Raw genomic sequence first — 57,419 nt, 5'->3', positions numbered from 1 at the left:
ATAACTCGCTGCGCAGACTGGATATTCTCCAGGATCTGCTGGACGATACTTCAATCACGGAGATCATGATCAACGGATATCAAAATGTATTTGTTGAGATCGCCGGAAAACTCAGGAGATGTCATAAGAAGTTTTCTTCCGAAGAGAAGCTGTATCAGGTGATCCAACAGATCGTGGCAGGGGCCAATCGTATCGTTAATGAGACGAATCCCATAGTAGATGCCAGGCTACCCGACGGCTCAAGGGTCAATGTAATGCTGCCGCCAGTCTCTTTGAATGGTGCCGCTATGACGATCAGAAAGTTTGCGGGGGAACCTATGACGATGGAATGGATGCGGAAAAAAGGGGCCTTTACACATTTTACGGAGCAGTTTCTTGAGATTCTCGTCAAGGCCAGATATAACATCTTTATTTCAGGAGGCACCGGAAGCGGAAAGACAACATTGCTGAACGGAATGTCAAACTGTATTCCGAAAGATGAACGGATCATCACGATAGAGGACTCGGCGGAACTGAAACTCAATGGCATTGAGAACCTGGTCCGCCTGGAGATGAGAAATGCCAATATTGCCGGGGAGAACCAGATCACGATTGCACAGCTGATCAAGGCAGCGCTCAGGTCAAGGCCTGACCGTATCATCGTGGGGGAAGTGCGCGGAGAGGAAGCTTTGTCGATGCTGAATGCCATGAATACTGGACACGATGGGTCCATTTCCACCGGGCACTCTAACGGACCTGAGGACATGTTGAGACGTCTGGAAACGATGGTTCTAATGGGGGTGGAGATGCCGGTTTCAGCTATACGGGGACAGATCGCATCTGCCATTGATATTATCATTCATCTCGGCAGAGTCAGAGACGGCAGCAGAAAGCTGATGGAGATTGATGAGGTCCTTGGAATCTGCGACGGTCAGGTGAAGCTTGCAAAACTGTTTATTTTTGATCAGAAAAAAGGGCTCTGTTTTGCCGAATCACTTCACAATACGAAAAAACTTAGGGAGTATGGTCAGTATGAAGCTTATAAAGAATTATTATCTCAGCAGAATCAAGGAGGTAAACATCCTTGAAGTGTTTAATATACGAAAGGCTGTGCTGAAAGCGGCGCAGGGAATGATTCTATTTTTTATCATATGCTATCTCTTTTATGACCGGATCTGGCTCGGGATCTTATATGCAGTGTTTTGTTTCCCATATATGCTGTATCAGGCCAGGGAGGAGAGAAAGATGCGGATCAGACAGTCCAGGCTGGAATTTAAAGAGATGCTGCTCTCCGTCTATAACAGTCTGAGCGCGGGATACTCTCTGGAAAACGCTGTGAGGGCCGCTCGGGATGATATGAGAGCAGTCAATGGAGATAAGAAAAGTGTGCTGGAACAGGAACTCTCGCTGGTGTGCGCGGGACTGGAGGTAAATCAGCCCATCGAAGTGCTGATGGATAAGATGGCTTTAAGGCTTGGTGTGGATGAAGCATCGCAGTTTGCACAGGTGCTGTGGATTATCAAGAGAAACGGAGGGAATCTGATCCAGATTATCAAAAAGTCCGTGGAGCATATGAACCAGAAAATACAGGTCAAAGAAGAAATCCTTACGATGGTATCTGCCAAAAGAATGGAACAGAAGATTATGTCCGTGATGCCGTTTTTTATTCTTTTGTATGTGCGTCTTATGAACCCGGGATATTTTCAGGTTTTATACGATTCTCCGGGAGGCGTGATATTGTCGACGGTTTGTCTGATTGTTTTAGTCGCTGCAGGAATGTGGGCAAAAAAAATTGTGGAAATCGAGGTGTAACATTGATAGAAAAGTGGGTCCGTCATCTGCCGGAGACAGCTGTCAGGAACAGGAGGGAGTACATACGCAGCTACTTCTGCGGCAGCAGGGAGGAACAGGAGAAAGAGGTTTGGCGTTCACTTTCCGAACAGTGGAGAAAGGTATTTCTCGCAGCATGTGTATTTCTCGGGGTTATCTTTTTGGCGGCAGGGTCGGAATGGCTGGGAGCAAAAGATATCTCCATTCACAGGGACAGAGACGGAGAAGAATTAAACCGGGAACTGAATATTGATACAGGCAAAGAAAAAGAATCCTATGATCTGATCATTCATCCTAAGGCATACACCGAAAAAGAAGAAAGGAAAGCCTTTGATAAGGCTAAAAGTTACCTGAAAAAACATATGAAAGGTGATAATCCGTCTTTAAATGAAGTGAAAGGCCGGCTTCATTTCCCGGAGCAGATTCCGGGAAATCAGGTCAAAATCAGCTGGGATACAGGGGATCTGAGTCTGATCGATGAGGCAGGCAATGTATTTAACGAAGATTTAAAGGAACCTGTGATCATAAAAGTGAATACCTCTCTCTCATACGGAGAGCACAGAGAAATGATCATGACTCCGGTCCGTCTGGTTCCGGGACAAGCCGATAAAAAGGGGACGAAAATCGACGGAATTAAAAAGAAATTAGAACAGATTGAGAAAGAAAATGCAGGAAAAGATACGTTTCGTATTCCTTCAAGTATAAACGGCAGCGAGATTACAGAGGCGGATAAGGGGAATGGCCGTCTTCCGGCACTGGCCGCGATAGGCATCCTCTGTCTCGTGCTTCTGTGGTACACAGAGGAAGAAAGACAGAAGCAGAAGAAAGCCAAGGCAGTGAAAGAGACGATGGAGGAGTATCCTATAATTATCAGCCGTTTTGTTTTGCTTCTGGGAGCCGGAATGACGATTCAGGGGGCAGTCCATTCTATCGGATCTTCTTTTGACAGAGATCATCCCAAGTTTGTTTACCGGCAGTTTCAGCAGGCAGATAAAAAGATCGCTCTCGGAATGTCTCAGGCGCAGGCTCTCAGAGAACTTGGAAGCAGCATTCAGCTGCCATGCTATAAGAAACTGTCAGTCCTGCTGTCCCAGAGTCTGCTCAGAGGAACAAGGGATCTTTTAAGCAGACTTGAAGAGGAAGAGACAGAGGCATTTTCAGAGCGGAAGGAAACGGCCAGGCGCAAAGGGGAAGAGGCCAGCACTAAGCTGCTGATGCCAATGATCCTTATGCTCATCGTTATTCTTACCCTGCTTATGGTGCCTGCATTTTTATCATTTTCATAGAAAGGAGAATTTATTATGAAGGAGTTTATGAAAGATGAGAGCGGCATGGGTGTGGTAGAAGTGATTTTGATCATTGTCGTCCTTATAGGACTTGTAATTATTTTCCAAACACAGATTAAGAGAGTGGTGCAGAACATTTTTAAGACGATCACATCCAAGACGGGCCAGGTTCAATGAAAACAAATACGAAGGGCAGTGTGACCGTATATGCAAGTCTTATGTTTCTCATAGTCTTGCTGCTGCTGAGCATGTGTCTGGAGGGGGCCTATCTCTATCTGGGCAAAGGGAAGGCCCAGGGAGCTTATACGGCTGCCCTCGCAGGTGCCAAGGGGAATTATCAAAAAGAGCTGGAGCAGCAATATCATCTGTTTGGACTGGATGTGCGGTATGGAAAACAGCTGGACGGGAAACTTGCGGAGACGTTGAAATACAATCTGACAGAGAGCAGAGATCCGTTTTCTTTTTATCCCGGTTCTGTGAAGACTTCTAATAAAGTTTCGCTGGCAGACAAAAGAGGTGAGATCCTGAGAGAACAGATCGGAGAATTCATGAAATATGAACTCGGAAAAGACGGTATCAGGCTGCTGAAAGAAAATGTGTTAAAGATGCCGGGAGAAGAGGACGCTTCCCGGGTAAGGGAGGTCATCAATGAGTCGGACAGAAAAGCCAAAGAGGAGGAAGAAGCGGAGGTGTCAGAAAAAAAGAAAGAAAAGCCAGTGAAAGCAAAAGATCCAAGAAAAGGCCTGGTCAGGATTTTGAGGGAGGGCATCGTGACTGTTGTCTTGGGAAAAGAGGCCGAAGTATCCGAGCAAAATGTACCGATCATCTACGGACACAGGGATACAAAGAAAGAAAAGAATCCTGATTTTTATCAGGCGGAATCCGTAAGTCAGTCTTTAAAAGGCCGGGGGCAGGATGCATCTTCATCTGGCATAAAAGCAGAACTTATGGGAACAGCCTACGGGGTAAAATATTTCAGGAACTATACATCCAAAGAAAAGAAGAAGGGGCTGCAGTACGAGACAGAATACCTGATTTCCGGAAAGGAGTCGGAAAAAGAAAATCTCGGTTCGGTGTTTTCCAAGATTCTCTTAATGAGATTCCTGCCAAATTTGATTTATGTTCAGGGCGATACTGTAAAACAGGGACAGGCAGAGGCGCTTGCGGCCTCAATTCTTGGGATTACGGGAATTGTACCTGCTGTCAAGCTGGCAAAGCATCTGCTGCTTGCAGCGCTGGCCTATGGAGAATCAATTCTTGACCTGAGGAATCTTTCAGAAGGAAAACAGGTGCCTCTGTGGAAATCCAAAGACACATGGCAGATGGAATTCGCGGGTCTTTCCTCACTCACCGGCAGAAGAAAGTCTGTAAAGAAAGGACTGTCTTATAAAGATTATCTTCAGGTATTATTATTCCTTCAGACTGAAAAACAGGAAAAATATCTGCGGATGATGGATGTGATCGAGGACAATATAAAGAGGAAAGTCCCCGGGTTTTCTCTGAAGGATTGTTATGTTTCCTTTGAGGCAGAGACAACCATGAGTCTGCATCCGTTCAGATTCGGGGGAGTCAGACTGCCGGTCACAGGGCGGTATCAATGGTCAATGATAGAAGTATCACAATATTAATGTCGAAACGGGAGGAGGGGAGCAGAGATGTTCTTGGATTGTAAAAGAAAACATTTCTCCAAGCCAACAGCCAACAATATAAAAATATCAACTGAATACAGACGATCCAAAAGGACATCTCTGCTCTCCTCCTCCGGCGGAAGCATGACGCTGGAGGCCAGCCTTCTGATTCCGGTTTTTATATTCTTATTCCTGGCGCTGGCCTCGGTCGGTGAAACCTTATGGATTCACGGACAGGTATATCACGGAATTACAGAGGCTGCAAGGGAGGAAGCGGTATATGAGTATATGCTGGCCAAAAAGAACATCCCTTCTTTGAGAACCGTGCTGCTGAAACAGAAGTTTCTTTCAGCTGTGGACCAAAAGAAGCTGAATCATTCCTCCCTTGCGGGAGGTGTGCAGGGCGTTTTGTTTACAGGGTCACGGTTTCAGGAAAACCTCGAAGCCTATGAGATCAGGGCACGCTATCGGATCGTATACCGTCTTCCGTTTCTTCCGCCGTTTACAGGAAACTACGAGCAGAAGATCAGACAAAAAGCGATGACCGGGTATGCAGAGGGACAGAAAGGAGCTGACGGCGGGGAAGTATATATAACACCCTATGAGAGTGTATACCACAAAGACATAAATTGTACGCATCTTTCTCTGTCCATTGTTTCTGATTCAGATGTGCAGAAATATATAGAAGGAAAAACCAGATACCGGGAATGTGAACGCTGCACAAAATACCATAAAGGGAAGATATCCATCTTATTTATCGCGAAAGAGGGAGATGCATATCACACGGATTTAGGATGCAGCGGTTTAAAGAGAACAGTCAGTAAGAAAAAGATAAGTGAGGCAGAGGGGATGAAGCCATGCGAAAGATGCGGGAGATAGATGGATATATGACATTGGAGGCAAGCCTGATCATACCTGTTCTCTGCTTTTTACTTGTTCTTCTGTTTTCGTTTTTCTTTTATATTATGGATCTGGGTATTGTATCGGGACTTGTAAAAGAGGCAGGGCTGCATACGGAAGATAAGAATCAGGAAACAGATCTGCGGCGGGATTTGGAAAGAAGGATCGTGCTGGGTAAGGTGAGCTCTGTCAGCGTATCTGAGACAAAGGAAAAGAGAAAAATCAAAGTACAGGCTGAAATTGGAGTGCCGGCGGCGGGAAGTGTGGAAATTTTTGGACTGCGGCTGTTTAAGATCACGGAACAGCAGGAATTTATGCTTCCAAAAGAGACAGAAAAGATCAGGAGGTGGAGCTTGATTGAATGAACAGTGGGTCCGGGAAGGATTTGAACATTATTATGTTGTGCCTAAAACAGACGGAGAAGTATATGAAGAACAAGTCCTTCTGTCACATATGATCACAGGGCTCCTTCCCTGTGAACTGCGGAGAACAGAAGATGAAGAGGCCTATTATTTTCATCTTGTTTCGGCTGATTTATATATTGACCAGATTGGAAAATTGGATGCCAGGAATTTTTTCATGGATCTGATCACGGTGATAGAAAAAGCGGAGGAGCACCTGCTGAATCCGGATCATTTTATTTTGACACCGAGGCATGTGTATGTTTTCGACGGAAAGCCGGCTCTCTGTTATGTGCCGGGAAACGGATCAGACATTACAGAGCAGCTCAGAGAGTTTGTACAGTCCTGTATTGACCGGCTGGATTATAGAAACCGGAGCCAGGTCACATTTTTTTATGAACTGCACAACAGGCTGAGAAAATCCCCTGTGTCACTGGACGGGCTGAAACAATTTATAACCCCTGAACCGGTAATGAATGAGATGGAACAGGAGCTTCCGGGGACAAAAGAATTTATGCAGGAAGAATCCTTTAATCGCAAGAGAAAGAAAAACAGCAGGATGCAGGTCTGTTCGGCTATGCTGTATATTCCGCTTCTGTTTTCTGCCGCCTATTTTGCGGCCAGAGCATGGAATGAGGGAATGACCTATCCAAATCTCAGAGGGATTGTGATCGGAGGATTCCTGATTGCGCTAAATACGGGATGTCTGTGGGCGGGAGTAAAAAACAGCAGAAAAACCATAGAGAAACCGGAAAAGGCTGAGGAGCAGCCTGCGGATGAGACTGTACTAATGTGTGATGAAACCGCGCTCTTAGTCCGGGAGAAAGGGCCTGTTTTGAAACTTTTGGGAGCGGAACATACGGAAGTAGAATTAAACAGCGCTGAGTTTACTGCAGGGAGGCAGGAAGAAGGGGTTGATCTCTTCCTGCCCCAGCCCGGGGTGAGCCGGAGGCACTTTCAAATAGTGACAGAGGGCGGGGGATACATACTCAGGGATCTGGGATCGAAAAACGGAACATTTTTAAATGGTGAAAAAGTGTGGAAGGAAACAGAATTAAAGAGCGGAGATATAATAAAAGCAGGTACAGAAGAATTTGAATTTATGGTATAATTCCAATAGAGTTGAAAAGGCTTCTATTGGAGGAAATGTCATGTACCAGAGAATATTAAATTTACTGAATATCAGAGGATACCAAAAAGAAATGACTCCTTTGGGCCCGTGTTATGTAAAAGAAGATTGGGGAAGGAAAAAAGGAGTATTTATTGCCTATGAACACAAACCGGACGGAAGCCTTTATACTACAGAGGAGACCGGATCGCTGAATGAGGAACTGAAGCAGTATATTGGACCGAAGGCATCGGTTCTTGTACTGATTCTTTCAGAACAGGGCAGATCCACATGGACGGATCCTGACAGGGCTTTTGAGGAATTATATGATCCTGTCTGTATGATCCTTTCAGCCTCAGACAGCAAAGACCGGTCATCGGCTCCGCCAGAAGAGTTCCGCTTCAGAAAACTGAAAGATTACCAGGCTACGGCTGTTATACTGACGATCAATATTTTCATGTATCTGTGGTCCGCTGCCAGCACAGAGATCCTTAATTGGGGAGCGCTCACATGGATGCATGCATTCAAACAGGGGGAGCTTTACCGTTTGGTTACGAGCAACTTCCTGCACAATGGATTTGATCATCTGTTTAACAATATGATCGTCTTTGTTTTGATTGGCAGCAGACTGGAACCGATCTTCGGCAGGGCCAGATATGTAGCCTTATATATGGGAGCCGGGCTGTGCGGAAGTATTGTCTCCGCTGTGTACTATATGAATATGGGAGAAATGGTGGCATCTGTCGGTGCATCGGGAGCTATTTTCGGACTTATTGGTGCAATGCTTTGGATCTTGATTAAAAACAGGGGTTATCAAAAAGAATTTTACGGAGGAGGAGTCGCGCTTATGATCGCGGGAAGCCTGTATCATGGCTTTTCTACCATGGGAGTTGACAATGCAGCCCATATTGGGGGCTGCATCGGGGGATTTCTTTTGGCTATCTTGCTGTATCGGCAAGACAGGGGAAAATGAGGGTGAAGGTAGTGCCCTGATTTAAGGCCGAATCCATGTGGATAGAGATGTCCAGTTCCCTGGCAATTCCACTGACTACGGATAGGCCGATACCGTTTCCTTTGGGCACAAAAGAGACACCGCGGTAAAAGGCGCGGGACTGCTGTTCTTTTGTCATGCCGATTCCGGTGTCGGAAAGACTGCAGACAATAAAATCTCCTTCCCGGCTTAAATGGACAGAAATCAGAGGCTCTCTTGAGGCCTCTTTTTTTCTGCAGATTGCGTTGACACCATTGGAAATTAAGTTGTTGAAGATTTGAAGGTATTTAGTCTTGGATCCCTTGACATAATAGGGAGAGGAATCCTCTGTCTGGACAGAAAAGCGGATTTTGCACTCGTTCAGCCTTAAACTCCATGAACATTTGATTTCTTCCAGGAGTGCGTTTAAGTCCACGGGCTCCAGTGTGGCTGAGGCATCGGATACCGGGGAAAGCATTTGGCGGACCATGTCAAAGACAGAGGAGAAATCAGCTTTCATGCCGGACCAGTAAACGTCCTGTGAGAGCTCCGGGTGTGTCTGCTCTATGTACTGAATCTGACTGTAAATTAAAGTCAGAGAGTTTTTTAATTCATGAGAAAATGTTGTCAGTTTATTTTGATTCTTCATATTCACGCTTCTTTCTATGTACAAATTTCATGCAGGGGCAACTATAAGTTTATATGGGAGTTCGTGTAAAAGGCAACGGAAAACAGGGGCAAAAGTTCGACGATTTTTTTCCTTTTCCATTTTCAGAGGTTATGATACAATAAGGAAATGATGCAGGAGGAAAGAATATGTCATATATGGCTTTATACCGAAAGTTCCGGCCGTCGGCCTTTGATGAGGTCAAGGGGCAGGATCATATCGTCACGACGCTGAAGAACCAGCTGGAAGCCGGGCGTATCGGCCATGCCTATCTGTTCTGCGGAACCAGGGGAACCGGAAAGACGTCGGTCGCAAAGCTGCTCGCCAAAGCAGTGAACTGTGAGCACCCGGAGGACGGAAATCCCTGCGGAGTCTGCGAAAGCTGCAGGGAGATCCAGGAAGGCAGTTCTATGAACGTTATGGAGATTGACGCAGCGTCAAACAACGGTGTCGACAATATCCGGGATATCAAAGAACAGGTGCAGTATTCTCCGGCTTCAGGAAAATATAAAGTGTTTATTATCGACGAAGTGCATATGCTTTCCATGGGGGCATTTAATGCCCTGTTAAAGACTTTGGAAGAGCCGCCGGAATATGTGATCTTTATTCTGGCCACCACAGAGGTACACAAGATACCCATAACGATCCTTTCCCGATGCCAGAGATATGATTTTCACCGGATCACAGCAGATGTTATTGCGGACCGGCTCATGGAACTGATGTCGGAGGAACACGTGGAGGCAGAAGAAAAGGCGCTGAGATATGTAGCCAGAATGGCGGACGGTTCCATGCGCGATGCTCTGAGTCTTTTGGATCAATGCATTGCATTTTATCTCGGGAAAAAACTGACCTATGAAAATGTGCTTGAAGTGTTGGGAACCGTAGATATCAGTGTCTATGCAAGGCTTCTGGACAGCATCCTTGCAAATGATGTGACGGAGGTTATCGGGATCGTCGGAAAGGTTGTGGAGCAGGGAAGAGAACTATCCCAGTTCATCACGGATTTCATCTGGTATTTGAGAAATCTTCTGCTGGCAGGCAAGGGTGATGCATCCATGGAAGCTCTGGAAGTTTCTGCGGAGCAGCTCAGTCTGATGCAGGAAAAGGCAGCACAGGTGGAAGAAGAGACTGTGATCCGGTATATCCGCATACTGTCGGATCTGCTGAATCAGATCCGGTTTTCCACATCGAAAAGAGTGCTGGCAGAGGTGGCATTGATCAAGATGTGCCGGCCGCAGATGGAGACGGATCTGTCCAGTGTACTGGAGCGGATGCGTATGCTGGAGGCTTCGCTTGAACAGATAAAAACTCAGGGAATTGCCGCGGTACCCCAGACTGCCGCAGAAGAACCTGTTCAGAAGCAGAAGGAACCGGAAAAGACAACGGAGCAGATACTGGAAGAGAGGCTTCCGAAAGCCAGAGCCCGGGAACTCAAGGAGATCATCAAGCACTGGAAGCAGGTGAAGCTTGCACAGCCGCCGATGATCAAGAATCTCCTTTCGAAGGGAATTCTGACTGCGGATGAATCGACAGAAGTTCTGAGACTTATGTTCAAGCCGGAAGGCAGTATGAACATGGGGAAGGATTACTTTCAGAGGCATCCCGAGAAGATAGAGGCACTGGAAGAGGAACTGGCCGAGAGATCAGGGTTCCAGGTAAAGATAGAGATCGGTGAACTGGAATCTGAGAAAAATGATGACACCATTAATCTGGATTGTATTCACATGGATGTGACAATAGAAGAATAAAAAGAGTTTTATTTCAGGAGGTATTTAAGATGGCAAAAAGAGGCGGATTTCCGGGTATGGGCGGAAATATGAACAACTTGATGAAACAGGCGCAGAAGATGCAGAAGCAGATGGAAGAAACAACAAAACAATTAGAAGAGACTGAATATGAAGCCACAGCCGGAGGCGGAGTTGTAAAGGTTGTTGTTTCAGGCAAAAAAGAAGTGGTATCCGTAAGTCTGGATGAGGAAGTAGTTGATCCGGATGATATTGAGATGCTGGAGGACCTGATCGTTGCAGCCACCAATGAAGCGCTCCGCAAGATGGAAGAAGATTCACAGAGCAAAATGGGGAAAATCACCGGAGGTCTCGGAGGAGGCATGGGAGGCGGATTTCCTTTCTAAGGATGGATAACGGATATGGATTATTACAGCAGTCAGATCACGAAGTTGATTGAAGAATTGGGAAAGCTTCCGGGAATCGGTCCCAAGTCGGCCGGAAGGCTTGCCTTTCACATTATAAATATGCCGCTGGACCAGGTGAAGCATTTATCTGAGAGCATTCTGGATGCAAAGGAAAATGTCCACTACTGTAAAGAGTGCTGTACCCTGACGGATCAGGACATCTGTCCAATTTGTTCCAGCAGCAAGCGTGATCACAGTACCATTATGGTGGTGGAGAGCACCAGGGATCTGATGGCCTATGAGAAAACAGGAAAATACGAGGGCATTTACCATGTTCTGCACGGAGCAATATCTCCGATGCTTGGGATCGGACCTTCTGACATCCGGCTGAAAGAATTGATGGCCAGACTTCAGGGTGATGTGAACGAGCTGATCATTGCTACCAACTCAAGCCTGGAAGGAGAGACCACGGCAATGTATATAAGCAAACTTGTGAAGCCGACAGGCATCAAAGTCAGCAAAATTGCCAGCGGAGTTCCGGTGGGCGGAGATTTGGAATATATTGATGAGGTTACCCTTCTTCGGGCACTGGAAGGAAGAACTGAATTATGAAATGAAAAAGAGCAGCCGGGCAGGCTGCTCTTTTTCTGTAAGTAACTTTAAAACTTTAAAACAATAAGGAGAGGATTTTCATCCTCAAGAGGGGTAGGATTTGAAAGTATTTAAAAATGTTTAACTACTTTACATGTTTTATTGTAACGAATAATTGTGAACAAATCGTGAAGAAACTGTGGATAAATTGAAAAAAGGCGGTTAAATTATCAGAATATTTAGAAATAAATAATAAGAAAACAAAAAACATTGTATACATAATAAAATTGCTTGACAATATAGGGTCTGTTTTTTATAATAATAACATAAAGAGGAACAAGGAAACGGATACCTAGAAAGAATCGATGGGAGGCGATATTGTTTGGATATTATGTCGAAAGACATAGAAGACATTCTATATACAGAGAGTAATAAATTTCATACAGTGAGCCTTCAGAATATAGAATAAATATGTCCGGTATAGATTTTATACACAGGTCGGAGAGACAGGACAGGTAGAACGTCATACGAAGAATCAGATGTATATAGAAGAGAACGGAAGTAAAAGAAATGAAAGATCAAGAAGTTTGATGTTTGAGTCGCAGAGACTCAGAGTTCGGATTGATTGAGAAATTGAAGGGAATACAGAAGTTGTGTATGGCATGTATGAAATAGGGCGGATCGAAGAGAAGCCTCCGATCAATAACAATTAAATAGTCTAAAAGGTGAGTCGCAGAGACTCACCTTTTTTAGTTAAGCGAATATTATAGTAATAATTTCACACTTCATTTTTGGATTCTTGAAAAAGGCCTATAAATAAGATACAATACTTACCAAAGGAGATGAAGATCATGAAAAAACAGGATTGTATATTTTGCAGGATAATCAGCGGAGAGATTCCGTCAACAACCATTTATGAAAATTCAAAATTTAAGGTAATCATGGATATCGCTCCGGCCAACAAGGGGCATGTACTCATATTGCCGAAAGAACACTATGATAATATTTACGATATAGATACGGCCACAGCCGGAGAACTGTTTGAACTTGCAGTTATGACTGCGAGGGCTTTAAAGTCAGTACTTGACTGCGACGGAATGAATATTTTACAGAACAACGGAACAGTAGCTGGTCAGACCGTCTTTCATTTTCATATGCACATCATCCCAAGATACGAGGGCGATACCGTAAATATCGGATGGAAAGAACTGAGCTATGAAGACGGAGAGATGGAACAGCTCAGGGAAGCCATACGGAAGGAAATGTAAGGGCATGTCAAAGATATCCTGGAAACCGGGCAATATGATATATCCCCTGCCGGCGGTGATGGTAAGCTGCGGTGCGGAGGGAGAATCTGACAACATCATTACTGTGGCATGGACGGGTACGATCTGTACAAATCCGCCGATGACCTATATTTCACTGAGACCCCAGAGACATTCCTATCATATAATCGAAAAGAGCGGTGAGTTTGTCATCAACCTGACCACGGCAGAACTTGCCAAAGCGACAGACTTCTGCGGCGTGCGCTCCGGAAGGGACCTGGATAAGTTTAAAGAGACGGGACTCACGGGGGAACACGGTATACTATCCTATGCGCCGTATATCAAGGAGAGTCCTGTGAATATTGAATGCCGGGTAGAAAAGATCACTCCTCTGGGCTCTCATCATATGTTTACGGCCAGAGTTGTAAACATTCTCGCAGATGATACTTATATGGAAGAAAACGGACGGTTTGCCCTCGAAAAGACCAATCCCCTAATCTATTCACACGGAGGATATTTTGAGACGGGCAGACAGATCGGAAGTTTTGGATACTCCGTAAAGAAGAAAAAAAGGAAGAAAAGAAATGACAAGCCAAAAAGGAAATAACTATATTTTAATTGGAATGCCCGGGGCCGGCAAGAGTACCATCGGAGTTCTGCTCGCCAAGGCATTGGGAGCCGAGTTTATTGATACGGATCTGGTGATCCAGCAGAAGACCGGAAAGCTTCTAAGAGATATCATAAGCCAGGAAGGAAACGAAGCATTTAAAAAGATTGAGGAGGAGGTCAACGCATCTGTCGAAGCCGAAAACTCTGTGATCGCACCGGGGGGAAGCGCCATTTACAGCCCGAAAGCGATGGAACATTTTAGAAATATTGGTACAGTCATCTATCTGAAGCTTGATTATGAAACGGTTGCCGAACGCCTTGGCGACCTTGCGGCAAGGGGTGTGGTGCTGGATAACGGGCAGACACTCAGTGACTTATACCGGGAAAGAATACCTCTCTATGAAAAATATGCAGACATCACGGTAGATGCCGATGATTTAAAGATCGGGGAAGCCTTAGAAAAAGTGTTGGAAAACTTAATGTAGTGTGATATACTGATAAATATGCGAGTAAGCGGCATGGAACTTTTGGGCTTATGCAGGCTATGACTGCCTGTCCAGGGGTTGTGTTTAAAAAAAGACACGCTTATTTTTCAGAAGAATGGATAGATTATTGATAGAGAATGAATGATTCGATTGATTGAATAGAGTTTTATATAGAGGTGTATGATGGAACAATATATCATTAAAGGCGGAAACCCACTGGTAGGGGAAGTTGTCATCGGAGGCGCAAAGAATGCTGCACTGCCCATTTTAGCAGCAGCAGTTATGACAGACGGAACGTGTACTATTGAGAATATGCCCGATGTCAGGGATACAAATGTTTTGCTCCAGGCCATGGAAGGCATTGGAGCCACAGTGAATAGATTAGGAAAACATGAAGTAGTTATCAGCGGAAGCGGGATGAATGCGGACTGCGATGTGGATAACGAGTATATCCGGAAGATCAGGGCTTCTTATTATCTGATCGGGGCTCTTCTTGGGAAGTATAAAAGGGCCAGAGTAGCCCTGCCGGGCGGATGTGAGATCGGAAGCCGTCCGATCGACCAGCATATCAAAGGATTTAAGGCGCTGGGAGCCAGGATTGAGATAGAAAACGGCATGATCACAGCGACTGCCGATGAGCTGATCGGCTGCCACATTTATATGGATGTGGTATCTGTGGGTGCGACGATTAACGTCATGATGGCAGCGGCTTTGGCAAAGGGAAATACAACCATTGAAAATGTGGCAAAAGAGCCGCATGTAGTTGACGTAGCCAATTTTCTGAACAGCATGGGAGCCAGCATACGCGGAGCCGGCACTGATGTGATTAAGATCAAAGGCGTAGAAAAGCTTGGAAATTGTGAATACTCCATTATTCCGGACCAGATTGAGGCGGGGACATTCATGACTGCGGCTGTAGCTACGAAAGGTGATATTACGGTTAAAAATGTTATTCCAAAGCATCTGGAAGCCATCAGCGCGAAGCTGGAGGAGATCGGTGCGCAGGTAGACGAGTTTGACGACGCGGTCAGAGTTGTAGCAACAAAAAGGCTCGATTCCACCCAGATCAAAACTCTCCCGTATCCGGGATTTCCGACGGATATGCAGCCTCAGATGGCAGTGTCACTGGCTCTGTCCAACGGAACAAGCATCGTTTCAGAGAGCATTTTTGAAAACCGTTTCCGGTATGTGGATGAACTGACAAAGATGGGTGCCCGTATTCAGGTAGACGGCAGAACAGCCATCATTACCGGAGTCAAATTGTTTACCGGGGCAGATGTCTCAGCACCTGACCTTCGTGCAGGGGCGGCGCTGGTCATTGCAGGCCTTGCGGCCGACGGTTATACTACAGTCAGCGATATCGGATATATCTACCGGGGCTATGAAGGCTTTGAAAAGAAAATTCAGAATCTTGGCGGAGATATTCAGCTGGTGAACAGTGAGAAAGAAATCGCGAGATTTAAGCTGCGTATTGTATAGATATTAAGGGGGAATTGCCGGTGCGACAATACCTGAAGAATGAAGTTTTTAAAATATCCAAGTGGATAGAGTTTTATTTATCTGCGCTGATTGCCATAGCGGTTATCGGCGGCGGGATCTGGATGATCAAAGATCTGATCGCTATTTTATCATCTAATCCGGATTCCGATGCTGTCTATCAGTTTGTACTCAATGCATTTAATCTTGTGATCTGCGTGGAGTTCATTAAGATGCTTTGCAGGCATACTGCGTCGACACTGGTAGAAGTACTGATGTTTGCGATTGCAAGACAGATGATCGCGCAGCATACCAGTCCGGTAGAAAATCTGCTCTGTATTTTTTCAATCGCGGTCCTCTTCATTATAAGAAAGTATTTTCTGGACCGTTTTGAGGACATTGACAAGACAGTATTTCTGCCGAACCAGAAGATTGCCAAAGTAAATGAGCTGGTCCATGTGAACATTCCGGAGGAATACAAAGGAGAGTCCATAGGAGAAGCAGTACTTAAGGGCATTGATTTGGAAAATGAAGAAGTAAAGTGCGGGCATTGTTATTATTTTCCGGGCGGGGCAGTCCGCGTATCTAAGGTTGCCGCAGGGCAGGTGAAGGAAGTGGAAGTCATCCGCAGCAGGAATGTAAATATCATGCCGAATTTATGATTTTAGATTGAAGCAGGTCCGATCAGTTCGGGCCTTTTTCGATATATATAGTTGCTGTACAGCAGAGCGAAAGGAGCACATAATGGAAAAAATATTATTTACATCAGAATCCGTGACTGAAGGACATCCGGACAAAGTCTGTGACCAGATTTCAGATGCTATTTTAGATGAACTGTTAAAACAAGACCCGATGAGCAGGGTAGCATGTGAGACTTGTACCACAACAGGACTCGTTATGGTCATGGGCGAGATCACAACCAATGCCTATGTGGATATCCAGAAAATCGTAAGGCAGACTTTGACGGATATCGGATATACGAGAGCCAAATATGGATTTGACGCGAGCACCTGCGGTGTCATTACGGCCATTGATGAGCAGTCCAAAGATATTGCCCTTGGTGTGGACAAGGCCCTGGAGGCAAAGGAATCTGATATGTCTGATGAGGAACTGGATGCGATTGGCGCAGGTGACCAGGGCATGATGTTTGGCTATGCCACAAATGAGACGGAGGAGTATATGCCGTATCCGATTTCTCTTGCTCATAAGCTGTCCAAGAGACTTACGCAGGTGCGTAAGGATGGGGTTCTTCCTTATCTGAGACCGGACGGCAAGACGCAGGTCAGCGTGGAATATGATGAAAACGGAAAGCCTTTCCGTCTGGAAGCTGTAGTCCTGTCTGCACAGCACGATCCGGAAGTGGATCAGGAGCAGATTCACGAAGATGTGAAGAGAGAGATCTTTGATAAGGTTCTGCCGAAAGAAATGGTGGATGATCAAACAAAATTTTTCATCAATCCCACAGGACGTTTTGTCATCGGGGGACCGCAGGGTGATGCGGGACTTACGGGAAGAAAAATTATTGTGGATACCTACGGCGGATATGCACGGCACGGCGGCGGAGCTTTTTCGGGCAAGGACTGTACCAAGGTAGACCGTTCGGCTGCATACGCTGCGCGTTATGTGGCAAAGAATATCGTAGCTTCCGGACTGGCTGATAAATGTGAGATTCAGCTGTCCTACGCGATTGGTGTTGCACATCCGACATCCATCAATGTGGATACGTTCGGCACCGGGAAAATATCCAGCGAAGACCTTGTGGAACTGATCAGGAAAAACTTTGATTTAAGACCGGCAGGAATCATCAGGATGCTGGATCTGAGAAGACCGATCTACCGTCAGACATCAAATTATGGTCATTTCGGAAGAAATGATCTGGATCTGCCGTGGGAACGCCTGGACAAAGCCGATATGCTGAGAGAACAGGCCAGATAAGAGGATACAATAATGTCATACGACCTTGTGTTTAAAAACGGAACCATCGTAGATGTAAAGGCAAAGACAAGTTACAGGGCAGATCTGGCTGTGTCAGGGGGAGTGATCGCGGAGATCGGCAGACTTGACGGAGAAAGAGAAGTGGACTGCAGCGGAAAGGTGCTCTGTCCGGGATTCATCGATGCCCATGTCCATATTGAGTCCAGCATGGCATCACCGGCCGCGTTTGCAGAGGCAGTGCTGCCCCACGGGACTACGACAGTAATCGCTGATCCCCATGAGATGGTCAATGTCAGGGGAAATGAAGCTATGAAATATCTTCTGGATGTATCAGAGGATCTGCCGGTTTCCGTCTATGTGATGCTGCCGTCTTCCATTCCTTCCACACCATTTGAAACTAATGGGGCGGATTTCACGTCTAAAGATATGGAGGCGTGGATCGAACATCCGAGAGTGCTCGGCCTAGGTGAGGTTATGTGTTATCCGGATGTTCTTGCAGGAAGAAAGGATATTATGGATAAGATCGCTCTCTGCAGGGGAAAAGTGATCGACGGTCATGCTCCCGGACTCTCGGGAACCGATTTGCATCGATATATACAGGCAGGGGTTATGACGGACCATGAGTGTACCTCCTTTGAAGAGGCAGAAGAAAAGCGGAGAGCCGGAATGAAAATTCTCATCCGGGAAGGAAGTGCGGCAAGAAATGTGGAGGCAATCGTTTCAGGAATCGTGAAGAAAGGCCTGGACACGGAAGGATTTCTTTTCTGTACAGATGATAAACATCTGGATACGATCGAGCACGAAGGTCATATCAGCTATAATATAAAGAAAAGCATCCGGCTGGGACTTAAGCCGGAGGAAGCAGTGGCCATGGGCACTTGGAATACGGCGCAGACATATGGTCTTGCCGGCGTCGGATGCCTGGAAAAGGGATTTGATGCAGATATCGCAGTCTTAGATTCTTTGGAGAATATGAAAGTGCTCGAAGTGTACAAAAAGGGTATCCCGTCCGGGCGTCTGCTGAAAGACAGGGCGGAACATGAATCGGATTACAGGGGAATGATGCACACAGTGAATCTGAAACCGTTCACTGAGGAACAGCTGAAACTGCACACAAAAGGAAAAGTGCCGGTAATCGGACTGGTGCCCGGACAGATTACGACAAGGTACCTAAAAGAAGAGGTGGCTGCTGAGAACGGTCTTTTTTGTCCCGATTCCACATATTCAAAGCTGTGTGTGTTTGAGCGGCACAGAGGTACAGGGAATATTAAGGCAGCTCCGCTGAAGGGATATGGGATCACTAATGGAGCAGTTGCCACATCGGTTGCCCATGACTCACACAATATTATTGCAGCAGGAGATAATGACAGAGACATTATGAAAGCTGTGGAGATGATACAAGAGATGCAGGGAGGCTATGCTCTGGTGCAGGATGGAAAAGATGTGGGGAGACTTCCCCTTCCGATTGCCGGACTCATGAGTACGCAGCCTGCAAAGGAGATACAGAGGCGTTTGGATGCCATGGTACAGAGAGCCAGGGAAATGGGAGTATCAGAGGACTGTGATCCTTTCACAACATTGTCATTTATGGCGCTCCCGGTGATACCGGAACTGCGCCTGACAGATAAAGGATTGGTGGATGTAAAAAACTTTCAGATGATAAAGGAAAAAGGTGAGTAGAATGAGCAGAAGAAGGAAAACAAGAAGGAAATGGAACAAAGCCGGTATTGCCGGATGGATTCTTTTGCTGGCAGTGATCGCCGCCGGCAGTATCTGGTTTGTCCGTTCCGGAAAGACAAAATACACGAGTCTAAATGACGGGATTGGAGAAATGACGGCTAAGGCCAATGAAGGCGTCATAGACAAAGGCACAGGAGATGAATTAAAAGAGTCACTCTATGTACCGAGAAAAATTGATAAGACGAAGAAACTGATCGCATTTTCTTTTGATGACGGTCCGGCCAGAGAGAACACGGACAGGATCGTCAAAGCTTTAGATAAAAATGACGCGAGAGCAACATTTTTTATGCTGGGACAGAATGCCAACCTGTATCCGGAATTGGTAAAGGAAGTCATGGATTCAGGAAATGAAGTGGCAGGACATTCATGGAATCATCCTCAGCTCACAAAAATCGGGGCTTCCGGAGTCCAGCTGCAGATGCAGAAGATGAACGCTGCCATCTCCAAGGTGACAGGAGCAGATGTGGGACAGCTTAGACCTCCTTACGGTGCCATCAATGACACAGTAAAAGCCAATGTTGATGCGCCTCTGATTTTATGGAGCATCGATACACTGGATTGGAAGACACTGAATACAAATGCCACGGTCAATACGATTTTAAAGCAGGCTAAGGACGGAGATATCGTATTGATGCATGATATCCATAAACCTTCGGTGGCGGCAGTGGAAAAGGTTCTTCCTCAGCTGAAAGCAAAAGGATTTGAAGTGTGCACGGTATCTGAACTGCTGGAAGCCAAGGGTATAAAGGTAGGCAAGGGCGATGTGGTCATAAGTGCAAACCAGATCAACAGGTATAAAAAATAGGTTACATAGGATCAGTGATTCACTCACCCGGGTGAGTGATTGACTGCAGAACTATTGCTTGAGCAGCAGAAAATTTTTATAATAGACCTATCACAAAAGACAGGTGTAGGTTGTAAGATTAAGGCAGGACCGTCTTTATGGTTTTGCCTTTTTCATTGATCCGAAATAAAAAAAGGAGGCAAATGTATGAAAAAAGCAGTAATTTCAGTGGGCCACAGTATTTTGAAAAACGGTATGTGCACTTCAGCCAGCGGTGTTGTGAATGAATACCAGTATAACAAGGCGCTTGCCCCTCTTTTAAAGGTGTACCTGGAGAAGAACGGGTGGAAAGCAGATGTTGTTGTATGTCCCGAAAAGAAATTTGCATCTAAGGAAGAGGAAAAATCATATAAACTACCTCTCATCAATCAGGGCGTCTATGATCTGGCTTTGGAACTGCATTTAAATGCCAGCGACGGAACAGGACATGGCGCGGAAGTGTACTACAAGACGGAGACAGGAAAAGCGTATGCACAGAGAGTTCAGAAAAAGCTGGCCGGTGTATTCAGGGACAGGGGAGCGAAAAAAGAGGATCATCTGTATTTTCTGAATGGAACAAAACCGGCGGCTATTCTTGTGGAAAGTTTTTTCTGCGATAATAAGGGTGACTGTGAATTGGGAAAAGATATGAAAAAGGTAGCAAAATTGATAGCAGACGGAATTGCAGGAAAATAGTCTGTGAGGCAGTTCTCTTTTTCGTGCACAGATTGAGAGGAATATTTTTTCATATGGCTGTATTCTTTTGTTGTAGGAGGGAGTTTAGAGATGGAATGGATGAAGCGGCTGAATCAGGCCGTATCGTATATTGAGGAACATCTGACAGAGGAAATCGATTATGAGGAACTTGCAAAGATTGCATGCTGTTCCACTTATCATTTTCAGAGAATGTTTTCTTATATTGCAGATGTGACGCTGTCGGAATATATCCGCCGCAGACGAATGTCTATGGCAGCGGCTGAGCTGAGCACCGGAAAGGAAAAGATCGTGGATATAGCACTTAAATATGGCTATGATTCACCGACCGCATTTAACCGGGCATTTCAAAGTGTTCATCACACAGCGCCTTCGGCGGCGAGAAAAAACGGTATCATATTGAAATCCTATCCTCCCATCAGTTTTCAGATCACAATAAAAGGAGATGCAGAGATGAATTACAGAATTGAGACAAAAGAGAGCTTCCGTATTATAGGGCCGTCTGCGCCGATGCACAAAGATGTGGAAAAAAACTTTCAGATGGTACCCGGACTGTGGACAAAAGCTGCCGCAGACGGATCTGTCCAGAAACTGGTTTCTAAGATTGGAAAAGAACCTCAGGGCATTTTGGGAGTCAGTGCATGTGACGATAAGTCAGAGCAGTGGAAATATCTCATCGCAGTTTCAAGCGATGATCCCGCAGAAGAAGGCTGGGATGAATATATGGTTCCGGCTGCCACCTGGGCAATCTTTGAAGGAGAAGGTACCATGCCGGAATCGATTCAGCAGCTGGAAAAGAGGATCGGGACGGAATGGCTGCCGAACTCAGGATATGAGTTTGGGGAAGCGCCGGACATTGAGGTATACTTGAATGCGGACCCTGAAAATGCAAAATATGAAGTTTGGGTTCCGGTAAAGAAGAAAAGTGAATAAACGGTAAATCAAAGATCCGGCAGCTGTAATAACTGCCGGATCTGCATTTTTACAGATCATCCACTAAGGCACTGCTTTTTGCATACGCAGTGCTTTTTGCCTCGAAAAAATCTGTTTTAATCATGTTGGCATTAGAGAACTGGCTGACCCAGGACATGGATTCCGGTTCAGTTTCACTGCCTGGATAGATGGGTTCAAAACCGAGATTTTGGCACCTCAGATTTCCAAGATAACGGATATATTCCTCCACCATTTCTTTTTTGAGACCCTGGATCTCATCGCCGATCACATAATGACCCCAGCGGATTTCCTGCTCACAGCCCTTTTTAATCATCCGGCGGTAGTCATTGATACAGTCAGGATGGAACAGGGAGGGTTCTTCCTTCTTTAATTCCAGCAGAATATTTTTGAACAGCCACAAATGTGTATTTTCATCCCTGTTGATATACCGGATTTCCTGTACAGAACCAGGCATACGGTGATTTCTTCCAAGATTATAAAAAAACATAAAACCGCTGTAAAAGTAAATGCCTTCTAAGATGTAGTTGGCAACGAGTGTTTTTACGAATGTTTCTGTATTTTTATTAGTCTGAAAATCATTATAAAGGTCTCCGATGAATTGATTTCTCTCCAGCAGATGAGGGTCATTCTTCCACTGATACAGGATATCGTTTCTTTCCTGGGGCTCACAGATCGTATCCAGCATATAGCTGTAACTCTGACTGTGGACTGCCTCCTGGAATGCCTGGATCGACAGGCACAGATTGACTTCATTGGCTGTGATATATTCACTGATATTTGGAAGGTTTGCCGTCTGAATGCTGTCCAGGAAGATAAGAAAAGAAAGGATCTTATCATATGCCCGGCGTTCAGGCTCGGAAAGCTGCTTATAATCTTTGATGTCCGTCCCCAGATTGATCTCTTCAGGTATCCAGAAATTATTCATAGCCTGGCGGTACCAGCCGCTGACCCAGGGGTATTTCATATTGTTAAAATCATTCAGGTTCGTTGTATTTCCGTTGATCATCCTGCGCTTTCGGACATCCGTGTCACCGTAAGGATTAAATAAAGGTTTTTTTGTAAGTTCTGTCATCGTTTCTCTCTCTTTCTGTATTATGAAGAACAAACTTCGCAGTCTTCAACTTCAAGACTTTTGGACCGCGTGTAATAAATTGTTTTGACTCCCTGTTCCCATGCCAGAATATAGAGGTCCAGGACTTTTCGGAACGTGTATTCATTGGTGATATACAGATTCATGCTCTGTGCCTGGTCGATGTGTCTCTGACGGACACCGCATGCTTTCACAGACCAGGTCTGGTCAATATAGTGGGCATTTTTATAGTACCAGAATGTCTCCATGGACAGTTCAGGGGCAACTCTTGGGATCAGGCCGTATTTTTTTTCTTCAAGAAAGTAGCGGTTCATGACAGGGTCCAGACCTGCCGTGGTGCCGGTGATGATGCTTGTACTGCTGGTAGGTGCCGCGGCAAGCAGATAGCCGTTGCGCAGGCCGTGTTTTTTGACCCGGTCTTCAAGTGCTTTCCAGCGTCCTTTCGTGAGATCCCGCTTTCTGAAATAATCCCCGGTCTGCCAGTCACTGCCTGGGAAATACGGATAAGATCCTTTTTCTTCGGAAATTTTTGAGCTGGCTGCCAGTGCGGCATAATGGATATCGGAAAATACTTTTTCAGCAAATTTTAAATGTTCTTCGCTCTCCCATTGTATTTTATGCTTTGCCAGCATGTGGTGATATCCGCTGACCCCGAGTCCCACGGGGCGGTATCTTTTGCTGTTGATCTCGGCATAAGGTACGGGAAAAAAGTTCAGGTCGATCACATTGTCCAGGGCTCTTACCGCACTCTCTGTGACGTAGGACAGCTGTTCATAATCAGTGACACACAGATTCCCGAGGGAGAGGCTTGCAAGATTGCAGACGACAAAGTCTCCCGGTTTTGTGACAGTGACAACGACTTCTTCACCGCCGATCATTTCAATTTTCTGTTCTGTCTGCCCTGAGGCACTCATGTTCTGGGCGATCTCGGTACAGAGGTTGCTGCAGTAGATGATTCCTTTATGCCGGTTGGGATTTGCGCGGTTGACATGATCCCGGTTGAACGTAAAAGGCGTTCCAGTCTCTGCTGCACTTTTGATGATCATCCGTACAATATCTTTGATAGGGATCACACGCTTACTGATTCTTTCATCAAGGACACAGTCCAGATATTTTTCGGTCCACTCTGTTCCATAGCAGTCCTCCAGTGCATAGCCTTTGACTGTGAGTATCTCATGGGGGCACATCAGGTACCAGTTGCCTTCAATATTGTCTCTTGCCTGTTCCCAGAAATAGTCGGGATAGCAGACGGCAGGGAACACATCGTGGGCTTTCATCCGCTCATCTCCGTTGTTTGTCCGGAGACTAAGAAATTCGGGAAGGTCTCTGTGCCAGACGTCCAGGTAAACGGCCACGGCACCCTGCCGCATTCCAAGCTGGTCTACGGCCACAGCCGTATCATTTGCGAGCCGTATCCAGCGGATTACACCTCCTGCGGCTCCCTCAAATCCACGGATTGAACTTCCGCTGGCCCTGACTTTTCCAAAGTAAAGGCCCATGCCTCCTCCGAATTTGCTGACCTTGGCAAAGCTGTCGATACTCCGGTAGATTCCGTCCAGGCTGTCCGGAACCGTGTCGATGAAACAGGAAGAGAGCTGATGATAAGGTTTCCTGGCATTAGAAAGAGTCGGAGTGGCCATAGTGACCTGGAGGAGGCTTAACATATCATAAAATCGTTTGACCCATTGATTTCTGTCTTCTGTTTCCTTCATTGCCAGATGCATGGCGATGCCCATGAACATCTCCTGGGGAGTCTCCAGAGGATTCCCCTGCCGGTCCCGGATTACATACCGGCTGAGCAGAAGCTCCAGACCAGAATAATGAAACAGGCTGTTTCGTTCCGGCCGGATCCAGGATGAGAATAAATGAATCTCATCTTCAGCGTAATTTTTCAGGATATAATCTCCATATAAATTCTGCTGACTCAAAAAGACAATTTTTTCATAGAAATTCCGGATCTGATATTCTTCTAAGTTGTTTTTAACCACAGATTCGAACTCCAGGATTTTGAGTCTTGCGGCAATATTCTCCCATTTGGGAGCCTCCTGGGAAGTGAGTTCGGCGGCTGCTTTAACAAGCAGAAGGAGTTTTTCATGATCCTCCATACCTTCCTTTAGAAAACTCTGAAACTTCTCATTCAGGATGTTTAAGCTATATTCCTCCTGTAGAAATTCATTCTGTATGGATTTGAGCAGGTCTCCGATCGGAAATTTCTCTGTCCGGAATGACTCAAGTATTGCCTGCCGTACGACGACAGCGTATTCGGAACCCTGTGCTGTTGTTATGTTTTTCATAAAAATGTTCACCTTTCAACTATATGTAGGATGCTAAAAATTATATTAGCACAATATATTGATCTTGACAACGTATATCAAGAATAAAACTGATCCAAAAAGACACGGAAATTTATTCCTCCTGGGAAATTTCACAGGAATTGTGCAGCTTCATTGTTTGATAGCCCCTCTCCCTAAAGCCTTTGTATATATTGATTACATTTTCAAGGTCTGTTAGGATGAATTTGTTGAAAATAACAACACAGTAAAGACCATAAAATTCCGTCTGATGTGTTGTGCTCAATACCCAGGCGCCGGGCTTTGAGTCCAGTTGACAAAGAAAGGATGAAAAATTATGATGCAGAAAATTCAAAAATTCGGCGGGGCGATGTTTACACCGGTTCTCTTGTTCGCTTTCGCGGGAATTGTCATAGGGATCGGAACCCTGTTTACCACAGAGACTATTATGGGCAGTCTAGCCGCTCCGTCCAGCATGTGGTACAAATGCTGGAATGTGCTCTTACAGGGCGGCTGGACCGTATTTAACCAGCTCCCTCTCCTGTTTGTTGTCGGACTTCCGATTGGCATGGCGAAAAAACAGAATGCCCGGTGCTGTATGGAAGCTTTGGTTCTATATCTCACATTCCATTATTTCCTCAGCACGATCCTTTCCCAGTGGGGAGGAGTCTTCGGAGTTGACTTTGCACAGGAAGTCGGCGGTACAAGCGGTCTCACGATGATCGCAAATATAAAAACCCTGGATATGGGCATGATGGGAGCACTCGCTATTGCGGGAATCGTCATTTACTTACATAACCGTTTCTTTGACACGGAACTTCCGGAATGGCTGGGCACGTTCAGCGGCTCTACTTTCGTATTCATGGTCGGATTTTTTGTGATGATTCCTGTGGCAGTCCTCGCAGCATTATTATGGCCGAAAATCCAGCTTGGTATGTTTGCATTCCAGGGATTTGTCAAAGGAGCGGGAGCTCTCGGAATATGGGTCTTCGTCTTTTTAGAGAGAGCCCTGATTCCTTTTGGCCTGCACCATATCTTATATTCACCTTTTTATTACGACAATGTAGTGGTACCAGGCGGACTTTATGCCTACTGGGCAACCAAGCTTCCTGAGATCGCAGCATCCAGTGCGTCTTTAAAATCGCTGGTTCCTATGGCAGGATTCACATCTACAGGGTTTTCCAAGATCTTCGGATGTCCGGGAATCGCACTTGCTTTCTACTCAACTGCGAAGAAAGAGAAGAAAAAGAAGATCTTAGGTCTGCTGATTCCGATTACTCTGACCGCGATATTCTGCGGTGTGACAGAGCCGATCGAGTTCACCTTCCTGTTTGTGGCGCCTGTACTCTTTGTAGTACACGCACTGCTGGCGGCAACCTTATCGACTACGATGTATTTGGCAGGAATCGTAGGAATTCACTCCGGAGGAGCGATCGAAATGGCTTCTTTAAACTGGATACCGCTGATGGGAAATCACTGGAAACAGTATCTGCTCCTGCTGGTCATCGGTCTTGCATTTACCGGAATTTATTTTGTGGTATTTAAATTCCTGATCCAGAAATTTGACTTTAAGACACCGGGACGGGAAGATGATGATGAGATTAAATTTGGTTCCAAGGAAGAATTCAGAGAGAAGAAAGGTTCTAAGCAGGACCAGAAAATCGAGTTTGCGCAGCTGATTCTCGAAGGACTGGGGGGAAAGGACAACATTGAAGATGTGACCAACTGTGCCACCAGGCTCAGGGTCAACGTAAAGGATGAGACTCTTTGTAAAGATGACCCGTATTTTAAATCCATAGGAGCCCATGGCTGCTCTGTGAATGGAAAATCATTTCAGGTTATTATCGGCCTGAAAGTAGCAGGCGTCCGGGATGATTTTGAAAGTTTACTGTAATATATTGAGTTAAGAAAGCAGGGATGAAGATGATGAATGTAAAAAGCAGCAGATTAGACAGGTATTACAATATCGCCAAGGTCCTCCTTTGCCTGACGCCGTTTGTGTGTCTTGCATACCTTTCCATGGGGGCGGCCAGAGTGGGAGGCTCAGTCTCAGCCGCGATCGGGGAAGACCCGAAGCTTGCGGTGATGTTCCTGGTGTCTATGATCAATCCGTTTATCGCATACCTCATGACGTTTATGCAGAAGAAATTACACATGGATGCTGCCTATGCAGCTGTCAATCTCACCCTGCTCATTGCAGCTGAAATCATGCTTCAGAATGTATGGTATATCCTGCTCCTTGGATTTATATTGTATAAGACTTTACGGGAGTATGGACTGACCATCAGGGAAAGTTTTAGGAAGGAATGGAGAGAAAACTTTCTGAGTATCATCTCGGGGAGCCTTGTAGTTATAGGACTTTGCTCTGTTTGTCTCTTCGCCACCATAAGAATTGCCCTGCACTGAACAGGAAAAGCCGCAGAACTTCTCTAATCTGCGGCTTGCCTTTATTATGATGAAATATCTGTTTACATATCTCCAATAGAGAAATTCACCAGACGAAAGTAGTCTTTTACATTCTGAATCTTCAGGCCAAGGTATAAACGTCCCCCATTCTCTCGGTGCTCTTGATACAAATTCTTTTGAACACTGCAGCTGTTTCTGATATCCACAGACTTCCCGCCTTCAGACAAAAGATTCACAGGGCCGCTGCACCGGTCTGCAAGGTATAAAAATTCTTCCAGATTGAAAATATAAAGTTTTATCATTGTATCTGTCCTCCTTCCATAAGATCAAAGTTTTCAGGAGAGACAGAATCAGGGCCCTGTTTCTGTTCTGCTTATCTGTTAATATAATAATAACGAAAAAATACAGATAAAAATATAAGATTACTGCTGTTTTATATCAGGATTCTGCCATTTGCAGCGGTATTCCCTGGGCGTGCACCCCATGACTTCCCGAAAAGTTTTTCCAAAGTAGCTGCTGCTTCCGAGGCCGCAGGACTGGCCGATATAAGAAACAGACAGACTGGGATCAGAGAGCATGATACAGGCTTGCCGGATTCGGAAGTTTTTTACGTATTCTGAAGGAGTTATGCCAAGGCTCTGCCGAAATATACGGAAACATTCCCGCTCACTGATATAGGCGGCAAGTGCGATCCGGGGCACAGTAAGCTTCTCAGAATAATGATCCTGGATATATTCCATCATTGACTTTATCTTTTGGTCCGAACCGCTTTGCGGTTTCTTTTGGCCTAAAAGAGGCCGGGATAAAGAGAGCATAAGACACCAGAGTTTAGAGAGAGCCGACCGGAGCAGTATTTCATATCCAAATTCGTGGGGAGATAAGAAAAAGGAATCCCGGAGCAGCTTAAGAAGCCTCTTTTCTTTTGGAGTCCGGGGATAAAAGCTGAGTATTTCCGCCTGCGGGGAACCGGTGAACGGAAGAATATACTTTTGATCCAGCAGGCTGCCGTGTTGTCCGCTGATCAGTGAGGAATCAAAGATATGATCCAGCTGGATCGTATCTTTTTTTGGATCCAAAGACTTTGTGGAATGCAGAATATTGGAGTTGACCATGCCGCCGGAACCTTCCGGGAAGACTATTTTTCCGCCTGGAGTGTCATACTCCAGAGTTCCTTTTTCAATGTAAAATAATTCGATCTCTTTATGCCAATGCCACGGTATCTGTCCGCCGATGCAAAGGCCAAACTCTACATAGGAACAGGTATATGGAAAATCCGGACCAAAATCGGGGAACAGTTCTTCTTTGGAATTGTTTTTATACTGGATTCCATGCACATGATTCATAGGTTCACCGCCTTTCTCTATTCCTATATTAATACAGCTTTCTAAAGAACGCAAATCTCTGAAAAACAAGGAAATATCCCGTTTTCAGAGGCTGTGAAAATTCACAGCTTTTGTTCTGTGTCACGGAACCAATGACCACTCCCTAAACCCTGAAAATCTATTGTCACCGGATGCTTTTGGGGTGTACTATTTGGTCAGCGAAGAAAGCAACAAAGCAAATAGCTAGGAGGATGTTGATTATGGCAAAGAAAAAATATGCAGTTACAGTGGCAGGCGGGGGCAGCACATTTACACCGGGAATCGCGCTGATGCTCTTAGAGCACATGGACCGCTTCCCGATCAGAAAGATTATGTTTTACGACAATGACGCCGAGAGACAGGAAGTAGTGGCAAAGGCATGTGAGATTTATCTGAAAGAGCACGCGCCGGAAATCGAATTCGGATATACGACAGATCCGGAAACTGCGTTTACAGATATTGATTTTGTCCTGGCACATATCCGTGTAGGAAAATATGCGATGAGAGAATTAGATGAGAAGATTCCGTTAAAATATGGAGTGCTCGGACAGGAAACATGCGGACCGGGAGGAATTGCCTACGGAATGCGTTCCATCGGCGGCGTTATCGAAATTTTAGATTACATGGAACAGTATTCTCCGAATGCCTGGATGCTGAACTACTCCAATCCGGCTGCCATCGTTGCGGAGGCGACCAGAAGGCTGCGTCCCGACTCAAAGATCCTGAACATCTGCGACATGCCGATTGACCTGGAAGAGAAAATGGCAGATATGTGCGGGCTGTCTTCCAGAAAAGAAATGCAGGTCGGATATTATGGGCTGAATCATTTCGGATGGTGGCATAAAATTTATGACAATAACGGAAATGATTTGATGCCGCAGATTAAAGAGCATATGAAAGCAAACGGTTTTGCAGATGCACTGTCCGATACAAACCAGCATGTGGATGAAAGCTGGGTACATACTTTCCAAAAGGCAAGAGATGTCTACGCAGTCGATCCGGAAACGATCCCGAATACCTACTTAAAATATTATCTTTTCCCTGATTATGTAGTAGAGACATCTGATCCGGATTATACAAGGGCCAATGAAGTCATGGACGGACGGGAGAAATTTGTGTTTGGAGAATGCAGGCGGATTGTAGAAAACGGCACAAGCAAAGGATGTGCGTTTGAGGCGGATGCGCATGCAACTTATATCGTTGACCTTGCCTGTGCCATCGCTGAGAATACACAGGAAAGATTCCTTCTGATCGTTCCGAATGAAGGGGCAGTGGAAAACTTTGACCGCACAGCCATGGTTGAGATTCCGTGTATCGTGGGCTGCAACGGTTATGAAAAGATCTGCCAGGGAGCGATTCCTCAGTTCCAGAAAGGATTGATGGAACAGCAGGTGAGTGTAGAAAAACTGACAGTGGAAGCGTGGATCGAGGGAAGCTATCAGAAATTGTGGCAGGCGCTTACTCTTTCAAAGACAGTTCCGAGTGCAAGAGTTGCAAAACTGATCTTGGATGATCTGATTGAAGCAAACAAAGACTTCTGGCCGGAACTGAGATAAGTCAAATGGGAGGTATGGGATGTTCGGATTTTTAAAGGGAAAAAGTAAAAAAGAGAAAATATTTTATTCCATGGTAACCGGAAAGAGTATTGACCTTTCTGAGGTAAACGATGAAATGTTTGCAGGAAGGGTTCTGGGTGACGGAATCGCTGTCTGGCCGGAGGAGGATGTGTTTTCAGCTCCCTGCACCGGTACAGTGACTACGGTGACGGATACAAAGCATGCTATCGGACTTGAGAACGGTGACGGTGTTCAGGTGCTCATTCATATCGGACTGGACACGGTAAAACTTGATGGAAAGGGCTTTGAAACTTATGTGGAGCCGGGGCAGAAGGTAAAAGCCGGTGATCCCCTTGTAAAGGTGGACCGTCAGATGCTCAGGGAAGAAAAAATTCCGGATGTCTCCATGCTGGTTTTCATAGAACCAAACGGACATAAGCTGACTAAATTTTATACAGGACAGACAGTGGAAGCGGGAACAAGTCCTCTGGTGGAATACGAGTAGGAAATTTCTCCATTATCGAAAGGCAGGTATCATGAGGATATCTGCCTTTCTGCATCAATGGACAAAATGTGGAAAATAGAGTAAAATTGGGGTAAGATTCAGGAACCAAAAGGCGGCGGACACATTTATGAGGTAGATGTCTTTATGAAATTAGATGAACTGGTGAACAAGCATTACGGACAGCTTAACGAGAATGATTTATACATATGGAATTACATATCTTCGCACAGGAAAGAGTGTGAAAAGCTTGCCATAGACCAGCTGGCATTTAAGTGCAGTGTGTCGAGGACAACCGTTCTGCGGTTTGCCCAGAAGCTGTCCTTAAAAGGTTATGGTGAACTAAAGGTCTTTTTAAAGCTTGATAATCAGGAGGCAAAGGAAAACATCGGGCATGTGGACATGGTCTGTGAGTCATACCGCCGGGTGATCGGCAGCATGAAAGAAAAGGACTGTACAGATATCTTTAGGAAGTTTGATCAGGCAAAGAATATCTACGTGTATGGGATCGGCATGATCCAGTCTTCCATTAAAAAAGAGTTAAAGCGGACCTTCATGATGAGCGGGAGGCTGATCTATGATCTGAGCGGATATGAGGAAGCGGAAAGGCTTCTCAGCATTGTCACGGAGGATGACTTGTTTATCATCATATCTGTTTCAGGAGAGAATGAATTTATCAACAATTTCACTAAAAATCTAAAGATCCGGGGCGTCTCTGTGCTGTCCATCACGAAGCTTCGGGAAAACACACTGGCACATATGGCCGATTATGCTCTCTATGTTACCGAGACAGTGTTTTCCCAGCCGTTCAGTCACATAGAGTATGATTCTCTCACATCATATTTCATTTTGATTGAGATTTTATTTTTAAAGTACATGGAGTATAAGACAAAAAAAGAGGAGATAGCGGATGAGGCTGGAAACCCTGATTGAAGAAAATTATGATAAACTGAATGAAAATGATTTGAGCATCTGGAACTTTATTCTGCGGCACAAGAAGGAGTGTCAGACTATGTCGATCCAGGAGCTGGCAAAACAGTGCCATGTGTCACACACAACCGTCTCAAGGTTTACTCATAAGCTGGGGATGGAAGGGTACGGGGAACTGAAGATTTTTCTGAAATGGGACAGCCGGGAGGAGGAATCCTTCGATGTAAGGGAGATCGAGCGGGTCTACCAGGATTACATAAAGACTCTGGATATGATGAAGGACAGGGACTGTTCGGATGTCTCAGAGATGCTCTCCAGGGCCGGAAGCATATATGTATACGGAACAGGAGCGGTCCAGAAAAATGCCGCGAGAGAGTTAAAAAAGAACCTGCTTTTTCTGGACTATCTTTGTAATCTGATCGAAGGCCGGGAAGAAATAAAGATGGTGCTGGAAATCGTAAAAGAGGGAGACGTATTTTTTCTGTTTTCTCTTTCCGGTGAAAATGCCTTTGTCAATGAGCTTGCAGGCAGGCTGAAGGCAAAGGGTGTCAAAATCATCTCTGTGACAAAAGTGGGGAATAATGAATTGTCGAGGCTCAGTGATATAAGCCTTCAGTTTTATGCTCATCCGGTGCTGAAGGGAAGGTTTAATTCCGATGTATATATGACAGCTCAGTTTTTTGTGATCAATGAGTTCTTACTTTTAAAGGGATTGGAGTATGGAACAAGCGAAGAGTGATTAATGTAGATTTATTTTGTTTTGATATATGCGTATCATAGGGTTAATAAAGGGAGTTTTATAACCTCCGATAAGAGAAAAATAACCAATATCCTTTAGTATTTGAAGAGCTTTCACACGGTCAGTAATTATTAACTTTTTTTCGTTGGTAAGTTTGTAAAGTTGAGAATTATATGTTAGAAAAGGTTTTGTCAATTTACATATCTCCTGTAAAAGAAATGTTTGAAGAAAAAGGAGGGCCCTCAGGTCCTCCCCCGGTTTCAGTCCTCTCGAGTATCTGAAACCTGATCCCTGAAATTGGTTTAACATAATATTGTTTATAAGTAAATAAATTCCATATTTTTCAATACACTTTTTAAAAATAATCATAAGTAATCTTAACTTGCTTTATGAGAAGGGTGAATAATCTAAAAAGGTATAATAGACGGTCCCTCTCTTTTCTGTTAAAATATAAAGAAAAATCAGGTGGTGACAGATCATGTTTGTAGAGGAAAGACAGCAAAAGATTCTTGAACTTTTGCAAGAAAACCAGAAAGTAAGAGTGAAAGAGCTGAGCCGGATGTTTGAGGTTACAGAAGACTGTATCCGGAAAGATCTGGCCAGTATGGAAGGACGCGGTCTTTTAAAGCGTGCCTATGGAGGCGCCGTTCTGACGGAAGGCATGCACCCCGGGCACAGCAACGCGGTTTCTTCCAGGAAAGAAAAAAACCTGAAAGAAAAGCAGAGAATTGCAAAAAAAGCGGTAAAGCTGATCAGTGACGGGGATGTGGTTTTTTTGGATACATCTACAACGAATCTGGAGGTTGCGAGGGAAATCATCCGTTCTAAACGAAACGTGACGGTCGTAAGCTGTATGCTGGATATCGCAAATTTGTTCGCAGCGGATGGAAACACCGGATTTATTCTTTTGGGAGGAGAGTTCAATCGGTCTCAAATTGGGTTTCTGGGTTCGCTGACCCTCTCTATGATGGAGAACTTCAGGTTTGACCTCTGCTTTATGGGAGTCGTTGGAGCGGACGTAAAAGGAAATGTGGTCACGACTTATGTTCCGGAGGACGGAGCTATGAAACAAAAAGCCATCAGTAAAAGCCGCAGAAGATATCTGGTCATGGAGACAAAAAAGTTTGATTTCCAGGCAAATTATGTCTTTACAGATTTTACACAGGTGGATGGGATAATCTGTGAGAAGGAGCCTCAGGAAGAGATAAGAGAAGTGCTGAGAGAATATGGAACAGAGATCATAGCATGACAGTTCCTGTATGATCTCTGCTCGATTTTTAAAATGTATGGATAGCAATACAAGGTTAAAATTATTTTTGGATTTGTATCATTCTGTCCACCCAGCCGCGGTAAAAATTCTCTTCATGAGATACAACCAGTACGGTTCCTGTAAAATTTTTCAATGCATTTTTCAATGCTTCTTTAGCCGCTGCATCCAGGTGATTTGTGGGTTCATCCATAATTAAAAAGTTACATGGTTTTAGTGTCAGCAGGCATAACTTTACCTTGCACTGTTCACCTCCGCTCAATGATCCTATCTCCTGTCCGGCATGACAGCTGGAAATTCCGCACTGCGCAAGATGCTGCCGTACTTTTTTGATTGGGAGAGAGGGATAACAGTCAGACACGATCTGTAGCGGTGTCCTGGTTGTATCATCCCATATCAGATCCTGTTCAAAGTATCCGATGGTGACCTGTTCTGAAAATGAGAAACTGCCGTCTAAGGCAGGAATCTGATTCGTCAGAGTTTTCAAAAGGGTGGATTTGCCGATTCCGTTGAAACCTGTGATCACAATTTTCTGTCCTCCTTTTGCTGAAAATTGAAGGCCGGAGAGAAGCGGATATTGATACCCCACAGACAAAAGTCTCACGGACAGGTGGTCAGCATTTGTCACCGGAAGCTGTGAAAAATTAAAACACGGTCGGTTCTCAGTTACGTCTGGATTTTCCATGTGTTCCATCCTGTTCAGCTGTTTCTTGCGTCCTCTGGCCATTTTTGACTTTCGCCCGGCCATGTTTTTTCTGATAAATTCTTCTGTTTCTTTGATCTTTTTCTGCTGGAAAGAATACCGTCGGATATATTCTTCCTGAAGAAACGTTTTCTTTTTTAAAAAATCAGAGTAGGTGCCGTAATATTTTGTAAGTCTGCCGTTATGAATATCGCATACGCGGTTGACACTCTGTTCTAAAAATTCATTGTCGTGGGAGACAACCAGAAAAGCGCTCGGAAGCCCTGAAAGGTAGTCTGCCAGCCAGGAGACGTGCTCCTTATCCAGAAAGTTTGTAGGTTCATCCAGCAGCAGGACAGAAGGCTGTTCCAGCAAAAGTTTAGCGAGGATGACCCTGGCTCTCTGACCTCCGCTGATTTTTTCTACCGGGCATTCAAGACCGATAGTGAGGAGTCCCAGTCCGGCAGCTGCCTGTTCAATCCTGGTGTCAATCTGATAAAAGTCATGGAGCTCTAATTGTTCCTGGAGCCGTGCGGCGGCAGGGAGGGCTTTTTCATCTCCGGCCGCTGCTTTTGAATACAGCAGATTCATTTGCTCCTCTTTTATAAAGAGAGACTGAAAAGCAGATTTTAAGAAATCTGAGATCGTTATATTTTCTTTCATCTGTGCGTATTGATCCAGGCATCCGAAAGAAGCTGCAGGATGTCTGAAGATCTGTCCGCTGTCGGGAGTAATCTGCCCGGTGCAGATTTTGATAAACGTACTTTTTCCTGCACCATTTGGACCGACAATTCCTATATGTTCTCCTTTATTGAGCTGGAATTCTGTTTCTTTAAAAAGCTGTTTATCACCGAATGAATGTGATAAATCTTTAATATCTAATAAACTCATGATGATCTGATCCTTTCATATAAAAAAGACAGAAGACAAAATACATTTCTGTATCTGCCTTCTGCCGTATTGTCAGTGTGTTATAGAACAACAAAAGGCCGCGGACAAAACATTGTCCGCAGCCTTTTAGCATGGGATTCTTCGGGAAAACAGGTATCCAAATAAGGACTGCTCATGCAGCCGCAGATGATTCTGGATCTGTCTCCCGATGAAATCTTAAAGCGGATAAAATCCGCCGTACTCTGCACAATGTTTCATCGGTCTGAATTGTACAGAGTTTACTCGCCTTCTCGGCTGGTCTGATCTATATAAGCCCATGCTGGCTGCTCCTTTTGTTTCATAAAATTTTCTGAGTGGTTTTTGAGATTTCATTTTGCACACGCTTGTAGTGAGGCAATTCAAAGCCGAACAGAAATCGTGTGCAAAATGCCCTACATTCCCTCGTGGAACGTTCTTCTTACAACTTCTTCCTGCTGTTCTCTGGAAAGCTTATTAAAGTTTACCGCATATCCGGAAACACGGATCGTCAGTGTCGGATACTTGTCCGGATGTTCCATTGCGTCAATCAATGTCTCACGGTTGAATACGTTGACATTCAGATGATGAGCGCCCTGCACAAAGTAACCGTCCAGAATGTTTGCAAGATTTTCTTCTCTCTGGTCCTGATCTTTTCCTAAAGCTTCGGGCACGATAGAGAAGGTGTTGGAAACACCGTCCTGGCACACGTCGCGGTAAGGAATCTTGGCTACGGAATTCAGAGAGGCTAAAGCGCCGCTGTTGTCCCGTCCGTGCATTGGGTTTGCACCAGGAGCAAGAGGCTCCCCTAATTTTCTTCCGTCCGGCGTGGAGCCAGTTTTCTTTCCATACATAACATTGGATGTGATGGTGAGTGCAGATAATGTATGGATGGCATTTCTATAAATCGGATGTTTCTTTAATTCCTCAGAGAATAAAGTGACAGTGTTGACAGCCAGGTCGTCTGCCCGGTCATCGTCATTGCCGTATTTCGGGAAATCTCCTTCAGTCTCAAAATCTACTGCCACACCGTTTTCGTTGCGCACCGGTTTTACAGTGGCATATTTGATTGCTGATAACGAGTCTGCCGCGATGGAAAGACCTGCCACGCCGTATGCTGCGATACGCTCCATATTGGTATCGTGCAGTGCAAACTGGCTCGCCTCGTAGGCATATTTGTCATGCATATAATGAATGATATTTACGGTATCAACGTATAATTCTGCTACATAAGCGAGAACTTTTTTGTAGTTAGCCCAAACTTTTTCGTAGTCCAATACTTCATCGGTGATCGGCTCGATACCCGGAATGACTTCAATCCCCTTTTTCTCATCGATGCCGCCGTTGATAGCATACAGCAGGGACTTGGCAAGGTTGCAGCGGGCTCCGAACAGCTGGGTCTGCTTTCCGACTTTCATGGCAGACACACAGCAGGCAATGGCATAATCATCTCCGTAGATCGGTCTCATGACATCGTCATTTTCATACTGGATCGAATCTGTGTCAATGGAAACTTTGGAGCAGAACTTCTTGAAGTTGGCCGGAAGCTTTTCAGACCAAAGGACGGTCAGGTTCGGCTCCGGAGCTGTTCCCAAATTATACAGTGTATGGAGATAACGGAAGGAGGTCTTTGTCACAAGCGGTTTGCTGTTGATTCCGATACCGCCGATGGACTCTGTGATCCAGGTAGGATCTCCCCCGAATAATTCATCGTACTCCGGTGTCCTTAAATGTCTTACAAGGCGAAGCTTGATGATAAACTGGTCGATCAGTTCCTGGGCATCTTTCTCTGTCAGCACGCCGTTTTCCAGGTCACGCTGAATATAAATATCAAGGAAAGTGGAAGTACGTCCAAGGGATGTAGCCGCACCGTTGTTTTCTTTTACACCGGCAAGATAAGCCATATAGACCGCCTGGACCGCCTCTTTGGCATTGGATGCAGGTTTAGAGATGTCCACTCCGTAGGAAGCAGCCATTTCTTTGATTGCTCCTAAAGCACGGATCTGCTCGGAGACTTCCTCTCTTGCACGGATGCGCTCTTCGCTCATCGGTCCGTCTAAGGCATCCAGATCGCGTTTCTTTTCTTCCACGAGATAATCGATGCCGTAGAGGGCAGCACGGCGGTAGTCACCGATCACACGTCCTCGTCCATAGGCATCCGGAAGCCCTGTCAGAAGACCGGCTGTCCTTGCAAGCCTTGTGCGCTGCGGATAGGCATCAAAGACACCTTCGTTGTGTGTCTTGCGGTATTCATTGAAGTGACGGTCTATTTCCGGATTCAGTTTGTATCCGTACTGTTCCAGAGAAGAATGGGCCATTCTCTTGCCGCCGTATAAGTTTACGATGCGCTTTAAAGGAGCATCTGTCTGAAGACCTACAATGATTTCATTTTCTTTGTCGATATATCCGGGTGCAAAGTTAGTGATGCCGGAAATAATATTGGTCTCTACATCCAAAACACCACCTTTTTTTGTCTCTTCAGAAAGCAGTTCTTCGCATTTGTTCCACACTTTTTCTGTTTTTTCTGAAACACCTGCCAGGAAAGAGTCATCTCCTTCATATAATGTATAATTCTTCTGGATAAAGTCTCTTACGTTGGTTTCCTTTGTCCATTTTCCTTCTTTAAAGCCGTTCCATTCTTTTAACATTGTTTTCCTCCATATTGATCAAAATAGGTTTTCTGAAGTTGTTTGGTGCGTTCCTTGTCCATTGCCGGAACTCCTTTGAGCGGGTAAGAAAGATTCATTACCTCATATTTGTTGGTGCCGAGCAGATGATAGGGGAGAAGCTCTACCTTTTCTACGTTCGGTATGCGGTCTATGTATTCTTTTAGTTCCTGCATGTGCTCTTTGCTGTCTGTAAGTCCCGGAACTACGACATGGCGTATCCATAGTTTCGTGCCGTTTCGTTCCAATGCCTTTAGAAATTCGATGAACCGCTCCATTGGCCTTCCTGTCATAGACTCGTAAGCCGGCCCGGTTATTTCCTTGAGATCTAAAAGTACCAGATCTGTGTATGAAAGAATTTCATCGTAATCTCCCTGACCAAAGCCTGCGGTATCAATGCACGTATGGATGCCTTCCTGTTTACAGAGTTTCAGAGTCTTAAGCAAAAACTCTGGCTGCATCAGGGGCTCTCCGCCCGAAAAGGTCACTCCGCCGTTCTGTTTAAAGTAGGGCTTGAAGCGGGAAATCCTTTTCACCAGCGCCTCCGGAGTCATCTCTTCGCCGCCCTGAAACTCCCAGGTGTCAGGGTTATGGCAGAATTTACACCGAAGGGCACAGCCCTGGAAAAAAACTACGCTGCGGATGCCCGGGCCGTCGACTAATCCCATGGATTCCATGGAATGGATGTGTCCAACAATCATAGGAACCTCCTGTAAAAATGTTGATTGGCTGCCTGGGATACGAGTATCAGCGGCTCGTGGAAAGCCGTAGACTTTCCTAATGGAATAAAAAAAGCCGCACGTCCAGGCAGGGTGCCCAGACGGTCGGCTAAAAATTCGTTGTCATACTTCCTGTGGTAAACTCCACTTGTCCGTCAGTCATATGACTTATGACTTTAAAATACTATACATGGCACCGCAATGTCAACCCCGTAATTGAAATATTGTTTGTGAAATTTTTAGCCGGTTTCATCGTAACGTGAGGTTTCCTGCTTGTCTACCGGGTATGTGATAAAAGTTTTCATGTTTAAAATTCAGAAAATCCGGGCATGTTCATAGTATGAAGAAAAAATCAATCATCTGGATGTTTTTCCTTGCCGCCGCGGTAATCTTTTCTGTGGTATGGACAAAAGAGAAAGACGGCAGAGCGGATCAGAAAATAAAACAGGGAGTCGTGCGGTTCCACATACGGGCAAACAGTGACAGCAGGAAAGACCAGGCAGAAAAACTCCTGGTCAGGGACCAGGTAGTGGCATATCTGAAACCGTATATGGAACAGGCCAACACAAAAGAAGATGCAAAGAGAATTCTTAACAGCCGGAAAAAGGAGATTGCCAAAGTGGCAAAGTCCACGCTGCAAAAGAGGGGAAAGGATCTACCGGTCAAAGTCTATCTGACCAGAGAGAAGTTTCCCGAAAAGGACTATGGCAGCTATGTGTTTCCCGAGGGAACCTACGATGCGCTGAGAATCGATCTCGGAAATGCCAGTGGACATAACTGGTGGTGTGTCATGTTTCCGGACCTTTGCATTACGAAAGAAAGCGAAGCGGCAAAAGACAAAAAGACCAGAAAAAAACTGGAGCAGCAGGTAGGAAAAAAAGGAGTGGAGAAGCTGGAAAAGAAGAAAGAGAAGCTGCCCTGGTTTTTGAAATGGCTGGAGTAATCAGGTAATATTTACTAAAAATCAGACATAAAAATTAACTAATTTATTCGTTGAAATTTGTTGCAAAAGAAGGTATAATAAAGTTACAAAAGTTTTAAAAATTTATAACAATACAATTTATTTCCAACACGGCTGAGACGGGCAGAAAGTGAAGGAGATGGTATGGATGAAAAAGATTTCAAAGAGGCATACGGTCTGGGAGATCAATTATTTTTATAGGTCTCTGCTGCTCATAACAGCAGGGATTCTGATGATTTTGGTCTTCCTGCTGCTCCTCCGGTAACTGCAGACGATTACATATCAATAAAGAGGGAATTTTACAGGATAATTCTGTGAAATTCCCTCTTTCATTTTTCTTTGAACAAAGCAAAAGACATAAATTGTGCATCATCCGGGAACTATAAACAAATGGTGGAACAGACACAACTTTTATGCTGTCCAAAACGTCTAATGATTAAATGCAGATGTAAGGAGAACCTACGAATGAAGAGAAAAATAAGAAAAGACAAACTAAAAGAAATGAAGGACTTTTACCGTTCAGTCCTGCTGATTTCACTTGGCATTACTATGATCCTGATCTTCCAGGCAATGCTCATGTAGAAAAAAATAAAGACACGCCGCTAAAGCGTGTCTTACAGTATGTTTGGACTTTTTAATCCTCAGGCAAAGGTTTCTTAGCAGAGATCATCAGCAGTTTTTTCAGCTTATGTACACGAAACTTTGTGAGCCCCGCTGCCTTGAACATGCCAAGGATCTCATGGGTGGACGGCCGCTTCACCTTGCAGGAAGGAAGAAGCTTGTCCGCCACGTTGCCGGTGATCCTGATCACTTCAGGGAATGCAACGACACCGATGTAAAGCCTTCCGCCAGGAGTCAGGAGATCGGCCGCTTTCTGGATGAACTCCGCCTGATTGGGGAAGTGATGGAATGCGCTGCACACAGTTATGATGCGGAATGTATTGTCCTCAAAATCCAGATCATCACTGCTGCCTACCTGAAAATGCAGGTCAGGATAATCTTCACTGGCCCTGCGGATCATTTCTCCGGAGATGTCGACTCCGTACCCTTCAGCATCTCTCCAGCGTGTGAGTCCGGCGAGCAGTGCTCCGGTCCCGCATCCCACATCCAGAATTTTATCATTGTCTCGGACACAGATCTTCTTGATCATCTCCTGCTCCAGAGAAGCCGCCATCCTGCCGCTGATGGTCTTTTCATAATTTTCAGCCTTTTTATCGTAAATTTTTGCAGAACGTTCTTTTACATTTTTCATAGGTACGTCCTCTCTTTCTTCATTTTACTCTATTATTCTTTACAATGATTATATCAGATAAACGAAAACATCCGCAACAGATAAACCCAAAATGTGAGACTGACAGATGAAAGTACGGTTGCGGCCACCACGATGCTGGAAGTCAGCACATGATCGTTATCCATGGCCTTCGCCATTACATAGCAGCTCACGGTAGTCGGCGAGCCGAGCATGATCAGGATTGCGATCAGTCCTTCGTTCCGGAAACCGAAAAAAACGGCCAAGGGAAGAAAGATGAGCGGCAGTATAAAAAGTTTGATGATTGCGGCGGCCATCGTAGGCCGGATTTTCTTCAGAGCCTTTGCGCCTTCAAAACCTGCGCCGACACAGAGCAGCGCCACCGGCGTCGCCGTAACGGAAAGCTGATTTAGGCATTTATCGATGACCGGAGGAAAATCCACAGCCAGATAGGAAAACGGAAGTCCAGCAAGGATTCCCAGGATGATCGGGTTTTTTGCGATATTGATCAGGGCAGATTTGATACTGCTTGTGCCGGAACCCGGTCCCCTGACGGTCAGGACGATAACAGAAAAAATATTATACAAAGGCACGCTGGCAACGATCATCAGCGGTCCCATAGTGGAGTGTCCGTAAATATTCTCAATGAAGGCGATTCCCAGGATGGCGGCACTGCCCCGGAAAGAGGCCTGGACAAACGCTCCGGTCATGGATTTATCTTTTAAGAAAATTTCTGCAAGGATCCAGATGCCGGAAAACATCAGAGTGGTGACGATCATGCAGAACAGAAAGTATTTAAGATCAAAGGCCTGTTTCAACGGGGCGCCGGAAATATCCCGGAACAAAAGGGCCGGGAGAGCTGCGTTAAAGACAAATTTATTGGCTGTGTTTACAAAGTTTTCATTGAACCATCCCTTTTCCTTCAGAAACCATCCGAGAAAGATCATAAAAAAAATAGGGACTGTCGAATTTAAGCTGAAAATAAAATCATTCATAAGTATCCTCCGGGGGAGATTATAGCAAATAAAAAAGAACAATTCAAACATGCCAATTTTTCTTGCTAAATCCAAATTGAGGTGATATAGTACCCTTGGATGGTATTCCTTAGAGAAATCATACCAGTGAACGAATCTTATAAAGGACATCACCTCAGGAAAGCAGGTGATTATTCCGTATGAAAGCAGGGTTTATCGGGGCAGGCAAAGCAGGCTGTTCCCTTGGCAGGTATTTCGTACATTACGGCATCCCTCTGGCAGGGTATGCCAGCCGCAGCATGGCTTCAGCCCAGGCGGCGGCAGACGCAGCACACACACAAAGTTTTGATTCATTTGACAAATTATTATCAATGTGTGATGTTCTTTTCATTACGGCTCCTGACGGCCAGATCAAAGGCGTGTGGGAGCAGATCAGAGCTTTCCCGGTCCGGGGAAAGTTTATCTGTCACTGCAGCGGTTCCTTAAGTTCCGCTATTTTCTCTGAAATAACCGAAGCAGGGGCTTACGGCTATTCTATCCATCCAATGTTTCCATTTAACAGTAAAAAAACTTCATATGAGGATCTTTCCAAAGCCTTGTTTACCCTTGAAGGTGACAGGGAACACAGAGATCAGATGCTCTCATTTTTAAGTGTTCTGCCCAACCCGGTCGTGGAGATCGGGGCAGAGGATAAGGTCCGCTACCATGCGGCGGCTGTCATGGCGTCCAACCAGATGGCGGCGCTGATGAACCGGGCTTTAAGAATTCTTGAAAGCTGCGGGTTCAGCGGGCAGGACGGCCTTACGGCACTTGCTCCGCTTGTTCGGACGAATCTTGAAAATATTCTTCGTTCGGGACCGAAAGAAGCTCTGACAGGACCGGTGGAGCGAAATGATGCAGCTACTGTGGAAAAGCATTTACGTGCTCTTTCCGGAGAAGAGAAGGAGATCTACCTCCCTCTGTGCAGGGAGCTGATTAGGATTGCAGAAAGCAAATATCCGATGAGGAACTATGAACATATGGAGAGAATATTGGAGGAAGAACATTGAAGAACACAGTAAGTACATTTCAGAAGATGAAAGAAAACGGAGAAAAGATCTCCATGCTCACGGCTTATGACTATTCTACAGCCAAACTGTTTGATGAAGCCGGCATTCATTCAATTCTCGTGGGAGATTCCCTGGGGATGGTTATGCTAGGTTATGACACGACGATTCCGGTGACTGTGGAGGATATGATCCACCACGGCGCTGCAGTTGTGAAGGGAGCAAAGAATGCGCTTGTTGTAGTGGATATGCCGTTTATGTCCTACCAGACGTCTGTATACGATGCGGTGGTCAATGCCGGAAGGATCATGAAAGAGACAGAGGCCACAGCAGTCAAACTGGAAGGCGGAAAGGATGTGTGTCCGCATATTGAGGCCATCGTCAAAGCTTCCATCCCGGTTGTGGCCCATATCGGTCTCACGCCCCAGTCTGTCAATGCCTTTGGGGGATTTAAAGTGCAGGGCAAAAGTGAAGAAGCAGCGAAGAAGCTTTTGGAGGATGCCCTGGCAGTAGAAGCAGCCGGAGCATTTGCGGTCGTATTGGAATGTGTTCCCGCAAAACTTGCAAAGCTTATTTCTGAGAAACTCCGCATTCCGACCATCGGCATCGGCGCAGGAGCAGACTGTGACGGTCAGGTCCTCGTTTACCAGGATATGCTGAATATGTACGGGGATTTTGTACCGAAGTTTGTAAAGCAGTTCGGAAACGCAGGCCCGGTCATGAAAGAGGCGGTGCAGGAATATGTCAAGGCGGTAGGAGAAGGGACATTTCCGGAAGAACAGCACACATTTGCCATCAATGATGATATTATAGAGAAGTTGTATTAAGGAGAGGATCATGAAAATTGTCAGTACAGTAGAGGAAGTCAGGAAACAGATAAAAGAGTGGAAGATGCAGGGGCAGAGCATCGGATTCGTGCCGACTATGGGATATCTCCATGAAGGGCATAAAAGTCTGATGGACTGTGCACGGAAAGAAAACGACAGAGTCGTCGTGAGTATTTTTGTAAATCCGATGCAGTTCGGTCCGGCGGAGGATCTGGCCGATTATCCGAGAGACCTGGAACATGATACAAAGATCTGTGAGAGTGCAGGGACAGATCTGATCTTTCATCCGGAACCGGAGGAAATGTATGACGGTGACTTCTGCTCTTTCGTTGATATGAGCGTTTTGACGGAAGGACTCTGTGGGAAAACAAGGCCGGTACATTTCCGGGGAGTCTGCACGGTTGTCACGAAACTTTTCAATATAGTCACTCCGGACAGAGCCTATTTCGGGCAGAAGGACGGCCAGCAGCTGGCGGTGATCAGGCGCATGGTGAGAGACCTGAATATGGATATCTGTATTGTGGGCTGTCCGATTGTAAGAGAAGAAGACGGGCTCGCCAAGAGTTCCAGAAATACATATCTCTCACCGGAGGAGAGAAAGGCCGCGCTGGTTCTGAGTCAGGCGGTGCGGCTCGGCGCGGAGCTTGCCAAGACCGAAAAGGATGCCAAAAAGGTTGTTTTGGCCATGAAGGATAAGATACAGACAGAACCGCTGGCAAGGATTGATTATGTTGAGGCGGTGGACGCTCTGTCCATGCAGCCGGTGAAGACCCTGGAAGGCGGCTGTATGCTGGCGATGGCAGTTTATATCGGTAAAACAAGGCTGATTGATAATGTGTTAGTGTAAGGAGACGGACGATGAAGCTTACAATGTTAAAAGGAAAAATTCACAGGGCAACCGTAAGACAGGCGGAGCTGGACTATGTGGGAAGTATTACGGTGGACCCCGAACTTATGGAGGCGGCAGGCATTCTGGAATATGAAAAGGTGGTCATTGTTGACATCAACAACGGCAGCAGGTTTGAGACATATACCATTGCCGGAGAGCCGGGGAGCGGCATGATCTGTTTAAACGGGGCGGCGGCACGCTGTGTATCCCAGGGAGACAAGATCATCATAATGTGTTATGCTGAAATGACACCAAAAGAGGCAGAAGAACACAAGCCAAAAGTTGTGTTTGTAGATGACAATAACAAGATCACCCGCCTGACCAGCTATGAAAAACATGGCCGGCTGGAGGATATGTAGGAGAAGACTATGCTGAGTGGAAAAACAATCGTCCTGGGTGTCACGGGAAGCGTGGCGGCCTATAAGATGGCGAACATGGCGAGCATGCTCATAAAAAGGGGATGTGAAGTCCATGTGATCATGACAGAAAATGCAACCAACTTTATCAATCCCATTGCATTTGAATCACTGACCAATACAAAATGTCTGGTGGAAACTTTTGACCGGAATTTTCAATTTCATGTGGCGCATGTGTCACTGGCAAAGAAAGCAGACGCCATGCTGATCGCTCCGGCTTCTGCCAATGTGATCGGAAAGATCGCAGGCGGAATTGCGGACGACATGCTGACAACGACTGTGATGGCATGCAAAAGCCCTGTTCTGATCGCGCCCGCTATGAATACAAATATGTATGAGAACCCTATTCTTCAGGACAATCTTGAGAAACTCAGAACCTACGGTTATACGGTCATTGAACCGGCCAGCGGACATCTGGCCTGCGGAGATACAGGCGCAGGGAAAATGCCCTCTGAGGAAGTTCTCATGGCTTATATTGAGCGGGCTGTGCACCGGCCAAAAGATCTTGCAGGGAAAAAGGTGCTGATTACTGCCGGACCCACGAGAGAAGCAATTTGCCCTGTGCGGTATATCACCAATCACTCCACAGGGAAGATGGGCTATGCCCTGGCAAAGACGGCAATGCTCCGGGGTGCTGATGTGACCCTGGTTACCGGCCCGACAGAGATTGAGCCGCCGATGTTCGTTACCACAGTGCCGGTTGTGAGTGCGGCCGATATGTATGAGGCTGTCATGAGCAGAAAAAAGGAACAGGACATCATCATTAAATCAGCAGCTGTGGCGGATTACACTCCGGCGCAGGTGAGCGATGAGAAGATGAAAAAGACCGATGGGGATATGTCTATTCCGCTCGTGCGGACAAAAGATATTTTACAGGAGCTGGGTCATACAAAAGAAGAAGGCCAGTTTATCTGCGGTTTTTCCATGGAGACTCAGAACATGCTGGAGAATTCCAGAAAGAAACTTAAGAAAAAGCAGATCGATATGATCGCAGCCAACAATTTGAAAGAGTCCGGAGCGGGATTCGGTACGGATACCAATGTTGTAACTTTGATCACCAAAGACCAGGAAAAACAGCTTCCGATGATGTCCAAAGAAGACGTGGCAGATGCCATTTTAGATTTTATTAAAACTTCATAAAACTTTTTTCAAATACTCTTTTTCCCACTTTCCTATGATATAATAGAAGTACCAAAAGCAGCAGGAAGGTACGGGGGTCATGAAAGTAGTGAACAAAGTAAGAATTATATTTTTGCCAGCGATTATACTGCCGATTTTCTTGATGGTAGTATCAATCGCTGCTTTAAGTGTAGGGTATATCCGGACAACCAACGAAAACATATATTCCAATGGAATCGAAGGATTTGCCAATCCGTTAAAGACGATGAACAATGAGACCAAGTCCTGTTTCAACGACTTGAAGAGGAGTGCCATTGAGAATCCCGCGGCCTTTGAGGATGCAGATTACTTAAAGAGGATCAATCAGAGGTTAAAAGAAAAAGAGTCCTATCTGGTCATCAGAAAGGGAAAGACGATCATATATAGGGGAACAAAAGAAGATCACACCGAGACGGAGAAGAAACTTCCCAGATTCGGGAGTGAAATCAGCAGCCAGGACAGCGGAGTATTTCTCGGGAAACCGGAAAATTTTCTTGTCAAGCAGCAGGACTTTCAGTATACCGACGGAAGCAAAGGCTCTGCGTTTATTCTGACAGATTTGGAGACGGTGCTGCCTCATTATAAGAATATCATAAGCCAGGTCTTCTTTTCGATTGTGGCCATCCTGATCCTCACCAGTTTTCTGCTCTCATGGTTTATGTACTCTGAGTTCATAAGGCCGTTAAAGAAACTCAAAGAAGGTGCAGATCGGATCAAGGAGGGCAACTTAGACGACGATGTGGAGATCAACAGCAAGGATGAGATCGGGGAACTCTGCGCTTCCTTTAATGCCATGCGGGCGGAATTAAAAGAGTCTATTGAGGCAAGAATTATCTATGAAAAGCAGAACCGCGATCTGATCAGCAACATTTCCCATGACTTAAAGACGCCGATCACGGCCATCAAAGGATATGTTGAGGGAATCATGGACGGAGTGGCGGACACGCCGGAGAAGATGGACCGGTACATTAAGACGATCTACAACAAGGCCAACGACATGGATGTGCTGATCAATGAGCTGTCCCTGTATTCCAAGATCGATTCCAACATTATACCTTATAATTTCAGGAAGATCGATATCAACGCCTACTTCAAAGACTGTGTGGATGAGATCGGTTCAGATCTGGAGCAGAAGGGAATGATGTTCTCATACAGCAACTACTGTTCCGCAAATGTAGCGGTCATGGCTGATCCTGAACAGCTGAAGCGGGTGATGAACAACATCATCAACAATGCCTGCAAGTATACTAATAAAGCGAAGGGCAAGGTCAGCATTACGTTAAAAGAGCTGGACCGCAAGATTCAGGTTGCGATCAAAGACAATGGTATCGGTATTTCCAAAGAGGATCTGCCGAATATTTTCCGCAGAACCTACCGCGCGGATATGTCCAGGAATTCTGCCGGGGGCAGCGGACTGGGCCTTTCTATCTGTAAGAAGATCATTGAAGAACATGGGGGAGAGATATGGGCGGAGAGCAGGCTGCGCTCCGGCACCACAATATTTTTTACATTAAATAAAATCGCAGACACCCAGGAGGAAGAGAGTAATGAGTAGAGTTTTAATTGTAGAAGATGAACTGGCCATCGCAGAGCTTGAGAAGGATTATCTGGAGCTGAGTTCTTTTGAAGTAGAGATTGAGACGGATGGAGAGAAAGGTCTGAAACTGGGCCTTACCGAGGATTTTGATATGATCATTCTGGACATTATGCTTCCAGGTGTGGACGGCTTTGAGATCTGTAAGCAGATCCGGGAGAAAAAAGATATTCCGATCCTGATGGTATCTGCCAAGAAGGAGGATATCGATAAGATCCGGGGGCTGGGTCTGGGAGCAGATGACTATATTACAAAACCGTTCAGTCCGAGCGAACTGGTTGCCAGAGTAAAGGCTCATCTTGAGAGATACCGCCGTCTGGTATCCAGCAACACCCAGGAAAATGATGTAGTGGAGATCCGGGGACTCAAGATTGATAAAACCGCAAGAAGAGTCTACCTGAACGGAGAAGAAAAGGCATTTACGACGAAAGAGTTTGACCTTTTAACTTTTCTTGCCAGCCATCCAAACAGGGTATTTACAAAAGAGGAATTATTTAATAAAATTTGGGATATGGAATCTCTCGGAGACATTGCCACGGTCACTGTCCATATTAAAAAGATTCGGGAGAAGATTGAACTTAACACTGCAAAGCCGCAGTATATTGAGACCATATGGGGTGTCGGATACCGATTTAAGATGTAGGAGCGGTCATGAGAAGAAAAAGAGAAGTAAAGATACTTTACAAAGATCAGGATATTGCCGTCTGTGAAAAGCCGGCGGGGATGCCCACAGCCGATGACAAGAGCGGAGATATGGATGTATTTCACAGTCTTATAAATCAGCTTTTTTTTGAGGAGAACCTTGACAGGGAGCCGGAGCTCTATGTGATTCACCGGCTTGACCGCCCCGTGGGAGGCGTCATGGTGTTTGCCAGAACGAAGGAGGCTGCGGCAGAGCTGAGCCGCCAGATCAGGGAACATATATTTGAGAAAGATTATCAGGCCATTGTAAACGGCTGGCTCCCTGAAGAGGATGGGGTTTTTACGGATTATCTCCTGAAAGACAATAAGAAAAACACATCCTGCACCGTGCCGGAAGAAACGAAGGGGGCAAAGAAAGCGGAGCTGTCTTACGAGGTTTTGGATATGGTGGAGACAGGGGAAGGGAAACTTACCTACTGCCTGATTCATCTCATGACCGGGAGACACCATCAGATCCGGGTCCAGTTTGCCGCCAGAGGCTTTGGACTTTACGGTGACACGAAATACAATAAGAAGTTCCAAAAGACGAAGAAACAATATGAAGAGATAGGACTCTATGCTACCAGAATCAGTTTTCGGCATCCGGTGACCGGGGAGGCATGTACCTTTAAGGCGGAGCCGAAAGGGAAGGCGTTTTTTATGCTGGAAGAACTGGACGCCTGGTAGAAACACGAAAAGAGGGAAGGCGAAATGAAATTCAGACCGTGCATTGATATTCATAACGGAAAGATTAAGCAGATTGTGGGAGGCAGCCTGCTGGATAAAGGAGACCAAGCAGATGAAAATTTTGTTTCGGTACATGACGGAGGCTTTTATGGTAAACTATACAGAAAGCACCGTTTATCCGGAGGCCATATCATCATACTGAATCCCAAAAGCTCAGAGTATTATGATGCGGATGTCCGGGAGGCATTGGCGGCACTGCGTGAATTTCCGGGAGGTCTTCAGGTTGGAGGCGGCATCACTGATGAGAATGCATCCTTTTTTATCGAACAGGGGGCATCCCATGTGATCGTCACTTCCTTTGTATTTTTCGCAGGTATGATCCGGCTTGAGAGACTGAAAAAGCTTTCGGATCTTGTGGGGCGGGAGCATCTGGTACTGGATTTCAGCTGCAGGAAGAGGGACGGAGAGTATTATATCGTTACAGACCGTTGGCAGAAATTTACAGACACCATTTTTACAAAAGAGCGATTAGAGGAGATGGAAGAATACTGCTCCGAATTTCTCGTTCATGGGGTCGACGTGGAAGGAAAGGGACAGGGCATCGATGAGGAACTGGTCCGGATTCTTGGAAGCTACATGGGAAACCCTGTAACATACGCGGGAGGTATAAAAGATTTTGCCGACCTTGAACTAATTAAAAGAGAAGGAAGAAACAGAGTGGATGTGACCGTCGGCAGCGCTCTGGATTTATTCGGCGGACCTATGGAATTTGAAAGAGTCCTTGGCTATTGTGATTGATATTGGAGGAATATATATGAAACTATGGTATGAAGCCAGCAATTTTACGATACAGCCCCACTGGGTCATTCCGTTTGCAATTCTGGGAGTGATTGGGCTGATCCTTATTTTTGCTTCTAAGAAATCTTTTTTTAAGCTGCTCGGAGGAGTCTGCCTTGTGATCTGTGCCGTGACGGCTCTCAGATTCTGCTATGGGTATGTGAGGATCATCCACACATATAAACAGGGGAATTACAAAACAGTCGAAGGTTATGTAGAGAATTTTGTTCCGGCGTCCAAGGGCGGGGAGACAAATGAAGATACGGAACAGGAGAGCTTCGACATCAAAGGGGTACATTTTTCCTACGGAGACCGCTTTATTAAGAAGTTTGGGTATCATCTGCCTTCTACTCAGGGAGGATACATTAAGAAAGATGGTCAGTATTTAAGGCTCGGCTACATTGACACCGAAGACCAGGGATATGTTATTGTAAAGATCGAAGAGCGCAGAGCAAAAAAATAAGAGAGTTAAGAAGCTGTGGCATCTGTAAAAGGGTGACACAGCTTTTGTGTAATTATATGGGTTATTTCATGATCAGGAGGTGCTTATGAAAAAAGTAGTAGTCGCAGGATGCCTTTGTCTGGATATCACGCCTGAATTCCACGACAGCCAGGAAAAGAGAAAAACTGCTTCAGAGTGGTTTCTGCCGGGCAAACTTCTGCAGGTGGGCGAAGCGTCGATCCATACCGGGGGAGCCGTTGCAAATACCGGACTTGCGTTCAGACATTTTGGCGCGGATGTGTCGCTGATGGGAAAGGTGGGAAATGACGCTTTTGGGAAACTCGTGCTGGATATTTTAAATCGTCATGGGGGAAGCCGCGGAGCTGCGGTATCGGAAGAGTGTTCGACAGCTTATACCATTGTTCTTGCGCCTCCCGGAGTCGACCGAATCTTTTTTCACAATCCGGGAGCGAATGATACCTTTGGATTGAGAGACATAAATTTTGATGAAATTGCGGGAGCCGATCTCTTTCATCTCGGTTATCCCACGATCATGAGGCGTATGTTTGAACATCCGGAGGAACTTCTGGAAATCTATCGCCGTGTAAAAGAGCTTGGGGTGAAGACTTCTCTGGATCTGACACTGATCGAGGAAGACTGCGATGCGGCACATACTGACTGGAAGAAGCTGTTTCAAAAGCTGCTTCCAAGCGTAGACTTTTTTGTGCCGAGTGCCGAGGAAATTTGTTTTCTGATTGACAAAGAGAGATATCATGAATGGATAGAAAGGGCATCCGGAAGAGATTTGACAGAGGTGCTCGACATAGAGAAAGATATTACGCCGCTGGCAGACAGGCTTCTTCAATGGGGAGCAGGGTCCGTGCTGATAAAATGCGGTGTCAAAGGATTGTACCTAAAGACCGGGGAAAATTTAGAAATGCCGGAAGAATGGCAGGACAAAGAACTGTTTGAGCCAAGCTTTCAGGCAGACAGAGTCCGTTCCGCAACGGGGGCCGGGGATGTGACGATTGCCGCTTTCCTTACAGGCCTTCTGGAGGGAAAAGATCCCGGCCGATGTCTTCAGCTGGGTGCAGCGGCGGGAGCCTCCTGTGTCACAGAGTATGACTCGTTGAGCGGACTGCTGAGCATGGAGGAAATGGAACAAAAAATAGACAGAGGATGGGAAAAGATTTCTATAAAATAACAAAAACGGCCGGTCATATTTGATCGGCCGCTTTTGCGGGTATATGTCATATTTTTAATTCTTATGTTTCGATTCTGCCTATTTCCTGCCTGAAACATTACGGGATGCTTCTATCGTTTTCTTCTTAAACTTCTTGAAGAATCCTTTGGGTTCCTGCGGCGGCGCAACGTTGCGCAGATTGTGGATTTCGGTAATATATATGCCGCTGACTTTGGCTTTGATCTCGGCTTTGACAGGCACTTGATCGTAGATCAGCTCATCACATAACAATGGAGTGATCTTCGGCCCGATTTTTACTTTTACCACAGGTACTTTGGCAATCTTGCCGCGCTTCGGAATCTGGTCGATGACCATCTTCGGAAAACCTGCCTCTGTCATCTTCATCTTCTTTTTATCAATGACCAGCATTGAATACATCTGAGCTGCACTTTCCAACTGTGCCCGCTGGGCTTCCTGCTTCTTCTGAAGTTTGTTTCCTACAAAATACAGAATGGCAAGAACAGCAATAATGACGACAGCAATAATCAATAAAACCATCCATACTTGCATTTCTTTCTTCCTCCTGGCTTTTCACTTCTTAAACTTCATGCCTTCATACGGCACGCCTAAAAAACATTATATCATCTTTTCAGGCCATTGTCTTATGTTTTTTTCTCATTTCGATAATTTCTTCACGAACTGCCGCCCCCAGGTGTTTCTGGGCCTGGCGGTCCAGCTGGTCCGGATAGATCGGCCGGCCGAATGTGATATGGACCTCTGTAGGCTTCACAGTGTATTTTTTGTTGTTCTCCAGAATATCTGCCGTCCCAGAGATGGCCATGGGTATTACCGGTACCTTTGATTTCAAAGCGGGTCTTAAGCTGCCTTCTTTAAATGTGTGTGGATCTTCATCCTGGCTTCTTGTTCCTTCCGGGAAAATGACCATGGAAAATCCGTCCTTCAAATACTGGGTACCTTTGTTGATCGTCTTCATACCTTCTTTAATATTTTTTCTGTCCAGAAACAGACAGTTGATGAACGTCATCCAGTGGCTGAGACAGGGAATCTTACCCATCTCTTTTTTTGCGAAAAATCCGGCGCCGCTGGGAGTTGCCACGTAGCTGCACAGGATATCATAATAACTGCTGTGATTCCCAACGTAGAGAACGGCGGTATCCTCAGGGATATTTTCACGCCCGTCTACGATAACTTTCGTGCCTGCAAACCGAAGACAGATCTTAAATGCATTCATGACCATGGACTGGGCTTTCTTTGCCCTGCGGTGTTCCTGTCCGGTTTTATTCCAATGGTTAAACAGCGGGTACATCGGAAAAGTGAGAGTCAGGAAGAAAAAAAGATATATGATATCAGCAAAAAAACGAATCATAGAGATTCTCCTTTCAATATTCTTTGGTTTTACGCCTTTTGGGACAGCAGCTGATTTTTTAAATCATACAAAGGTTTAGAGAGATCCACATAGACATTCTGAGGATTGACTAAACGCCGTGTCTCATCCCACAGAGTGTTGAGCTCTCCGGTACAGTAATCTCTGATCTCCATAGCTGAAGGATTTTCGTAGACACACTGCCCTTTCAGAAACACGGGAACCAGAAGTTCTCTGAGTGTATAGGTTCCGCCTATAATCGTGGATTTTTTCCAGGTGGCGATCGGGTCAAATATGACCAGGTCTTCTTTGCTGGAATAAACTTCGTCTGTCAGGCAGATCAAATCCGCACGGATCTTGCCTGTAGTCTTGTCATAAATCCGATAAACAGTTTTATTTCCCGGATTTGTAACTTTGGCGGGATTTTCTGAGATCTTGATCTTTGCCGTAAAGTCTTTTTCACCCTGATGCTTTGCAGCTGCAAGCTTATATACACCACCGAAGGCAGGGCAGTCTGAGGAGGTAATAAGCTTGGTGCCGACTCCCCAGGAGGTAATCGGAGCGCCCTGGAGCTTTAAACTCTGAATGAGGTTCTCATCCAGATCGCTGGAGGCGGAGATAATGGCTTCGGGAAATCCTGCATCGTCCAGCATAGCCCTCGCTTTTTTAGAAAGGTAGGCAAGATCTCCGCTGTCTAAGCGGATTCCGATTTTTCTGGGATGCAGTCCCTCATCTCTTAATTCCTTAAAGACCCGGATGGCGTTGGGGACACCGGATTTTAATGTGTCATAAGTGTCTACCAGAAGCATACATGCATCCGGATACAGAGAGGCATAGGTCTTAAATGCTGTATATTCGTCCGGAAAACTCATGATCCAGCTGTGGGCATGGGTGCCCAGCACCGGAAGGTCAAACATTTTCCCGGCAAGTACATTGGAGGTGCCGTCACATCCGCCGATCACAGCAGCTCTGGCACCGTAAGTCCCTGCATCAGCACCCTGGGCACGTCTCAGTCCGAACTCCATAACACCGCTTCCGCCAGCCGCATAGACGACGCGGGAGGCTTTCGTGGCGATCAGGCTCTGATGATTAATAATATTTAATATAGCAGTCTCAATCAGCTGGGCTTCCATCATGGGAGCGATCACCTTCAGGAGCGGCTCCATCGGAAAGACAACAGTGCCTTCCGGAATGGCATAAATATCACCGGTAAAATGGTATCCTGCAAGGTATTCCAGGAAATCTTCATCAAATATGTCAAGGCTTCGCAAGTAGTCAATATCTTCATATGAGAAAGACAGGTTTTTGATATAATCAATGACCAGCTCAAGTCCGCAGGCAATGGCATAGCCGCTGCCGGAAGGATTGTCCCGGTAAAAGACGTCAAAAATCACGGTCTCATCATTGCCGGACTTGTAATATCCCTGCATCATGGTCAGTTCATAAAGGTCCGTCAGCAATGTAAAATTTCGAGTCATCATTCCCCGATATCTCCTTTGTGTAGTTAGATTTTGACTTATCGTCATTTTTATATATTATATCATAAAATGTAAAGTAAAAATCATGAGTTTTTACTGCAGTTTCCGTCGCGGGATGAATTTTAGAGTTCCGTTTCCAGTATATTCAGGAGCTGCTCTCCGACGGATTCTTCATTCGGTCCCTCAACCGTGACGGATATCTTATCCCCGCATCCGGCCCCAAGGGCCATGAGATCAATGGGATTTTCGGCAGCAGCCTCAATACCTCTGCAGGAAAGGACGATGGAGCAGCCGGAGTTTCTGGCTAAAGCAATGATAGACACGCAGGGACGGGCATGGAGTCCGTTCGGCGCCTCAATTTTATAAGAAAGTGTTTTCATGAGATAAAACCTCCAAATGTTACCTGATTTATTTTGGTATTTTGATATAATCTTATTACTATCTATGGTAACATATTGTGAAAGAGAAAATCCATAAATTTGTTTGGAGAAAAAGTTTTTTATGTCATTTCTTAAGATTTCATCATCCGGAGGAAGACGGAGGGAGGGCCATGGAGAGAGGGAAGAAGACAAACAAAGACAGGCTCTTTGAGCAGGTTGAAAAGAGGGCAAGAGGCGAGGCGCAGGGAGTTGATGCTTCTCATCTCGCCCAAAGTCTTGGAATACCGAGAAATCTTGCAAGCAGTCTGCTCAATGAACTGGCCGCAGAGGGAAAGATCCGGAAGAAAAAGACGAGGCCGGTGTTGTTTTATTGTGACTGCAGGGAGGAAGATCAGGAGGAGGAAGATCCATTCCGTGAGTTTATAGGATTTGATAAGAGTCTGAGGGAACAGATGGAGAAGTGCCGCCTGGCCGCCAATTACCCCAACAGGGGGATGCCGGTCATGATCCTCGGACCCAGCGGTGTCGGAAAGAGTCTGATGGCAGAATACATATTCCGCTATGCAAAATTTAAGAAACTGATCCCGGAAGATGCACTGTTTGTTGTTTTAAACTGTGCAGATTATGCTAATAACCAGGAACTTTTATCTTCCATACTTTTTGGATACAAAAAAGGGGCCTTTACCGGAGCAGCCGAGACGACAGAAGGTCTTTTCCAAAAAGCAGACAAAGGATATTTATTTTTGGATGAGTTTCACAGGCTCCCGCCGGAAGGACAGGAAAAGCTGTTCCGGTATATCGACAAGGGAGTGGTGGCAAAAATCGGTGACAGCAGCAGTGAATCCAGGGTCGATGTCCGCCTTATCTTTGCGACGACAGAGGATATCAGTTCGATGCTGGATACTTTTATCCGGAGAGTTCCGGTCATGATTGAGATTCCCCCGTTTGCGGAGAGAACGATCGAGGAGCGGTTTCAGATTATCTGCAGGCTGTTTTTCCAGGAAGCACAGACGATGGGCTGCGGCTTTCTGGTCAGCAGCAATGTGGTGAATCAGCTTTTAATGCTGGATTTAAAAGGAAACATCGGAAGCATTAAAAATGCGGTCAAGTTAAGCTGTGCCAGTGCATTCTGCCGGGAAAAGGCAGAACCGGTCAGGGTCAAAATCCGAGATTTAAGTGACCACTACCGGTTTGAGCGCGGAAAAACCCAGATACAGTATATTACGGAAGCGGTTTTGATAGATAAAGAATGGAGTCCGAAAAAGGGTTCCGGACCGAAGGGGGGGAAAGATCCGGAACAATCTGGACTGGACGGAACTTTGCCGTCTTCTCGGGCGTTATCAAAATCACGGGATGACTCAGGAACGTTTCCGGTCCAAGATTTACAGGATGCTGGAAAAGTTTACGGGAAGTGTCATGGAATTAACCAGTGATGAAATGTCGGAGGCAATCTATCAGGGTGCGATCAAAAAGATCCTTGGTTACCTTCAGGAAAATTATGGACTCCAGTATAACGGCACAATGCTGACAGTATTAAGCAGGATACTGCTGCTGTTCAGCAGAGACGACGGATTTTCGGAAGAAGATGTCGAGGAACTGAGAAAGATCGAGGAGCTGATCAGAAGCCAGCTGTACAGATGCTATAAGATGAGTGCAATTTTTTATGAAATGGCCAGACAGACCATTGACTATGAGGCCTGTCCGCAGATGATCCGGGTATTTACGGCGCTTTATTTTTACTGCAGGATGGATGTACAGAATGATTTGAGCAATGCGGTGATTGTTGCTCACGGTCACGCTACGGCTTCCAGCATAGCGAGTATGGCGAACCGGATGTTTGGACAGTACATTTTTGAGGCATTCGATATGCCGTTTGATATTTCTAAAAAAGAGGTCGTAAAGAAGATCAGAAATTATTTGAAAAGAGTCGATACGTCCAGAGGACTTCTGCTGTTTGTAGATACAGGATCACTCCTGGACATCGCGGAAGATATCCAAAACGACGTGGAGGGAGATTTGGGAATCATCAATAATATTACGACACAGATGGCAGTGGAGGCAGGAGAACGCATTCTCAAAAGAGAGGGAATTCAGTTTGTTGTGGAGCAGGTGGTGAAACATAATGTCACGAATTTTACTTATATCAAACAGCGCAGGAAGGCAGATGCCGTTGTGGTCTGCTGTATTACCGGCATCGGAACGGCACTGAAAATACGGGATATGTTAAGGGAAGGTTTCCGCGAGACAGAGGTTGAGATCGAAGCATGCGAATATCAGGAACTGGCGTCTGAAAAACTGCAGTGTGAAGTGTTTCACAAATATAATGTACTGTTTATTATTTCTACGATTGAACTGAATCTTTCGGAAAAGCCGGTGCTGCTCTTAAACGACCTTGTAACGGAGAAGGGGAAGGCTCTGATAGAAGACGGCTTAAGAGGCAAGTATACAGAGAGGGTGATCCGACAGGTGATGACAAATATCATTAAGGGTTTCAGTATGAGAAATATTATAGGACAGCTGACGATACTGAATCCCGATAAGATCATCGTGGATGTGGAAGAAGCCGTAGAGAAGATAGAGGATTTCAGCCGATCGGCATTTTCGGTGGATTTGAAAAAAATGCTGT

At 45.6% G+C, this 57,419-nt stretch carries 57 protein-coding genes and 1 riboswitch (2 of these 58 only partly in view); of the genes, 43 read left to right on the top strand and 14 right to left on the bottom strand.

Annotated elements, in window-relative coordinates:
• The 9 genes in view from QVP35_RS04565 to QVP35_RS04525 are tightly spaced (at most 40 nt apart) and all read left to right on the top strand, a layout consistent with a single transcriptional unit that may run on beyond the window.
• Positions 1–1,067: the 3' portion of a CpaF family protein gene (locus QVP35_RS04565; protein WP_022260837.1), read on the top strand. Its footprint begins 166 nt before the window's first position; 1,067 of the gene's 1,233 nt are visible here — the last part of the coding sequence; the start codon falls outside the window, past its left edge; its stop codon occupies positions 1,065–1,067.
• Positions 1,012–1,791: a type II secretion system F family protein gene (locus tag QVP35_RS04560; RefSeq protein ID WP_009290029.1), complete on the top strand. Its 780-nt coding sequence runs from the start codon at positions 1,012–1,014 to the stop codon at positions 1,789–1,791. Before QVP35_RS04565 ends, QVP35_RS04560 begins: the two co-directional genes overlap by 56 nt.
• A 2-nt stretch (positions 1,792–1,793) precedes the next feature.
• The gene (locus tag QVP35_RS04555; RefSeq protein WP_022260836.1) at positions 1,794–3,095 is read left to right on the top strand and encodes a type II secretion system F family protein; all 1,302 of its coding nucleotides are present in this window, start codon (positions 1,794–1,796) and stop codon (positions 3,093–3,095) included.
• A gap of 15 nt (positions 3,096–3,110) precedes the next feature.
• A complete protein-coding gene (locus QVP35_RS04550) occupies positions 3,111–3,272 on the top strand; it encodes a Flp1 family type IVb pilin (RefSeq protein ID WP_006568375.1) in 162 nt (53 codons plus the stop codon).
• Complete coding sequence (locus QVP35_RS04545; RefSeq protein WP_009290027.1) at positions 3,269–4,723, top strand: DUF5702 domain-containing protein; 1,455 nt, start codon at positions 3,269–3,271, stop codon at positions 4,721–4,723. The genes QVP35_RS04550 and QVP35_RS04545 overlap by 4 nt, the downstream gene beginning before the upstream one ends.
• A 27-nt stretch (positions 4,724–4,750) precedes the next feature.
• Entirely contained in the window at positions 4,751–5,602 is an 852-nt protein-coding gene (locus tag QVP35_RS04540) for a TadE family protein (protein ID WP_009290026.1), read from the top strand.
• The gene (locus tag QVP35_RS04535) at positions 5,581–5,988 is read left to right on the top strand and encodes a hypothetical protein (protein ID WP_009290025.1); all 408 of its coding nucleotides are present in this window, start codon (positions 5,581–5,583) and stop codon (positions 5,986–5,988) included. Before QVP35_RS04540 ends, QVP35_RS04535 begins: the two co-directional genes overlap by 22 nt.
• Entirely contained in the window at positions 5,981–7,135 is a 1,155-nt protein-coding gene (locus QVP35_RS04530) for a DUF6382 domain-containing protein (protein WP_009290024.1), read from the top strand. The genes QVP35_RS04535 and QVP35_RS04530 overlap by 8 nt, the downstream gene beginning before the upstream one ends.
• 40 nt (positions 7,136–7,175) lie before the next feature.
• The gene (locus tag QVP35_RS04525; RefSeq protein ID WP_009290023.1) at positions 7,176–8,105 is read left to right on the top strand and encodes a rhomboid family intramembrane serine protease; all 930 of its coding nucleotides are present in this window, start codon (positions 7,176–7,178) and stop codon (positions 8,103–8,105) included.
• Here the strand turns inward: QVP35_RS04525 and QVP35_RS04520 are convergent.
• Positions 8,071–8,751, bottom strand: coding sequence for a sensor histidine kinase (locus tag QVP35_RS04520; RefSeq protein WP_009290022.1), 681 nt, complete (start codon positions 8,749–8,751; stop codon positions 8,071–8,073). The genes QVP35_RS04525 and QVP35_RS04520 overlap by 35 nt on opposite strands.
• 167 nt (positions 8,752–8,918) lie before the next feature.
• Here QVP35_RS04520 and dnaX point away from each other — a divergent pair, with 167 nt between their 5' ends.
• The 13 genes from dnaX to QVP35_RS04455 all read left to right on the top strand — a co-directional run bounded on the left by dnaX (position 8,919) and on the right by QVP35_RS04455 (position 21,471).
• Entirely contained in the window at positions 8,919–10,517 is a 1,599-nt protein-coding gene (dnaX, locus tag QVP35_RS04515; RefSeq protein WP_009290021.1) for a DNA polymerase III subunit gamma/tau, read from the top strand.
• Between the two features lie 29 nt (positions 10,518–10,546).
• Positions 10,547–10,900: a YbaB/EbfC family nucleoid-associated protein gene (locus QVP35_RS04510; RefSeq protein WP_006568384.1), complete on the top strand. Its 354-nt coding sequence runs from the start codon at positions 10,547–10,549 to the stop codon at positions 10,898–10,900.
• 15 nt (positions 10,901–10,915) lie between these two features.
• Entirely contained in the window at positions 10,916–11,512 is a 597-nt protein-coding gene (gene recR, locus QVP35_RS04505; protein WP_009290020.1) for a recombination mediator RecR, read from the top strand.
• Positions 11,513–12,342: 830 nt separating this feature from the next.
• Positions 12,343–12,759: an HIT family protein gene (locus QVP35_RS04500; RefSeq protein WP_009290019.1), complete on the top strand. Its 417-nt coding sequence runs from the start codon at positions 12,343–12,345 to the stop codon at positions 12,757–12,759.
• 4 nt (positions 12,760–12,763) lie between these two features.
• Positions 12,764–13,363, top strand: coding sequence for a flavin reductase family protein (locus QVP35_RS04495; RefSeq protein WP_009290018.1), 600 nt, complete (start codon positions 12,764–12,766; stop codon positions 13,361–13,363).
• Positions 13,341–13,850, top strand: coding sequence for a shikimate kinase (locus QVP35_RS04490; protein ID WP_006568388.1), 510 nt, complete (start codon positions 13,341–13,343; stop codon positions 13,848–13,850). The genes QVP35_RS04495 and QVP35_RS04490 overlap by 23 nt, the downstream gene beginning before the upstream one ends.
• Before the next feature lie 183 nt (positions 13,851–14,033).
• Entirely contained in the window at positions 14,034–15,329 is a 1,296-nt protein-coding gene (locus tag QVP35_RS04485; protein WP_009290017.1) for a UDP-N-acetylglucosamine 1-carboxyvinyltransferase, read from the top strand.
• 20 nt (positions 15,330–15,349) lie between these two features.
• Positions 15,350–15,988 (top strand): hypothetical protein, encoded by a 639-nt coding sequence (locus QVP35_RS04480; RefSeq protein WP_006568390.1) that lies wholly within the window; start codon positions 15,350–15,352, stop codon positions 15,986–15,988.
• Positions 15,989–16,070: 82 nt separating this feature from the next.
• Positions 16,071–17,261 (top strand): methionine adenosyltransferase, encoded by a 1,191-nt coding sequence (gene metK, locus QVP35_RS04475; RefSeq protein WP_009290016.1) that lies wholly within the window; start codon positions 16,071–16,073, stop codon positions 17,259–17,261.
• Positions 17,262–17,273: 12 nt separating this feature from the next.
• Positions 17,274–18,941: an adenine deaminase gene (gene ade, locus QVP35_RS04470; protein WP_022260835.1), complete on the top strand. Its 1,668-nt coding sequence runs from the start codon at positions 17,274–17,276 to the stop codon at positions 18,939–18,941.
• A gap of 1 nt (position 18,942) precedes the next feature.
• The gene (locus QVP35_RS04465; RefSeq protein WP_009290014.1) at positions 18,943–19,806 is read left to right on the top strand and encodes a polysaccharide deacetylase family protein; all 864 of its coding nucleotides are present in this window, start codon (positions 18,943–18,945) and stop codon (positions 19,804–19,806) included.
• Positions 19,807–19,992: 186 nt separating this feature from the next.
• Positions 19,993–20,520: an N-acetylmuramoyl-L-alanine amidase gene (locus QVP35_RS04460; protein WP_009290013.1), complete on the top strand. Its 528-nt coding sequence runs from the start codon at positions 19,993–19,995 to the stop codon at positions 20,518–20,520.
• A 90-nt stretch (positions 20,521–20,610) separates the two neighbouring features.
• Positions 20,611–21,471, top strand: a complete 861-nt coding sequence (locus QVP35_RS04455) for an AraC family transcriptional regulator (protein ID WP_009290012.1) — start codon at positions 20,611–20,613, stop codon at positions 21,469–21,471.
• A 49-nt stretch (positions 21,472–21,520) separates the two neighbouring features.
• Here QVP35_RS04455 and QVP35_RS04450 read toward each other — a convergent pair whose 3' ends face one another.
• Both QVP35_RS04450 and QVP35_RS04445 read right to left on the bottom strand, forming a co-directional pair.
• Positions 21,521–22,564 carry a ribonucleotide-diphosphate reductase subunit beta gene (locus QVP35_RS04450; RefSeq protein WP_009290011.1) on the bottom strand — a complete coding sequence of 348 codons (1,044 nt, stop codon included), beginning with the start codon at positions 22,562–22,564 and terminating at the stop codon, positions 21,521–21,523.
• Between the two features lie 20 nt (positions 22,565–22,584).
• On the bottom strand, positions 22,585–24,876 hold the full coding sequence (locus QVP35_RS04445; protein ID WP_022260834.1) for a ribonucleoside-diphosphate reductase subunit alpha: 2,292 nt from the start codon (positions 24,874–24,876) through the stop codon (positions 22,585–22,587).
• Positions 24,877–25,210: 334 nt separating this feature from the next.
• Between QVP35_RS04445 and QVP35_RS04440 the strand changes: the two genes are divergently transcribed.
• The gene (locus QVP35_RS04440; protein WP_009290008.1) at positions 25,211–26,767 is read left to right on the top strand and encodes an alpha-glucoside-specific PTS transporter subunit IIBC; all 1,557 of its coding nucleotides are present in this window, start codon (positions 25,211–25,213) and stop codon (positions 26,765–26,767) included.
• Between the two features lie 29 nt (positions 26,768–26,796).
• On the top strand, positions 26,797–27,279 hold the full coding sequence (locus tag QVP35_RS04435) for a hypothetical protein (RefSeq protein WP_009290007.1): 483 nt from the start codon (positions 26,797–26,799) through the stop codon (positions 27,277–27,279).
• A gap of 62 nt (positions 27,280–27,341) precedes the next feature.
• On the opposite strand, the gene QVP35_RS04430 is transcribed toward QVP35_RS04435, so the two are convergent.
• Positions 27,342–27,581: a hypothetical protein gene (locus tag QVP35_RS04430; protein WP_009290006.1), complete on the bottom strand. Its 240-nt coding sequence runs from the start codon at positions 27,579–27,581 to the stop codon at positions 27,342–27,344.
• A gap of 120 nt (positions 27,582–27,701) precedes the next feature.
• Positions 27,702–28,622, bottom strand: a complete 921-nt coding sequence (locus QVP35_RS04425) for an AraC family transcriptional regulator (protein WP_009290005.1) — start codon at positions 28,620–28,622, stop codon at positions 27,702–27,704.
• Between the two features lie 239 nt (positions 28,623–28,861).
• Here QVP35_RS04425 and QVP35_RS04420 point away from each other — a divergent pair, with 239 nt between their 5' ends.
• From QVP35_RS04420 to QVP35_RS04400, 5 genes are all read left to right on the top strand, one after another.
• A complete protein-coding gene (locus QVP35_RS04420; protein ID WP_009290004.1) occupies positions 28,862–30,196 on the top strand; it encodes a 6-phospho-alpha-glucosidase in 1,335 nt (444 codons plus the stop codon).
• A gap of 19 nt (positions 30,197–30,215) precedes the next feature.
• Positions 30,216–30,701, top strand: coding sequence for a PTS sugar transporter subunit IIA (locus QVP35_RS04415; protein WP_009290003.1), 486 nt, complete (start codon positions 30,216–30,218; stop codon positions 30,699–30,701).
• Between the two features lie 144 nt (positions 30,702–30,845).
• Complete coding sequence (locus QVP35_RS04410; protein ID WP_006568405.1) at positions 30,846–31,631, top strand: MurR/RpiR family transcriptional regulator; 786 nt, start codon at positions 30,846–30,848, stop codon at positions 31,629–31,631.
• Entirely contained in the window at positions 31,609–32,367 is a 759-nt protein-coding gene (locus QVP35_RS04405) for a MurR/RpiR family transcriptional regulator (protein ID WP_006568406.1), read from the top strand. The genes QVP35_RS04410 and QVP35_RS04405 overlap by 23 nt, the downstream gene beginning before the upstream one ends.
• 478 nt (positions 32,368–32,845) lie before the next feature.
• On the top strand, positions 32,846–33,616 hold the full coding sequence (locus QVP35_RS04400; protein ID WP_006568408.1) for a DeoR/GlpR family DNA-binding transcription regulator: 771 nt from the start codon (positions 32,846–32,848) through the stop codon (positions 33,614–33,616).
• A 61-nt stretch (positions 33,617–33,677) separates the two neighbouring features.
• Here the strand turns inward: QVP35_RS04400 and abc-f are convergent, their stop codons facing one another.
• The 3 genes from abc-f to pflA all read right to left on the bottom strand — a co-directional run bounded on the left by abc-f (position 33,678) and on the right by pflA (position 38,589).
• On the bottom strand, positions 33,678–35,207 hold the full coding sequence (gene abc-f, locus QVP35_RS04395; RefSeq protein WP_009290002.1) for a ribosomal protection-like ABC-F family protein: 1,530 nt from the start codon (positions 35,205–35,207) through the stop codon (positions 33,678–33,680).
• A 431-nt stretch (positions 35,208–35,638) separates the two neighbouring features.
• The gene (gene pflB, locus QVP35_RS04390; RefSeq protein WP_006568412.1) at positions 35,639–37,870 is read right to left on the bottom strand and encodes a formate C-acetyltransferase; all 2,232 of its coding nucleotides are present in this window, start codon (positions 37,868–37,870) and stop codon (positions 35,639–35,641) included.
• Positions 37,864–38,589 carry a pyruvate formate-lyase-activating protein gene (pflA, locus tag QVP35_RS04385; RefSeq protein WP_006568413.1) on the bottom strand — a complete coding sequence of 242 codons (726 nt, stop codon included), beginning with the start codon at positions 38,587–38,589 and terminating at the stop codon, positions 37,864–37,866. The genes pflB and pflA overlap by 7 nt, the downstream gene beginning before the upstream one ends.
• 106 nt (positions 38,590–38,695) lie before the next feature.
• Positions 38,696–38,780, bottom strand: a riboswitch (ZMP/ZTP riboswitch).
• A gap of 167 nt (positions 38,781–38,947) precedes the next feature.
• On the opposite strand from pflA, the gene spoIIR reads away from it, so the two are divergent.
• A complete protein-coding gene (spoIIR, locus tag QVP35_RS04380; protein WP_009290001.1) occupies positions 38,948–39,550 on the top strand; it encodes a stage II sporulation protein R in 603 nt (200 codons plus the stop codon).
• A gap of 652 nt (positions 39,551–40,202) precedes the next feature.
• Here the strand turns inward: spoIIR and QVP35_RS04375 are convergent.
• Positions 40,203–40,820, bottom strand: coding sequence for a class I SAM-dependent methyltransferase (locus tag QVP35_RS04375; RefSeq protein WP_009290000.1), 618 nt, complete (start codon positions 40,818–40,820; stop codon positions 40,203–40,205).
• 53 nt (positions 40,821–40,873) lie between these two features.
• Positions 40,874–41,812 carry an AEC family transporter gene (locus QVP35_RS04370; protein WP_009289999.1) on the bottom strand — a complete coding sequence of 313 codons (939 nt, stop codon included), beginning with the start codon at positions 41,810–41,812 and terminating at the stop codon, positions 40,874–40,876.
• Between the two features lie 179 nt (positions 41,813–41,991).
• Here QVP35_RS04370 and QVP35_RS04365 point away from each other — a divergent pair, with 179 nt between their 5' ends.
• The 11 genes from QVP35_RS04365 to QVP35_RS04315 all read left to right on the top strand — a co-directional run bounded on the left by QVP35_RS04365 (position 41,992) and on the right by QVP35_RS04315 (position 51,572).
• Entirely contained in the window at positions 41,992–42,840 is an 849-nt protein-coding gene (locus QVP35_RS04365; protein WP_009289998.1) for a Rossmann-like and DUF2520 domain-containing protein, read from the top strand.
• Positions 42,837–43,664 (top strand): 3-methyl-2-oxobutanoate hydroxymethyltransferase, encoded by an 828-nt coding sequence (gene panB / locus QVP35_RS04360; RefSeq protein ID WP_009289997.1) that lies wholly within the window; start codon positions 42,837–42,839, stop codon positions 43,662–43,664. Before QVP35_RS04365 ends, panB begins: the two co-directional genes overlap by 4 nt.
• Positions 43,665–43,674: 10 nt before the next feature.
• Positions 43,675–44,511, top strand: a complete 837-nt coding sequence (gene panC, locus QVP35_RS04355) for a pantoate--beta-alanine ligase (RefSeq protein ID WP_009289996.1) — start codon at positions 43,675–43,677, stop codon at positions 44,509–44,511.
• Between the two features lie 11 nt (positions 44,512–44,522).
• Positions 44,523–44,912: an aspartate 1-decarboxylase gene (gene panD / locus QVP35_RS04350; protein WP_009289995.1), complete on the top strand. Its 390-nt coding sequence runs from the start codon at positions 44,523–44,525 to the stop codon at positions 44,910–44,912.
• 9 nt (positions 44,913–44,921) lie between these two features.
• A complete protein-coding gene (coaBC, locus tag QVP35_RS04345) occupies positions 44,922–46,109 on the top strand; it encodes a bifunctional phosphopantothenoylcysteine decarboxylase/phosphopantothenate--cysteine ligase CoaBC (protein ID WP_009289994.1) in 1,188 nt (395 codons plus the stop codon).
• Between the two features lie 79 nt (positions 46,110–46,188).
• Positions 46,189–47,682 (top strand): sensor histidine kinase, encoded by a 1,494-nt coding sequence (locus tag QVP35_RS04340; RefSeq protein WP_006568424.1) that lies wholly within the window; start codon positions 46,189–46,191, stop codon positions 47,680–47,682.
• A complete protein-coding gene (locus QVP35_RS04335) occupies positions 47,675–48,364 on the top strand; it encodes a response regulator transcription factor (RefSeq protein ID WP_006568425.1) in 690 nt (229 codons plus the stop codon). The genes QVP35_RS04340 and QVP35_RS04335 overlap by 8 nt, the downstream gene beginning before the upstream one ends.
• A gap of 8 nt (positions 48,365–48,372) precedes the next feature.
• Positions 48,373–49,089: an RluA family pseudouridine synthase gene (locus QVP35_RS04330; RefSeq protein ID WP_022260832.1), complete on the top strand. Its 717-nt coding sequence runs from the start codon at positions 48,373–48,375 to the stop codon at positions 49,087–49,089.
• A 24-nt stretch (positions 49,090–49,113) separates the two neighbouring features.
• Positions 49,114–49,887, top strand: coding sequence for a phosphoribosylformimino-5-aminoimidazole carboxamide ribotide isomerase (hisA, locus tag QVP35_RS04325; protein ID WP_022260831.1), 774 nt, complete (start codon positions 49,114–49,116; stop codon positions 49,885–49,887).
• A 16-nt stretch (positions 49,888–49,903) separates the two neighbouring features.
• Positions 49,904–50,389 (top strand): hypothetical protein, encoded by a 486-nt coding sequence (locus QVP35_RS04320; RefSeq protein ID WP_009289990.1) that lies wholly within the window; start codon positions 49,904–49,906, stop codon positions 50,387–50,389.
• Positions 50,390–50,474: 85 nt separating this feature from the next.
• Positions 50,475–51,572 carry a carbohydrate kinase family protein gene (locus tag QVP35_RS04315; protein WP_006568429.1) on the top strand — a complete coding sequence of 366 codons (1,098 nt, stop codon included), beginning with the start codon at positions 50,475–50,477 and terminating at the stop codon, positions 51,570–51,572.
• 78 nt (positions 51,573–51,650) lie between these two features.
• On the opposite strand, the gene QVP35_RS04310 is transcribed toward QVP35_RS04315, so the two are convergent.
• The 4 genes from QVP35_RS04310 to QVP35_RS04295 form a co-directional block, all read right to left on the bottom strand.
• Positions 51,651–52,121 (bottom strand): hypothetical protein, encoded by a 471-nt coding sequence (locus QVP35_RS04310; protein WP_006568430.1) that lies wholly within the window; start codon positions 52,119–52,121, stop codon positions 51,651–51,653.
• A 79-nt stretch (positions 52,122–52,200) separates the two neighbouring features.
• Positions 52,201–52,938, bottom strand: coding sequence for a lysophospholipid acyltransferase family protein (locus QVP35_RS04305; RefSeq protein WP_009289988.1), 738 nt, complete (start codon positions 52,936–52,938; stop codon positions 52,201–52,203).
• A gap of 29 nt (positions 52,939–52,967) precedes the next feature.
• Entirely contained in the window at positions 52,968–54,416 is a 1,449-nt protein-coding gene (locus QVP35_RS04300) for a nicotinate phosphoribosyltransferase (protein WP_009289987.1), read from the bottom strand.
• A 119-nt stretch (positions 54,417–54,535) separates the two neighbouring features.
• Positions 54,536–54,793 carry an HPr family phosphocarrier protein gene (locus QVP35_RS04295; RefSeq protein ID WP_009289986.1) on the bottom strand — a complete coding sequence of 86 codons (258 nt, stop codon included), beginning with the start codon at positions 54,791–54,793 and terminating at the stop codon, positions 54,536–54,538.
• Between the two features lie 170 nt (positions 54,794–54,963).
• Between QVP35_RS04295 and QVP35_RS04290 the strand changes: the two genes are divergently transcribed.
• Together QVP35_RS04290 and QVP35_RS04285 are read left to right on the top strand one after the other, a co-directional pair.
• A complete protein-coding gene (locus tag QVP35_RS04290) occupies positions 54,964–56,226 on the top strand; it encodes a sigma 54-interacting transcriptional regulator (RefSeq protein WP_022260830.1) in 1,263 nt (420 codons plus the stop codon).
• Positions 56,210–57,419, top strand: the 5' portion of a protein-coding gene (locus tag QVP35_RS04285; protein ID WP_022260829.1) for a PRD domain-containing protein. The gene runs 218 nt beyond the window's last position; the window shows 1,210 of its 1,428 coding nt (coding positions 1–1,210); it begins with the start codon at positions 56,210–56,212; its stop codon lies off the right edge, out of view. Before QVP35_RS04290 ends, QVP35_RS04285 begins: the two co-directional genes overlap by 17 nt.

Source organism: Anaerostipes sp. CAG:276 (assembly GCF_000432215.1).
In the GTDB taxonomy this organism is placed as follows: Bacteria; Bacillota; Clostridia; order Lachnospirales; family Lachnospiraceae; genus Anaerostipes; species Anaerostipes caccae.
Note: the sequence above shows the minus strand (reverse complement) of the source record. Positions and strands in the feature narration are given on the sequence as shown.

Excerpts from the sequence above, each read along its gene's own strand:
- QVP35_RS04560 (WP_009290029.1), top strand. The coding sequence starts at position 1,012 with ATGAAGCTTATAAAGAATTATTATCTCAGCAGAATCAAGGAGGTAAAC.
- QVP35_RS04550 (WP_006568375.1), top strand. The coding sequence starts at position 3,111 with ATGAAGGAGTTTATGAAAGATGAGAGCGGCATGGGTGTGGTAGAAGTG.
- QVP35_RS04545 (WP_009290027.1), top strand. The coding sequence starts at position 3,269 with ATGAAAACAAATACGAAGGGCAGTGTGACCGTATATGCAAGTCTTATG.
- QVP35_RS04540 (WP_009290026.1), top strand. The coding sequence starts at position 4,751 with ATGTTCTTGGATTGTAAAAGAAAACATTTCTCCAAGCCAACAGCCAAC.
- QVP35_RS04535 (WP_009290025.1), top strand. The coding sequence starts at position 5,581 with ATGCGAAAGATGCGGGAGATAGATGGATATATGACATTGGAGGCAAGC.
- QVP35_RS04525 (WP_009290023.1), top strand. The coding sequence starts at position 7,176 with ATGTACCAGAGAATATTAAATTTACTGAATATCAGAGGATACCAAAAA.
- QVP35_RS04520 (WP_009290022.1), bottom strand. The coding sequence starts at position 8,751 with ATGAAGAATCAAAATAAACTGACAACATTTTCTCATGAATTAAAAAAC.
- dnaX (WP_009290021.1), top strand. The coding sequence starts at position 8,919 with ATGTCATATATGGCTTTATACCGAAAGTTCCGGCCGTCGGCCTTTGAT.
- QVP35_RS04510 (WP_006568384.1), top strand. The coding sequence starts at position 10,547 with ATGGCAAAAAGAGGCGGATTTCCGGGTATGGGCGGAAATATGAACAAC.
- recR (WP_009290020.1), top strand. The coding sequence starts at position 10,916 with ATGGATTATTACAGCAGTCAGATCACGAAGTTGATTGAAGAATTGGGA.
- QVP35_RS04500 (WP_009290019.1), top strand. The coding sequence starts at position 12,343 with ATGAAAAAACAGGATTGTATATTTTGCAGGATAATCAGCGGAGAGATT.
- QVP35_RS04495 (WP_009290018.1), top strand. The coding sequence starts at position 12,764 with ATGTCAAAGATATCCTGGAAACCGGGCAATATGATATATCCCCTGCCG.
- QVP35_RS04490 (WP_006568388.1), top strand. The coding sequence starts at position 13,341 with ATGACAAGCCAAAAAGGAAATAACTATATTTTAATTGGAATGCCCGGG.
- QVP35_RS04485 (WP_009290017.1), top strand. The coding sequence starts at position 14,034 with ATGGAACAATATATCATTAAAGGCGGAAACCCACTGGTAGGGGAAGTT.
- metK (WP_009290016.1), top strand. The coding sequence starts at position 16,071 with ATGGAAAAAATATTATTTACATCAGAATCCGTGACTGAAGGACATCCG.
- ade (WP_022260835.1), top strand. The coding sequence starts at position 17,274 with ATGTCATACGACCTTGTGTTTAAAAACGGAACCATCGTAGATGTAAAG.
- QVP35_RS04465 (WP_009290014.1), top strand. The coding sequence starts at position 18,943 with ATGAGCAGAAGAAGGAAAACAAGAAGGAAATGGAACAAAGCCGGTATT.
- QVP35_RS04460 (WP_009290013.1), top strand. The coding sequence starts at position 19,993 with ATGAAAAAAGCAGTAATTTCAGTGGGCCACAGTATTTTGAAAAACGGT.
- QVP35_RS04455 (WP_009290012.1), top strand. The coding sequence starts at position 20,611 with ATGGAATGGATGAAGCGGCTGAATCAGGCCGTATCGTATATTGAGGAA.
- QVP35_RS04450 (WP_009290011.1), bottom strand. The coding sequence starts at position 22,564 with ATGACAGAACTTACAAAAAAACCTTTATTTAATCCTTACGGTGACACG.
- QVP35_RS04445 (WP_022260834.1), bottom strand. The coding sequence starts at position 24,876 with ATGAAAAACATAACAACAGCACAGGGTTCCGAATACGCTGTCGTCGTA.
- QVP35_RS04440 (WP_009290008.1), top strand. The coding sequence starts at position 25,211 with ATGATGCAGAAAATTCAAAAATTCGGCGGGGCGATGTTTACACCGGTT.
- QVP35_RS04435 (WP_009290007.1), top strand. The coding sequence starts at position 26,797 with ATGATGAATGTAAAAAGCAGCAGATTAGACAGGTATTACAATATCGCC.
- QVP35_RS04430 (WP_009290006.1), bottom strand. The coding sequence starts at position 27,581 with ATGATAAAACTTTATATTTTCAATCTGGAAGAATTTTTATACCTTGCA.
- QVP35_RS04425 (WP_009290005.1), bottom strand. The coding sequence starts at position 28,622 with ATGAATCATGTGCATGGAATCCAGTATAAAAACAATTCCAAAGAAGAA.
- QVP35_RS04420 (WP_009290004.1), top strand. The coding sequence starts at position 28,862 with ATGGCAAAGAAAAAATATGCAGTTACAGTGGCAGGCGGGGGCAGCACA.
- QVP35_RS04415 (WP_009290003.1), top strand. The coding sequence starts at position 30,216 with ATGTTCGGATTTTTAAAGGGAAAAAGTAAAAAAGAGAAAATATTTTAT.
- QVP35_RS04410 (WP_006568405.1), top strand. The coding sequence starts at position 30,846 with ATGAAATTAGATGAACTGGTGAACAAGCATTACGGACAGCTTAACGAG.
- QVP35_RS04405 (WP_006568406.1), top strand. The coding sequence starts at position 31,609 with ATGAGGCTGGAAACCCTGATTGAAGAAAATTATGATAAACTGAATGAA.
- QVP35_RS04400 (WP_006568408.1), top strand. The coding sequence starts at position 32,846 with ATGTTTGTAGAGGAAAGACAGCAAAAGATTCTTGAACTTTTGCAAGAA.
- abc-f (WP_009290002.1), bottom strand. The coding sequence starts at position 35,207 with ATGAGTTTATTAGATATTAAAGATTTATCACATTCATTCGGTGATAAA.
- pflB (WP_006568412.1), bottom strand. The coding sequence starts at position 37,870 with ATGTTAAAAGAATGGAACGGCTTTAAAGAAGGAAAATGGACAAAGGAA.
- pflA (WP_006568413.1), bottom strand. The coding sequence starts at position 38,589 with ATGATTGTTGGACACATCCATTCCATGGAATCCATGGGATTAGTCGAC.
- spoIIR (WP_009290001.1), top strand. The coding sequence starts at position 38,948 with ATGAAGAAAAAATCAATCATCTGGATGTTTTTCCTTGCCGCCGCGGTA.
- QVP35_RS04375 (WP_009290000.1), bottom strand. The coding sequence starts at position 40,820 with ATGAAAAATGTAAAAGAACGTTCTGCAAAAATTTACGATAAAAAGGCT.
- QVP35_RS04370 (WP_009289999.1), bottom strand. The coding sequence starts at position 41,812 with ATGAATGATTTTATTTTCAGCTTAAATTCGACAGTCCCTATTTTTTTT.
- QVP35_RS04365 (WP_009289998.1), top strand. The coding sequence starts at position 41,992 with ATGAAAGCAGGGTTTATCGGGGCAGGCAAAGCAGGCTGTTCCCTTGGC.
- panC (WP_009289996.1), top strand. The coding sequence starts at position 43,675 with ATGAAAATTGTCAGTACAGTAGAGGAAGTCAGGAAACAGATAAAAGAG.
- panD (WP_009289995.1), top strand. The coding sequence starts at position 44,523 with ATGAAGCTTACAATGTTAAAAGGAAAAATTCACAGGGCAACCGTAAGA.
- coaBC (WP_009289994.1), top strand. The coding sequence starts at position 44,922 with ATGCTGAGTGGAAAAACAATCGTCCTGGGTGTCACGGGAAGCGTGGCG.
- QVP35_RS04340 (WP_006568424.1), top strand. The coding sequence starts at position 46,189 with ATGAAAGTAGTGAACAAAGTAAGAATTATATTTTTGCCAGCGATTATA.
- QVP35_RS04335 (WP_006568425.1), top strand. The coding sequence starts at position 47,675 with ATGAGTAGAGTTTTAATTGTAGAAGATGAACTGGCCATCGCAGAGCTT.
- QVP35_RS04330 (WP_022260832.1), top strand. The coding sequence starts at position 48,373 with ATGAGAAGAAAAAGAGAAGTAAAGATACTTTACAAAGATCAGGATATT.
- hisA (WP_022260831.1), top strand. The coding sequence starts at position 49,114 with ATGAAATTCAGACCGTGCATTGATATTCATAACGGAAAGATTAAGCAG.
- QVP35_RS04320 (WP_009289990.1), top strand. The coding sequence starts at position 49,904 with ATGAAACTATGGTATGAAGCCAGCAATTTTACGATACAGCCCCACTGG.
- QVP35_RS04315 (WP_006568429.1), top strand. The coding sequence starts at position 50,475 with ATGAAAAAAGTAGTAGTCGCAGGATGCCTTTGTCTGGATATCACGCCT.
- QVP35_RS04310 (WP_006568430.1), bottom strand. The coding sequence starts at position 52,121 with ATGCAAGTATGGATGGTTTTATTGATTATTGCTGTCGTCATTATTGCT.
- QVP35_RS04305 (WP_009289988.1), bottom strand. The coding sequence starts at position 52,938 with ATGATTCGTTTTTTTGCTGATATCATATATCTTTTTTTCTTCCTGACT.
- QVP35_RS04300 (WP_009289987.1), bottom strand. The coding sequence starts at position 54,416 with ATGATGACTCGAAATTTTACATTGCTGACGGACCTTTATGAACTGACC.
- QVP35_RS04295 (WP_009289986.1), bottom strand. The coding sequence starts at position 54,793 with ATGAAAACACTTTCTTATAAAATTGAGGCGCCGAACGGACTCCATGCC.
- QVP35_RS04290 (WP_022260830.1), top strand. The coding sequence starts at position 54,964 with ATGGAGAGAGGGAAGAAGACAAACAAAGACAGGCTCTTTGAGCAGGTT.